General features: G+C 68.5%; 52 protein-coding genes and 2 pseudogenes (1 of these 54 running past the window's edge). 39 read left to right on the forward strand and 15 right to left on the reverse strand.

Going from position 1 to position 57,671, the window contains the following annotated elements; translation table 11 throughout:
• A pseudogene (locus A5681_RS27160) lies at positions 1-164 on the reverse strand (hydroxylase); the annotation flags it as partial.
• Positions 165-331: 167 nt separating this feature from the next.
• Here A5681_RS27160 and A5681_RS15805 point away from each other — a divergent pair.
• From A5681_RS15805 to A5681_RS15815, 3 genes are read left to right on the forward strand one after another with little or no spacing between them, the layout of a single operon-like run.
• A complete protein-coding gene (locus A5681_RS15805; RefSeq protein WP_419866330.1) occupies positions 332-1,948 on the forward strand; it encodes a flavin-containing monooxygenase in 1,617 nt (538 codons plus the stop codon).
• Complete coding sequence (locus A5681_RS15810; RefSeq protein ID WP_067276539.1) at positions 1,945-2,745, forward strand: mycofactocin-coupled SDR family oxidoreductase; 801 nt, start codon at positions 1,945-1,947, stop codon at positions 2,743-2,745. The genes A5681_RS15805 and A5681_RS15810 overlap by 4 nt, the downstream gene beginning before the upstream one ends.
• Complete coding sequence (locus tag A5681_RS15815; protein WP_067276541.1) at positions 2,742-3,323, forward strand: PaaI family thioesterase; 582 nt, start codon at positions 2,742-2,744, stop codon at positions 3,321-3,323. The genes A5681_RS15810 and A5681_RS15815 overlap by 4 nt, the downstream gene beginning before the upstream one ends.
• A gap of 5 nt (positions 3,324-3,328) precedes the next feature.
• On the opposite strand, the gene A5681_RS15820 is transcribed toward A5681_RS15815, so the two are convergent.
• Positions 3,329-7,801: an HAD-IC family P-type ATPase gene (locus A5681_RS15820; protein ID WP_082968386.1), complete on the reverse strand. Its 4,473-nt coding sequence runs from the start codon at positions 7,799-7,801 to the stop codon at positions 3,329-3,331.
• Positions 7,802-8,184: 383 nt separating this feature from the next.
• Here A5681_RS15820 and A5681_RS15825 point away from each other — a divergent pair, with 383 nt between their 5' ends.
• Complete coding sequence (locus tag A5681_RS15825; protein WP_067276547.1) at positions 8,185-8,667, forward strand: nuclear transport factor 2 family protein; 483 nt, start codon at positions 8,185-8,187, stop codon at positions 8,665-8,667.
• 116 nt (positions 8,668-8,783) lie between these two features.
• Here A5681_RS15825 and A5681_RS15830 read toward each other — a convergent pair whose 3' ends face one another.
• From A5681_RS15830 to A5681_RS15845, 4 genes are all read right to left on the reverse strand, one after another.
• Complete coding sequence (locus tag A5681_RS15830; protein ID WP_197498618.1) at positions 8,784-9,656, reverse strand: alpha/beta fold hydrolase; 873 nt, start codon at positions 9,654-9,656, stop codon at positions 8,784-8,786.
• An 18-nt stretch (positions 9,657-9,674) separates the two neighbouring features.
• Positions 9,675-11,069, reverse strand: coding sequence for a WS/DGAT/MGAT family O-acyltransferase (locus tag A5681_RS15835; protein WP_067276550.1), 1,395 nt, complete (start codon positions 11,067-11,069; stop codon positions 9,675-9,677).
• A 198-nt stretch (positions 11,070-11,267) separates the two neighbouring features.
• Positions 11,268-11,711, reverse strand: a complete 444-nt coding sequence (locus A5681_RS15840) for a nuclear transport factor 2 family protein (protein WP_067276552.1) — start codon at positions 11,709-11,711, stop codon at positions 11,268-11,270.
• 44 nt (positions 11,712-11,755) lie between these two features.
• Entirely contained in the window at positions 11,756-11,938 is a 183-nt protein-coding gene (locus A5681_RS15845; RefSeq protein WP_067276554.1) for a hypothetical protein, read from the reverse strand.
• A gap of 225 nt (positions 11,939-12,163) precedes the next feature.
• On the opposite strand from A5681_RS15845, the gene A5681_RS15850 reads away from it, so the two are divergent.
• The 4 genes from A5681_RS15850 (at position 12,164) to A5681_RS15865 (ending at position 16,608) form a co-directional block, all read left to right on the forward strand.
• Complete coding sequence (locus tag A5681_RS15850) at positions 12,164-12,589, forward strand: PPOX class F420-dependent oxidoreductase (protein WP_067276557.1); 426 nt, start codon at positions 12,164-12,166, stop codon at positions 12,587-12,589.
• 51 nt (positions 12,590-12,640) lie between these two features.
• On the forward strand, positions 12,641-14,875 hold the full coding sequence (locus tag A5681_RS15855) for a molybdopterin-dependent oxidoreductase (protein ID WP_067276561.1): 2,235 nt from the start codon (positions 12,641-12,643) through the stop codon (positions 14,873-14,875).
• Positions 14,876-14,992: 117 nt separating this feature from the next.
• On the forward strand, positions 14,993-16,093 hold the full coding sequence (locus A5681_RS15860) for a type III polyketide synthase (RefSeq protein WP_082968379.1): 1,101 nt from the start codon (positions 14,993-14,995) through the stop codon (positions 16,091-16,093).
• 11 nt (positions 16,094-16,104) lie between these two features.
• On the forward strand, positions 16,105-16,608 hold the full coding sequence (locus A5681_RS15865; protein WP_067276852.1) for an isoprenylcysteine carboxyl methyltransferase family protein: 504 nt from the start codon (positions 16,105-16,107) through the stop codon (positions 16,606-16,608).
• Positions 16,609-16,623: 15 nt separating this feature from the next.
• Here the strand turns inward: A5681_RS15865 and A5681_RS15870 are convergent, their stop codons facing one another.
• Positions 16,624-17,469: an SDR family NAD(P)-dependent oxidoreductase gene (locus tag A5681_RS15870; protein WP_067276565.1), complete on the reverse strand. Its 846-nt coding sequence runs from the start codon at positions 17,467-17,469 to the stop codon at positions 16,624-16,626.
• A gap of 183 nt (positions 17,470-17,652) precedes the next feature.
• Here A5681_RS15870 and A5681_RS15875 point away from each other — a divergent pair, with 183 nt between their 5' ends.
• Positions 17,653-18,678 (forward strand): alpha/beta hydrolase, encoded by a 1,026-nt coding sequence (locus A5681_RS15875; protein ID WP_067276569.1) that lies wholly within the window; start codon positions 17,653-17,655, stop codon positions 18,676-18,678.
• Between the two features lie 315 nt (positions 18,679-18,993).
• Positions 18,994-21,678, forward strand: coding sequence for an FHA domain-containing protein (locus tag A5681_RS15880; protein WP_082968387.1), 2,685 nt, complete (start codon positions 18,994-18,996; stop codon positions 21,676-21,678).
• 12 nt (positions 21,679-21,690) lie between these two features.
• Here A5681_RS15880 and A5681_RS27465 read toward each other — a convergent pair whose 3' ends face one another.
• The 3 genes from A5681_RS27465 to A5681_RS15895 form a co-directional block, all read right to left on the reverse strand.
• On the reverse strand, positions 21,691-21,855 hold the full coding sequence (locus A5681_RS27465; protein WP_167374077.1) for a hypothetical protein: 165 nt from the start codon (positions 21,853-21,855) through the stop codon (positions 21,691-21,693).
• A 156-nt stretch (positions 21,856-22,011) separates the two neighbouring features.
• Positions 22,012-23,007, reverse strand: coding sequence for a hypothetical protein (locus A5681_RS15890; RefSeq protein ID WP_231996325.1), 996 nt, complete (start codon positions 23,005-23,007; stop codon positions 22,012-22,014).
• An 8-nt stretch (positions 23,008-23,015) separates the two neighbouring features.
• Positions 23,016-23,576: a carboxymuconolactone decarboxylase family protein gene (locus A5681_RS15895; protein WP_231996326.1), complete on the reverse strand. Its 561-nt coding sequence runs from the start codon at positions 23,574-23,576 to the stop codon at positions 23,016-23,018.
• A 103-nt stretch (positions 23,577-23,679) separates the two neighbouring features.
• Between A5681_RS15895 and A5681_RS28190 the strand changes: the two are divergent.
• The 11 genes and pseudogenes from A5681_RS28190 to fadD1 form a co-directional block, all read left to right on the forward strand.
• A pseudogene (locus A5681_RS28190) lies at positions 23,680-23,811 on the forward strand (helix-turn-helix domain-containing protein); the annotation flags it as partial.
• Between the two features lie 189 nt (positions 23,812-24,000).
• Positions 24,001-24,576, forward strand: a complete 576-nt coding sequence (locus A5681_RS27770; RefSeq protein ID WP_231996328.1) for a LysR family substrate-binding domain-containing protein — start codon at positions 24,001-24,003, stop codon at positions 24,574-24,576.
• A gap of 62 nt (positions 24,577-24,638) precedes the next feature.
• A complete protein-coding gene (locus tag A5681_RS15905; protein ID WP_067276579.1) occupies positions 24,639-25,817 on the forward strand; it encodes an acyl-CoA dehydrogenase family protein in 1,179 nt (392 codons plus the stop codon).
• A gap of 22 nt (positions 25,818-25,839) precedes the next feature.
• Positions 25,840-26,958: an acyl-CoA dehydrogenase family protein gene (locus A5681_RS15910; RefSeq protein ID WP_067276582.1), complete on the forward strand. Its 1,119-nt coding sequence runs from the start codon at positions 25,840-25,842 to the stop codon at positions 26,956-26,958.
• On the forward strand, positions 26,955-27,455 hold the full coding sequence (locus A5681_RS15915; protein WP_067276585.1) for a MaoC family dehydratase: 501 nt from the start codon (positions 26,955-26,957) through the stop codon (positions 27,453-27,455). The genes A5681_RS15910 and A5681_RS15915 overlap by 4 nt, the downstream gene beginning before the upstream one ends.
• Positions 27,456-27,507: 52 nt before the next feature.
• A complete protein-coding gene (locus A5681_RS15920; RefSeq protein ID WP_067276870.1) occupies positions 27,508-27,906 on the forward strand; it encodes an acyl dehydratase in 399 nt (132 codons plus the stop codon).
• Complete coding sequence (locus A5681_RS15925) at positions 27,903-29,105, forward strand: thiolase family protein (RefSeq protein WP_067276591.1); 1,203 nt, start codon at positions 27,903-27,905, stop codon at positions 29,103-29,105. Before A5681_RS15920 ends, A5681_RS15925 begins: the two co-directional genes overlap by 4 nt.
• A 2-nt stretch (positions 29,106-29,107) precedes the next feature.
• A complete protein-coding gene (locus A5681_RS15930; RefSeq protein WP_067276594.1) occupies positions 29,108-29,509 on the forward strand; it encodes a Zn-ribbon domain-containing OB-fold protein in 402 nt (133 codons plus the stop codon).
• A 30-nt stretch (positions 29,510-29,539) separates the two neighbouring features.
• Positions 29,540-30,496 carry an alpha/beta hydrolase gene (locus A5681_RS15935; protein WP_067276597.1) on the forward strand — a complete coding sequence of 319 codons (957 nt, stop codon included), beginning with the start codon at positions 29,540-29,542 and terminating at the stop codon, positions 30,494-30,496.
• Positions 30,493-32,085 carry a flavin-containing monooxygenase gene (locus A5681_RS15940; protein ID WP_067276600.1) on the forward strand — a complete coding sequence of 531 codons (1,593 nt, stop codon included), beginning with the start codon at positions 30,493-30,495 and terminating at the stop codon, positions 32,083-32,085. Before A5681_RS15935 ends, A5681_RS15940 begins: the two co-directional genes overlap by 4 nt.
• Complete coding sequence (fadD1, locus tag A5681_RS15945; RefSeq protein ID WP_067276603.1) at positions 32,082-33,701, forward strand: fatty-acid--CoA ligase FadD1; 1,620 nt, start codon at positions 32,082-32,084, stop codon at positions 33,699-33,701. Before A5681_RS15940 ends, fadD1 begins: the two co-directional genes overlap by 4 nt.
• Before the next feature lie 3 nt (positions 33,702-33,704).
• Here the strand turns inward: fadD1 and A5681_RS15950 are convergent, their stop codons facing one another.
• On the reverse strand, positions 33,705-34,568 hold the full coding sequence (locus A5681_RS15950; RefSeq protein WP_067276606.1) for a DMT family transporter: 864 nt from the start codon (positions 34,566-34,568) through the stop codon (positions 33,705-33,707).
• A 256-nt stretch (positions 34,569-34,824) separates the two neighbouring features.
• On the opposite strand from A5681_RS15950, the gene A5681_RS15955 reads away from it, so the two are divergent.
• The 5 genes from A5681_RS15955 (at position 34,825) to A5681_RS15975 (ending at position 40,089) form a co-directional block, all read left to right on the forward strand.
• Positions 34,825-35,922, forward strand: coding sequence for a ferredoxin reductase (locus A5681_RS15955; protein ID WP_067276609.1), 1,098 nt, complete (start codon positions 34,825-34,827; stop codon positions 35,920-35,922).
• Between the two features lie 16 nt (positions 35,923-35,938).
• Entirely contained in the window at positions 35,939-37,345 is a 1,407-nt protein-coding gene (locus tag A5681_RS15960; RefSeq protein WP_067276612.1) for a fatty acid desaturase family protein, read from the forward strand.
• Between the two features lie 58 nt (positions 37,346-37,403).
• Positions 37,404-38,144: an SDR family oxidoreductase gene (locus A5681_RS15965; protein ID WP_067276616.1), complete on the forward strand. Its 741-nt coding sequence runs from the start codon at positions 37,404-37,406 to the stop codon at positions 38,142-38,144.
• A 63-nt stretch (positions 38,145-38,207) separates the two neighbouring features.
• Positions 38,208-39,572 (forward strand): molybdopterin-dependent oxidoreductase, encoded by a 1,365-nt coding sequence (locus A5681_RS15970; protein ID WP_419866331.1) that lies wholly within the window; start codon positions 38,208-38,210, stop codon positions 39,570-39,572.
• Entirely contained in the window at positions 39,565-40,089 is a 525-nt protein-coding gene (locus A5681_RS15975; protein ID WP_067276619.1) for a hypothetical protein, read from the forward strand. Before A5681_RS15970 ends, A5681_RS15975 begins: the two co-directional genes overlap by 8 nt.
• Here the strand turns inward: A5681_RS15975 and A5681_RS15980 are convergent.
• Complete coding sequence (locus A5681_RS15980; RefSeq protein ID WP_067276622.1) at positions 40,066-40,425, reverse strand: SHOCT domain-containing protein; 360 nt, start codon at positions 40,423-40,425, stop codon at positions 40,066-40,068. The two genes, A5681_RS15975 and A5681_RS15980, sit on opposite strands and share 24 nt — an antisense overlap.
• An 899-nt stretch (positions 40,426-41,324) precedes the next feature.
• On the opposite strand from A5681_RS15980, the gene A5681_RS15990 reads away from it, so the two are divergent.
• The 5 genes from A5681_RS15990 (at position 41,325) to A5681_RS16010 (ending at position 46,410) form a co-directional block, all read left to right on the forward strand.
• Positions 41,325-42,932 carry a class I adenylate-forming enzyme family protein gene (locus A5681_RS15990; protein ID WP_067276629.1) on the forward strand — a complete coding sequence of 536 codons (1,608 nt, stop codon included), beginning with the start codon at positions 41,325-41,327 and terminating at the stop codon, positions 42,930-42,932.
• Positions 42,919-43,692, forward strand: coding sequence for a class II aldolase/adducin family protein (locus A5681_RS15995; RefSeq protein WP_067276631.1), 774 nt, complete (start codon positions 42,919-42,921; stop codon positions 43,690-43,692). Before A5681_RS15990 ends, A5681_RS15995 begins: the two co-directional genes overlap by 14 nt.
• A 79-nt stretch (positions 43,693-43,771) precedes the next feature.
• The gene (locus A5681_RS16000; protein ID WP_067276635.1) at positions 43,772-45,040 is read left to right on the forward strand and encodes an amidohydrolase family protein; all 1,269 of its coding nucleotides are present in this window, start codon (positions 43,772-43,774) and stop codon (positions 45,038-45,040) included.
• Positions 45,041-45,118: 78 nt separating this feature from the next.
• A complete protein-coding gene (locus A5681_RS16005; RefSeq protein ID WP_067276638.1) occupies positions 45,119-45,589 on the forward strand; it encodes a GbsR/MarR family transcriptional regulator in 471 nt (156 codons plus the stop codon).
• Positions 45,586-46,410: a class I SAM-dependent methyltransferase gene (locus A5681_RS16010; protein WP_067276641.1), complete on the forward strand. Its 825-nt coding sequence runs from the start codon at positions 45,586-45,588 to the stop codon at positions 46,408-46,410. Before A5681_RS16005 ends, A5681_RS16010 begins: the two co-directional genes overlap by 4 nt.
• Here A5681_RS16010 and A5681_RS16015 read toward each other — a convergent pair.
• The gene (locus tag A5681_RS16015) at positions 46,405-47,424 is read right to left on the reverse strand and encodes an NAD(P)H-dependent flavin oxidoreductase (RefSeq protein ID WP_067276645.1); all 1,020 of its coding nucleotides are present in this window, start codon (positions 47,422-47,424) and stop codon (positions 46,405-46,407) included. The genes A5681_RS16010 and A5681_RS16015 overlap by 6 nt on opposite strands.
• Positions 47,425-47,540: 116 nt before the next feature.
• Between A5681_RS16015 and A5681_RS16020 the strand changes: the two genes are divergently transcribed.
• The 3 genes from A5681_RS16020 (at position 47,541) to A5681_RS26600 (ending at position 50,767) form a co-directional block, all read left to right on the forward strand.
• Positions 47,541-49,142 (forward strand): arylsulfatase, encoded by a 1,602-nt coding sequence (locus A5681_RS16020; RefSeq protein WP_067276652.1) that lies wholly within the window; start codon positions 47,541-47,543, stop codon positions 49,140-49,142.
• Positions 49,142-50,365 (forward strand): FAD-dependent oxidoreductase, encoded by a 1,224-nt coding sequence (locus tag A5681_RS16025; RefSeq protein WP_082968381.1) that lies wholly within the window; start codon positions 49,142-49,144, stop codon positions 50,363-50,365. The genes A5681_RS16020 and A5681_RS16025 overlap by 1 nt, the downstream gene beginning before the upstream one ends.
• Before the next feature lie 153 nt (positions 50,366-50,518).
• The gene (locus A5681_RS26600) at positions 50,519-50,767 is read left to right on the forward strand and encodes a hypothetical protein (RefSeq protein WP_082968382.1); all 249 of its coding nucleotides are present in this window, start codon (positions 50,519-50,521) and stop codon (positions 50,765-50,767) included.
• 68 nt (positions 50,768-50,835) lie between these two features.
• On the opposite strand, the gene A5681_RS16030 is transcribed toward A5681_RS26600, so the two are convergent.
• Together A5681_RS16030 and A5681_RS16035 are read right to left on the reverse strand one after the other, a co-directional pair.
• The gene (locus A5681_RS16030) at positions 50,836-51,660 is read right to left on the reverse strand and encodes a sugar phosphate isomerase/epimerase family protein (protein ID WP_067276656.1); all 825 of its coding nucleotides are present in this window, start codon (positions 51,658-51,660) and stop codon (positions 50,836-50,838) included.
• 1 nt (position 51,661) lies between these two features.
• A complete protein-coding gene (locus A5681_RS16035; RefSeq protein WP_231996329.1) occupies positions 51,662-52,276 on the reverse strand; it encodes a SecDF P1 head subdomain-containing protein in 615 nt (204 codons plus the stop codon).
• Between the two features lie 94 nt (positions 52,277-52,370).
• Between A5681_RS16035 and A5681_RS16040 the strand changes: the two genes are divergently transcribed.
• From A5681_RS16040 to A5681_RS16060, 5 genes are all read left to right on the forward strand, one after another.
• On the forward strand, positions 52,371-53,057 hold the full coding sequence (locus tag A5681_RS16040; protein WP_067276658.1) for a TetR/AcrR family transcriptional regulator: 687 nt from the start codon (positions 52,371-52,373) through the stop codon (positions 53,055-53,057).
• A 261-nt stretch (positions 53,058-53,318) separates the two neighbouring features.
• Positions 53,319-54,524: a cytochrome P450 gene (locus A5681_RS16045; protein WP_067276662.1), complete on the forward strand. Its 1,206-nt coding sequence runs from the start codon at positions 53,319-53,321 to the stop codon at positions 54,522-54,524.
• Positions 54,521-55,357: a mycofactocin-coupled SDR family oxidoreductase gene (locus tag A5681_RS16050; RefSeq protein ID WP_067276883.1), complete on the forward strand. Its 837-nt coding sequence runs from the start codon at positions 54,521-54,523 to the stop codon at positions 55,355-55,357. The genes A5681_RS16045 and A5681_RS16050 overlap by 4 nt, the downstream gene beginning before the upstream one ends.
• A 30-nt stretch (positions 55,358-55,387) precedes the next feature.
• Positions 55,388-56,356: an enoyl-CoA hydratase/isomerase family protein gene (locus A5681_RS16055; protein ID WP_067276664.1), complete on the forward strand. Its 969-nt coding sequence runs from the start codon at positions 55,388-55,390 to the stop codon at positions 56,354-56,356.
• A 19-nt stretch (positions 56,357-56,375) separates the two neighbouring features.
• On the forward strand, positions 56,376-57,671 hold the 5' portion of the coding sequence (locus tag A5681_RS16060) for a CaiB/BaiF CoA transferase family protein (RefSeq protein WP_067276665.1). It continues 1,086 nt past the right edge of the window; only the first 1,296 of its 2,382 coding nucleotides appear in the window; its start codon is at positions 56,376-56,378; its stop codon lies beyond the right edge, outside the window.

A 57,671-nucleotide genomic window follows, 5' to 3' on the forward strand; every position in this document is an offset into this window, starting at 1 on the left:
TCGAAGCCCTGATATTGCTTGGTTTGCAGCAGCCGGATCAGGCCGGCGCCCTTCATCAGCTTGACCGTGTCATCGGTGAGCCGGCCGATCCGCTCGGCCTCGGGGGCCTGGTCGCGCAACTGATCCGCCATCGCCACGACCCGGTCGAGTACCCGTTCGCTCATGTTGGTGTCCTTACGTCTGGAGGCTTAGTAATGGTCTACCGCAGTTGGTGCCTCAGCCGAAGCCGTTCCCGATGAGCGGAAGCAAAAGCGCTCAGAATTCACCGTCACCGCAGTGTCCGGTGACCGGGAACCCGCCCCGGCGGTGGAGCTGACAGGACATACCGTCGGTGCCCGTGAATAACGCGGAGTTGGTCGACGTCGTCGTGGTCGGCGCCGGGTTCGCCGGACTCTACGCCCTGCACAAGCTCCGCAGTCAGGGGCTGTCCGTGCGGGTCTTGGAGGCGGCACCGGAGCTGGGCGGCACCTGGTACTACAACCGGTACCCGGGGGCGCGCTGTGACGTCGAAAGCGTCGATTACTGCTATTCGTTCTCCGATGAACTGCAGCAAGAGTGGAACTGGACCGAGAAGTACGCCACCCAGGCGGAGATCCTGGCCTACCTGAACTGGGTGGCCGACAAGCTCGACCTGCGCCGCGACATCACATTCGGCGCCCGTGTCGTCTCGGCGGCGCTCGACGAAACCGCGCTGCGCTGGGTGGTCACCACCGAGGGCGATGACGTGCTGTCCGCCCGGTTCTGCCTGATGGCGACGGGTCCGCTGTCAGCCGCTTTGACGCCGCACTTCCGCGGCCTCGAGTCGTTCGCGGGCGAGATTTACCACACCGCCGCGTGGCCGCAGCATCCCGTCGACTTCGCCGGAAAGCGGGTCGCCGTTATCGGCACCGGTTCGTCTGGCATTCAATCGATTCCGATCATCGCCGAACACGCCACACACCTCTTCGTCTTCCAGCGCACGCCCAACTACAGTGTCCCGGCCGGCAACAAGCCGTTGACCGAACGGGAACTCGACGACATCAAGGCGAACTACGCGGAACGGCGGCGGCTCTCGTGGCGCAGCGGTGGCGGGTCACCACATATCACGGCGCCGAAGCCGACGATGGAATTCACGCCGGAGGAGCGTCGGGCCGCGTTCGATAAGCGTTGGCAGCTGGGCGGTGTGCTGTTCTCGAAGACCTTCCCCGACCAGCTGACCGACTTGACCGCCAACGACGAGGCGCGAAAGTTCTACGAGGAGAAGGTGCGCGCGGTGATCGACAACCCTACGCTGGCGGACCTGCTCATCCCGAACGATCACCCGATCGGCACGAAACGGATCTGCACCGACAGCAACTACTTCAGCACCTTCAACCGGCCCAACGTGTCGCTCGTCAGCGTGCGCGACACCCCGATCGAAGCCGTGGACACCACGGGGATCAGAACCGCCGACGCGCACTACGACGTCGACATGATCGTGCTGGCAACGGGTTTCGACGCCCTCACCGGTGCGCTGGCCAAGATCGACATCATCGGACGCGGCGGTCGTCGGCTGCGGGACGACTGGGCACAGGGGCCGCGCACCTATCTGGGTCTGGGCGTCGACGGATTTCCGAACCTGTTCCTGATCTCCGGTCCCGGGGCGCCCGCCGTGCTGGCGAACATGGTGCTGCACGCCGAGGCGCAGGTGAATTGGATCGCCGCAACCATTGCCTACCTCGAGGGCCACGGGTTGGCCGCGATCGAGGCGACCCGCGACGCCGTGGACGGCTGGGGGGCCGAGTGTGCCCGCCTCGCCGACGCCACGCTGTTCACCAAGGCGGAGTCCTGGTACATGGGCGCCAACGTCCCCGGAAAGCCAAGGGGATTCATGTTGTTCGTCGGCGGCTTCGCGGCATACAACGACATCTGTGACGAGGTGGCCAGGGCCGGTTACCCGGGCTTCGATCTGGTTGAGATGCCGCGATGAACAGACTGCTCGGCAAGGTGGTGCTGGTCACCGGCGCGGCGAGGGGCACGGGACGGGTGCATTGTCAGCGCTTCGCCGACGAGGGCGCAGATGTGATCGCGCTCGACGCTTCAGCGGCGAGCGACGAATTGCCCGACACCGCAAGGGATGTCGAAAGCCGCGGTCGACGCTGCGCGACGGGTGTTGCCGACGTGAGTCACTGGGAGGCGGTGACGGGCGCCGTGGCCGACGGCGTCGCGACACTGGGACGCCTCGACATCGTCGTCGCGAATGCCGGAATCCACTTGGCCGGCGGCCGGACGTGGGAACTCGATTCCCAGGACTGGCAGCGCACGCTCGACATCAACCTGACCGGCGTATGGCACACGGTCAAGGCGGCCGTACCGCACATGGGCGAGGGGGGCGCCATCGTGATCATCAGTTCGACCAACGGTCTTCGCGGGACGCCGAATTCCGCGGCGTATACCGCGAGCAAGCACGCGGTGGTGGGGCTGGCGCGCACCCTGGCGAACGAGCTCGGGCCGTCGAGCATCCGGGTCAACACCGTTCATCCCGGGCCGGTCGCGACCCCGATGATCCTCAACGACGGAACGATTCGACGCTTACGCCCGGATCTGGAGAACCCGACCGCCGCGGATGCCGCGGAAGTGCTGCGGGCGCGCAACCTGCTGCCGGTGCCGTGGGTGGAGCCCGTCGACGTCGCCAATGTGGCGGTGTTCCTGGCCTCCGAGGAGGCCCGCTACATCACGGGCACGCAGCTCGTCGTCGACGCCGGGCTGACGCAGAAGGCGACATGAGCGGCGCACCGGCGTATGAAGCGCTCACCCAGTCCGTTCGCCGGCTGATCGACGCGACCATCCGCACCGAGGCCGGCGCCGGTGCCGTTGCGGCGGCGAAGGCGCACATCGATTGCGCGATAGAGCAATTGAGCGAAAGCCTGATGCCGGGTTCGTTCGGTGTTCGCCATTCGTTCGACGGCCAACCCGTGGCTTCCGGCAACGTCATGATCGGCGTACGCAACCCGGTCGCGCCTCCGCTGGTGATTCACCGCGACGCGGGTGGTGCCGTGTGGACCGAGATCACGCTCGGCGCCGCCTACGAAGGGCCTCCGGGACATGTCCATGGCGGAGTGTGCGCGTTGGTGCTCGACCACGTCCTGGGCGCGACGGCGCACGAACCCGGTCGACCGGCCTACACCGGCACGCTCACGCTGCGCTATGTCCGGGGGACCCCGTTAGGTCTGGTGCGGGCCGAAGCGTGGGTCGAGCGCGTCGAGGGCGTGAAGACCTTCGCCAAGGGGCAGATCACCGATAGCCAAGGACTCACGGTCGGTGCGGAAGGCGTGTTCATCAAGCCGCGCGCTGCCCGCGACTGATGGCCTCACGGGTGATCGGTGACGGCCTCCGCAGAAATCCGATGCTGGTGTCGGTCCACCAACTTCAGCGCGCGGGCGGCCTTGGCGGGAGCCGCCAGGACCGCGGTGTGCGGCGCCCGGGATGCGTTGTGCGGCTGGGCTGGTGGGGCGGACTGGGCGGGCTCGTCGAGTTCGGAATCATCGGCGAGTGGTGGCTCCTCGGTCGGGCGGGCCGGCCGCAACCGGTTCGCGGCGGCGACGGCGAGGACGGCGGCGGTGGCGGTGCCCAGCCCCTGCGCCCAGCCCAGGGGTCCGACCGGCGTGCAGCCCAGGAGTTGGCTGATCCCCGGGGTGCTGATCATTGCGGTGAATGCGGCGAAGGACCCGGCGGCGGTGAGCAGCACGAGGGGGGCGTGGGAGTCAACCACGGTCTGGCCCAGCTCGACCGCGACCAACGAGATCAGCGCGACGGTGGAGGCCCGCGCCGGTAGCCCGGTGACCGAGGCCATCGCCCAGGCGGTCGTGGCGGCGGTGGCGGTGAGCGCTCCGCGCGCGGCCACGGCCCGGCGTAGCGCGCGTTCGTCGATGCCGCGCCCGACGCGTTGCACCGGCCCCGCCGGGGCGCTGACGGCGACCGCGGTCGCGGGCAACGCGTCGGTGAGCATGTTGATCAGCAGCAACTGCCGGGTGTTCAGCGGTGAGGTCCCGGTGAGCGCGGTGCCGATGACCGAGAAAATCACCTCGCCGGCGTTGCCGCCGAGCAGGCCCGCGACGGCTCCCTGGACGCCGCGCCACAGTCGGCGGCCCTCGTCGATGGCGGCCACCAGTGTCTCGATGCGTCCGTCGGTCAGGACCAGGTCGGCGGTCGTGTGGGCGGAGTCGCTGCCGCGGGCGACCACACCGACGCCGACGCTTGCCGCCCGTATCGCGGCGGCGTCGTTGGCGCCGTCGCCGACCATGGCGCACACCCGCCCGGCGCGCTCGAGCGTCTGGACGACCTGCACCTTGTTCTCCGGTGACATCCGGGCGAAGATCAACCGCTCGGAGACCGCCCGCTGTTGATCGGCCCGTGACAGCGCGTTCCATTCCGACCCGGTGATGACCTCGTCGGCGCTCACCGACACCCCCAGTTCGCGGGCGATCGCGGTCGCGGTGACGGGGTGGTCGCCGGTGATCAGCCGGATGGCCACGCCCCGCTGGGCGAGGCCCGCCAGCAACTGCGGCGCCTGAGGGCGTGGGGTGTCGGACAGGCCCAGGAATCCGGTGAGCGTGAGTCCCGTCTCGCACAGTCCGGTGATGCTGTCGGGGTCCTTTCGCACCGCTCGTGCCTGTGCCGCGCTCAGGCGGCGCTGGGCCACCGCGATGGTCCGCAGCCCCGCCGTCGTCAGGGCCGCGACGGCGTCGTCCACTTCCGGGCCCGCCTCCCGGCACGCGGCCAGGACCACTTCCGGTGCGCCCTTGACGGACAACTGCGTGCCCGTCACCGAGGCAGAGAACGCCCTGCCGGACCGGAACGGCAGGTGCGCGTCGGGCACGGGTCGTGGGCCGGATCCCGCCACCGCGTCCGCCGCCTTGACGATGGCTTCGTCGGTGGCGTGGACGTGCGGATTGCCGTCGTCGGCCGGCGCGGCCTGGGCGGCGCACCGCAGGACGTCGTCGCGGGAATGCCCCTCCGCCGGGCGCACCTCGGCGACGCGGAGACGGTTCTCGCTCAGCGTTCCGGTCTTGTCGAAGCAGACCACCTCGACGCGGCCCAGCGCCTCCGCCGCGCGCGGCACGCGCACCAGCGCCCCGCATTCGCCCAGCCGCTGGGCCGACGCGGATTGGGCGAGCGTGGCCATCAGGGGCATGCCCTCCGGAATGGCTGCCACGGCGACGGCGATGGCGCTGCCGAGGGCTTGGCGCAGGCCGCCGGCGCGGAGCAGGCCGAGCGCGCCGACCGCGACGCCGCCGCCCGCGCTGAACGGGAACGCGCGGCTCATCAGCTGGCTGAGTTGATGGTGCAGGCCGACGGTCGGCAGCTCGCCGGACGCCAGTTCGGCCGCGCGTCGGCCCTGGGTATCGGCCCCGACGGCGGTGACCAGCGCGACCGCGGTGCCGGCCACCACGGTGGTGCCGGCATAGATCATGCAGCGGCGCTCGGCCAGTTCGGCCCCGGGCGTGGCCTCGACCTGCTTCTGGACCGACAGGGATTCACCGGTCAGCGACGATTCGTCGACCTCGAGGTCGTGTGACTCGATCACCCGAGCGTCGGCGGGCACCACCTCGTCACTGCGTACTTCGATCAGGTCGCCGGGCCGCAGCTGCTCGATGACGACTTCTCGGTAGCCGCGCGCGCCGTCGGGCCCCTCGGTGAGGACGCGGGCCGGCGGGGTCTGCTGAGCGAGCAGGCGGTTCAGCCGATTCTCGGCGCGAAGCTGTTGGGCCGTCGACAGCAGCGCGTTCCCGGTCAGCACGGTGCCGACCAGTACCGCGTCGGTCGGTGACCCCAGCACCGCGGTGGCCGCCGAGCACAACCCGAGGATCGGCGTCAACGGGTCACCGGTCAGCTCGGCGACGGCGGCCCTGGCGAACTCCCACGCCGCGGCGGGGAACCGGGTGGTGTCTTGCTCGGAATCCGTTGCGGCGGAGGGCTCGTCGGGGCCACGCAGCGCGGCCAGCACTTCACCGACCCGCTCTGCCGACATCGCGTGCCACTCGAACGCCGGGGCCGGCCGGGGGACGGGTGTGCGAATCGTGCCCAGCGCCAACAGGTATCCCGACAGCAGCCCCGCGACGGCACCGATGGTCACCGGGCCGGGCCCGCGCAGCCTGCGCACCCCGGGCACCATGAACAACGCGCCCAGCGTCGATGCGCCCACCGAGATGGCGATGCCCTGCTGGCTCGCCCTCCTGGCCGCCGGTAACGCGTGCAGCACGCGCCACGCCCCGCCCAGGTCGTCGAGCATCAGGTCGGCGGTCCAGGGCGGCGGAGCGTCGGCGTCCGGCCTGATGCCCAGCGCCACGTCGGCCCCGGAAAGGGCCTGCGCGCCAAGGGATGAAAGCACCGCGACGGTGTGCCCATCCCGTTGCAGCGTGGACACCGCATCGGCGAGCGCGCCGTCGACGTCGCCGCCACCGACCGGGTGGACGTCGTCGAACGCGGGGCGCAGGTCACCGAGCAGGTCGGTGTCAACGGACACCAGGCGCACGCCCGAGTCGCGCGCGCGGGCGATCAGCGCCGACGCGAGAGGGTGTGGGGCCGGGGCGATGAGCGCCTCGACCGCATCGCCGCCATCAGCGTTCTCCTGGGATGCGGGGGAAATCGAGTGCCAGCCGGGGGGCGGGCTTTCGTCGAGCAGCTCCTGTGCGCGGGCCCAGGCCGCAAGCGCGTCGTCGTCGCGGGCGCCGCGGACGCTGACCACCCGCATCTGAGCGCCACACAGCACGCGCGGATCGATCAGCAGGGCATCGACCTTGTGGAGTCGGCGCAGACTTTCCGGCCGCAGCACCAGCACCGCGTGGCGGTCTGCCAGGCCGCGGCCGAGCGTGGCCGCGAACGCCTCGTGCGTCGTGCGCATCGCCTTCGGCGAGGCCGCCAGCGCCGCGTTCGACGCCATGGTGACGTTGCGGGTGAGCGCCCCGGTCAGGCCGACGCCGATCATCTGCACCCACGCCACGCGGTTCCCATGGCGTTCGATCGGGCCGGCCGGTGGGGGAACCGGGCGCGGGGAACCGTGCGCCTCCGACGAGTCGGCATGCCGGGCCAATTCCGGCTCATATCGGGCCCACGCCCGTGCCGCGGCCCGGGTTTCGGCGGCCTTGAAAGCGTGCATCGCCACATCGACCGAGAGCTTCGCCGGCGACAGCGTGACGACATGCGCGACGGTGCCGAACATCGATAACGCGGTATCCGTTGCGCCGGGGCCCATTCCGCCCTCGAGCAGGCGACGCAGCCACGGTTGATGATTCGCGATCGCGGACGCCGCCTCGACGGCGATCGGGGCCGCCGGCAACCGCAACGCGCGCCCCGCAACCGCGACCGCGAACCCGGCGGCGTTGACGGCCACCATCGCGCCGCGGGTGGCCAACAACAGGCCGTCACCGGGGAGGCTGCCGCCCCGCGTGGAATCGGCTGCGCCGTAAGTCTTTTCAGCCTCGTCGAGCGCGGAGCAGAGGGCATTGAGGGACGCCTCACCGTCGTCGACCTCGACAACTACGCGCGACAGCGGACGGTTCAGGCTGACCTTCGTGACGCCGGGTTGCGCCCGCAGCGCCTCGACGGCGGCGCGGCCGCGTTCCGCCCCGTCCGTGCCGTCGAGGCCGCGCACCTCGATCCACAGGCGGCCGTCGCCGCGCCCGCATCGCCGGGTCAGGGTGGAGCGGGACACCTCACCGGAGAGCACGTGCGCGCCCACCCGGACCGGCAGCGCGACAACGTCGAGACCGGCGGCGGCCAACCGGCCGACGGCGTCGCCGAGTCCCGCGGCGGCGCCGAGCCCCGTAGACATCACCGTCATCACCCGCAGTGCCGAAAGCTGTCGCACGCGCAACCCCTTTCACGCACATGACGAATGGTGGCTTCGCGGTTTTGCCGCGAGGAAGGCCGCCGACCGACGCTGGCCGCGACCGCAAACCTGACCAACCTAACCCGAGGTCAAGGGCCCAGCAACTTGAGAACGGCGCACGTAAAGAACATGTAAAAAGTGATCGCAGCTGTTAGGAGGCCTCGATCAAAATCTTCGGGTCGGCTGATTCATGGATTTAGCAAACCCAAATGGGCCGTTCTGGTTACGGGCCGCCCGGGTCGAACCCGGTCAGCCCTTGAGGCGCAGCCCGGCCGTCCTACCGTGTGGGGATCGATAGTGGTCCGCTGCCGCGATCCCGACGATGAGGAGCAACCATGAGCGACATCGACGAACTGTCCGCGCGGTTGCGCCGACTCGAGGACGAGCGCGACATCACCCGGCTGATTGCCTCGTACGGTCCGGCCGTGGACGCCGGGGATGCCGAGGCCACCGCGGGGCTCTGGGCGAGCGACGGCAGCTACGACGTCGACGGCTGGCGCATGGAGGGCCGGGCCGCCGTGCACGCCATGGTCGAGTCATCGGCCCACCAGAAACTGGTGGCCAAGGGGTGCTGTCACTTCCTGGGGCCGTGCGTGGTCACCGTCGCCGGCGATGCGGCGGTGGCGGTCTGTGAGTCGCTGGTGTTGATCCGCGATGGCGACGGTTATCGCGTATGGCGTTGCACGGCAAACCATTTCGTGCTGCAGCGGGTCGAGGGGCAATGGCGGATCGGTGCGCGCGCGAGCCGGATTCTGGACGGTAATCCCGCCGCACACGCGCTGCTCACCGCGGGCCTGACGGGGCTGGCCGAGCCGTGATCGCCGCTAGATCCATGACGGCGACCCGCATCGCCCGGCTCCGCCGCGCTCGCGATCGCCGCTAGATCCATGACGGCGACCCGCAGCGCCCGGCTCCGCCGCGCTCGCGATCGCCGCTAGCCGCGGGACAGAAACGCCAGCACCGTGCTCTCGAACGCCTCCTTGGCCTCGATCATCGCCCAGTGCCCCGAGTTGGGGAAGATGTGCAGCTCCGCATTGGGGATGGTGCGCATCGGGATGAGCGCCATGTCCGGCGGGCTCACCCGGTCGTCGCGTCCCCAGGTCAGCAGGGTGGGTGCGGCCAGCTTGTGCATGACGGCCCACGGCATCGGCCGGTCGGAGGCGGCCATCGCGGCGTTCATCGCGCCGAAGGCCGCTTTCCCGTACATGCGGCGCGCGGCGGCCAGCGTATCGGGGTCGGTGGCCAGCTCCCAGCGCTCCTCGACCAGCTCCTCGGTGATCAGCGCCTGGTCGTAGACCATCGACTTCAGCCAGTCGACCAGCCGCTGCCGGGTGGGATCCTCAACGAACTCCTGCAGCAGCCGAATGCCCTCGCTGGGGCTCGGGCTGAAGATGTTGGTTCCGATGCCGCCGATGGTGACCAACCGGTCGACGCGGTCGGGGTTGTGGGTGGCGAAGTTGATGCCGACGCCGCCGCCCATCGAGTTCCCGACGATGTGCACCCGCTGCACGCCCAGCGCGTCCAGGAAGGGCGGCACGGTGCCGAACGCGGTCACCATCGGGTGACCGCCGAAATCGTCGCTGACGCCGAACCCGGGGAACTCCAGGATCAGGCAGCGGAACCGCCCGGTGAACGTGGGCAGTATGCCGCGGAAGTTGCGCCAGCCGGTGACACCCGGTCCGGAGCCGTGCAGGAACAGCAACACCGGAGCGGATTCCGGGCCGCAGTCGTAGTAGCGCAAAGCGCCCTTCGGAGTGCTGATTTCGCGCAGCTCGGGCTGCGCAACGGTGTCTGCCACGGGTGTCACCTTGCCACGCCGCGGCGGTCAGCTCTGCTGGTGGCTCGATTCGCTGCAATTCAGCAGCTCTTTGAGCGCCGCGGGGAAGGTGTCGGCGAGGTCCCAGAGGTCGGCAACCAGGTCGGGGCAGGAGATGAGGCCGATGCCCAGGCGGCCGTTGAGCGACATGACCGTGATGTTGAGCGCGGCGCCGGCGATGATCGGGCCGAGCGGATACATGGCGTCGACCCGGCAGCCCATGAAGTAGAGCTGTTCCTGCGGTCCGGGCACGTTGGACAGCACCAGGTTGTGCGGCGGTTTATCGGGCAGCGGTATCCGGGGCAGCAGCTTCATCGCCGTGCCGAACATGGTCTGCCCGGCCACTTGTGTCCAGTCCTGCAGCAGGCTGGACCCCATCGCGGCGGCGTGGTCCTTGGCCGCGGCGTTGCCCTGCGCGATGCGACTCAGCCGTTCGGCCGGATCCTCGATGTGGGTCTCCAGCCGGCACAGCATCCACGTGGTTTGGTTGCGGCCCGGCCGGTCGGATTTGCCCCGCACCGAGACCGGCACGCTGGCCACCAACGGGCTGTCCGACAGTTCGCCGCGGTCCACCAGGAACTGCCGCAACGCGCCCGCGCACAGAGCGGTCACCACGTCGTTGACGGTGACGCCGAACCTGTTCTTGACCGTCTTGACGTCGTCGAGATCAAGGGTGGCCAAGGCGACGTTGCGGCGCCGCGTGAAGGGGCCGTTGAACGACGTCGGCGGCGCCGCGAACGGGGCGGCCATGGTCTGCCCGCCGCCGCGGGCCCGCAGCAGCGTTTGCGCCAGCGTCAGCGCGGTTGCCGGCACCACCTTGGCCAGGCGCCACGGCCGCAGCCCGGCGCCGATGAGTCCGGACGCGGCGATCTGAAGGGGATTCGCCCCGCCGGAACGGGCCGCGGGCTTCGGGGCTGGGGCGTCCGGCGCGGTGCTGCACAACTGGGCCAGCAGATTGGCCCCGCCGATCCCGTCGACCACCGCGTGGTGGGCCTTGAGGACGACGGCGAGCCCATCGCCGCCGTGCAGCCCCTCGATGACCCACATCTCCCACAGCGGGCGATCGCGGTCCAGCGCCAGCCCGGCGACGTGCCCGCAGATCTCCGCTAACTCCCTCGACCCTCCCGGCGCCGGGAGGGCGACCCGGTGCAGGTGGCGTGCGAGGTCGAAACGATCGTCGTCGACCCAGACCGGATGATCGAAGTTCAGCTGGTTGTCCGCCAGCTTGAGACGGAATTCGGGCACCGCGTCCACCCGCGCCGCCAGCGCCTCCCGAAACTGTCCGAACGTGTAGCCGCCCGGCACGTGAGCCGGGTCCAGCTCCAGGATGCAGCAAACATTCAGCGGCTGCGTCGGTGATTCGAGGTAGAGGAAGAACGCGTCTAACCCACTGAGTCGTTGCATATCCGCTCGTCCCGTTTGTGTGCTCTGACCGCTGGTCACATGACCTCTGGTCAGCGCCGGGCCCCACCGGCGAACGCAATAAGGGTCGACCGCAATCTCTAGGTGTGATTTCTATCTGTAGCCGTTTCGCCGTCTCAGGCAAACATGTGAGCGAGACATTTAACGAAATCGCCACCGGTGTTCATCGGCGCGCAGGACTCAGCCCCGCGCCGGCCGCCTCGCCATGGCGGAGTCGGAGGCGGCCCAGTCGGTGGACACCTTGCGATGGCTGATCAGCCAGGTGTCACCGTCGGGCACCAACGTGTCCCGGTACCGGCCGAAATGGTCGAGTCCGGCGTGGGTGAGGACGGTGAAGTACGACGACACGTGCGCCGACTCGCGCGTCAGCCCGGTGAACAACACGTTGGTGAGGTTGTGTCGCACGATCGGTTTGACGTCGGCGGCGCGGTCGACGTTGACGCCGGCGAGGAACGACGCGATCGTCGATCGCCCGCGCAGCGGCTCGAGGCCGCGAATCTCCAGGACGCCGTCGGCGCAGAACGTCCCGGCCAGGCCGTCCAGGTCGCCGGCGTCGCCCGCCCAGTTGTATCGCGCCAGAGTGTCGCGGATGCGCTCACGCGCAACCAGTTCCCAGATCTCCACCGTCGTGACTCCTCGGGCGCAGCCTAATACCCGACGCGCCGGCGCTACTTCACGATGTGGGGCCGGAACCCGTGGCGGTTGGCCGGCGTCACCCCGTTCAGGTCGAAGATCGCGATCAGGGCGCGCAGCAGCGCGGGGGACCAGTCCTCGAACGGTTGCGCGTCCAGCCGGTCGAGGACTTCGCCACGGAGATACTCGATGCCCGAAGGATGTCGAGGGTCACTCATCGCACATCCCTACGGCGCACGGGACCCGGTTCGGTGCTCAACGAGCCAGCTCCCTTCACGACGAGTTGCTGGCGTCGACGCTAGGACCGCCGCCTCGCGGTTGTACAGCCAACTGGCCAAACTCAAATGTGTCTGAAAGATCGGTCGCCCAGCGCAACGCCGCCGCCGGCGCCCCCTATTCCGCATGCGGGGAATGAATCCCGCCGCGGGGCCGTAGAACAACGCATGGAACTCAATGACGCGGCCCGCGAACTGATCGGCAAGGGCGCCGACGCCACGCTGGTGACCCTGAACCCCGACGGCAGCCCGCAAGTCAGCCTGGTGTGGGTCGCTTTGGAGTCGACGCCCGACGGAGACGAACTCGTCAGTGCGCATCTCGCCGAGCACAAGAAGGTTCGCAACGTGCGCAACGACCCTCGGGTCGCCGTCACGATCGCGTCGCCCGGCGGGGCGCACACCGGGATGCGGCCCTACCTCTGGATCACCGGGACGGCGCGGGTCGTCGAAGGCGGGGCGCCCGAGCTTCTCGCCCAACTCAACCCCGTTCTGGGCGACCCGAACACGAAGTTCCCGCCGGACGGCGCACCGCCGGGGTTCCTGACCCGCATTCGCATCGACAAGATCGGCGGCATCGGCCCCTGGGCGTCCTGACGCCCGAATTTGGCACTTCCGCGACGGTCGGTAGCGGAATACAGTGGGTGGGTGAAGACCGGCGAAGACGGCAGGCATCTGCGCACCTGCCCCCTGTGTGAAGCCATGTGCGGCTTGGAGATTCACGTCGACGGCGGCAGGGTCACCAGCATCCGGGGGAACCGCGACGACGTGTGGAGCCGCGGGCACATCTGCCCGAAGGGCGTCTCACTCGCGGCGCTGCACGACGACCCGGATCGCATCCGCCAACCGATGATCAAGGTCGACGGGGAATGGCGCGAGGTCACCTGGGACGCGGCGTTCCGCCGCTGCACCGAGCTGCTGACGCCGGTGATCGAGAAGTACGGGATCGGCGCGGTCACCGCCTACACCGGCAACCCGCTGGCGCACTCGTTCTCCCTGGCCCGCTACGCCGGCGTGCTGATGGGCATGTCGGGGATGCCGGTCACCTATTCGCCGGGCACTGTCGACCAGTGGCCGAAGAACCTGTCGTCGCATTTGATGTACGGCCTCTGGTGGAACTTCCCCGTGCCCGACATCGAACGCACCGACCTGATGGTCATCATGGGCGCCAACCCCGCCGCGTCACAGGGCTCGCTGCTGGCCGCTCCCGACGTGATGGGGCTGATCGAGGCGATCCGCAAACGGGGCAAGGTCATCGTGATCGACCCGGTGCGCACGCAGACCGCGGCCCGCGCCGATGAATGGCTGCCCATCGTGCCCGGAACCGACGCGGCGCTGCTGCTGGCCGTGGCGCACACGCTGTTTGAGGAAGACCTGATCCACCTTGGACCGCACGTCGACGGGGTCGACACGATGCGCCGGGTCGCCGCGGATTGGCCGCCGGAGCGCGTCAGCGCCGTCACCGGCATCGCCGAGGACCGCATCCGGCGGTTGGCGCGTGAGCTCGCCGGCACCGAGAGGTCGGTGGTGTATGGCCGAATTGGGTTGTGCAACCAGGAATTCGGCAGCCTGGCCAGCTGGCTGGTCGACGTCATCAACATTCTGACCGGACATTTCGACGTGCCCGGGGGAGCGATGTTCCCCAAGCCGGCGGCCTGGTCCATCACCACGCAGCCGCTGCCCGGCCTGGAGGGTGGCCTTCCGGAGTTCGGCCGCTGGCATACCCGCGTGCGCGGGGCGAAGGAGGTGCTCGGCCAGGCCCCGGTGTCCTGCATGGCCGAGGAGATCGCCACTCCCGGCGACGGACAACTCAAGGCGCTGATCACGGTCGCGGGCAACCCGGTGTTGTCCACGCCCGGCGGCGACAAGCTCGACGAAGTGCTGCCGATGCTGGAAGCGATGATCTCCGTTGATCTTTGGCTCAACGAGACGACACGGCACGCCGACGTGATCCTGCCCGGTCTGTCCCCGCTCGAGCAGCCGCACCACGACGATCTCATCCTGCTGTTCGCGATCCACAGCATCGCGAATTATTCGCCGCCGGTGTTCGATCCGGGAGACCGCCCGCACGAATGGGAGATCCTGATCAGGCTGACCGGCCTGTGCACCGGCACGCCGGCCGAAGATGTCGACGTCGCCGCGATCGACGATGGGTTCTTCGATTACCTGGCCTTCACGCGGGGCCTCGACGGGGCGGAGATCCGCAAGCTGTACGACCACGGCGGCCCCGAGCGGATGCTGGACCTCACACTGCGAACCGGGCCGTTCGGGGACCAGTACGGCAAGAATCCCGGCGGGCTGACGCTGGATCTGCTCAAGGCCAACCCTAACGGCATCGACTTCGGACCGATGGTGCCGCAACTGCCGGACATCCTGGGCACGCCCGACAAGAAGATCCGGCTGGCGCCGCAATACCTCCTCGATGACCTGCCGCGGCTGGCCGCCAGGATGGAACGACCGGCAGAACCGCTGGTTCTGGTGAGCCGCCGACACCTTCGCTCGAACAACACCTGGCTGCACAACGTGCCCGCGCTGATGAAGGGAAAGGACCGGTGCACGTTGCTGATTCACCCCGACGACGCGGCCAGGTGCGGCGTCGCGGACGATGACGTGGTCACCGTCAAATCGGCGGCCGGCGAAATCAAAGTGCCCGTCGAGGTCACCGAGGCGATCAAACCGGGCGTGGTGTCGATGCCCCACGGCTGGGGACACGGCAAGCCGGGCACCCGCATGGCGGTGGCCAACGGTTCGCCGGGCGCCAACACGAATGTGCTTTCCCCACCGACGTTTATCGACGAGCCGTCCGGCAACGGCGCACTCAATGGCATACCGGTGACGATCATCGACGATCAGGCCCGCTTCCGGCCCGCACAGACACACTGAATCGCGTACGCTTTCAACCCCCTGTCGCTTGGTTAACGGCAAGCGCCGGTCTGTGGTTCATCTCACCCCGGGTGCCTTGCACTGAACCGTCCGGCGGAGCGGTCCGTCGGGATAGGCATGACTGCAACAACGCAACTCACATCCCCCAGCGGGGCCGCTCAGCGTGGACGCGGCGCACCGCACATCGCGGGGGCCGCGGTGGCCTTCACCTCGCACCGCTACAACCAGGACGAAGTCGCCCGGGAGTTAACCGAATTCACCGACCCGCGGTTCCTGCGCTTCGCGCAGACAACGGGCGTCGACCAGCGCAGCCTCGCGCTGCCGCTCTCGCGGTACCCGCAGCTGAGCGGCTTCACCGAAGCCAACGACGCCTACCTCGAAGTCGCCGTCGACCTCGGCGAACGCGCGATAGGTTCGGCATTGGAAGACGCCGGCCTCGAACCGCACGAGGTGGACACCATTGTGGTGGTCTCCAGCACCGGCATCGCGGTGCCCACCATCGATGCCCGGCTGATGACCCGAATCGGCTTGCGGCCCAACGTCAAACGCGTCCCGTTGTTCGGCCTCGGCTGCGTCGCCGGGGCCGCCGGAATGGCGCGCGTGCACGATTACCTGCATGGCTACCCCGGGGACGTGGCGGTCCTCCTGTCGGTCGAGCTGTGTTCCCTCACGCTGCAGCGTGACGACACGTCGATCCCCGCCCTGATCGGGGTGTCGCTGTTCGGCGACGGCGCCGCCGCCGTCGTCGCTGCGGGTGCCGACCGAAACCCGTTGAACGGCAATGCCGGCCCGCGGATTCTCGCCACCCGCAGCCGCGTGGTTCCGGAGACGGTCGACGTCATGGGGTGGAACGTGGGCTCCAGCGGCTTCCAGCTGGTGATGTCGCGCGACGTCCCGAAAATGGCGGAAACCTACCTTCGGGACGAGGTCGACGGCTTCCTCGCCGATCAGGGGTTGTCTCTCGCGGACATCGCGACCTGGATATGTCATCCCGGCGGTCCCAAAGTGCTCGACTCGATCGAGGAAGCGCTGGAGCTCCCGCCGGAGGCCACGGCGCACAGCCGAAAGTCGATGCGGGACAACGGCAACGTCTCCTCGGTGTCGGTGCTCGACGTCTTGCGCCGCACGCTGGCGGAGCCGCAGGCCGCGGGGTCGTTCGGCGTCATGCTGGCGATGGGGCCGGGCTTCAGCTTCGAGCTGCTCCTGCTGCAGTGGTGAAGGCCGACGCCATGTACTACTACCTGTTCATCCTGGCCATCGGCGCCGAACGCCTGGTCGAGCTGGCCGTCTCGCGGCGAAACACCGAATGGTCACTCGCCCACGGGGGCAAGGAGTTCGGCCGCGACCACTACCCGGCGATGGTCAGCATGCACGCCCTGTTGCTGGTCTCGTGCGTCGTGGAGACCTGGACCTTCGCCCGGCCGTTCATCCCCTGGCTCGGGTGGCCGATGCTCGCCGTCGTGGCGCTCAGCACGGTGGTGCGCTGGCGCTGCGTGGCCGTGCTCGGCAAGCATTGGAACCCCAGGCTGATCGTGATACCGGGCGCACCATTGGTCCGCGGCGGGCTGTATCGCTGGGTGCGCCACCCGAATTACACGGCGGTCGCGGCGGAGGTGGCGGCGCTGCCGCTCGTTCACACGGCATGGCTGACGGCGATCGCGTTCAGCATCGCGAACGCGATCGTGCTCAGGGTGCGGATCCGCGCCGAAAACGCCGCACTGGGCTTGGTGTGAGGGCAGATTCGCCGATCAGGGCGCGATGGGCCGATTCGTCCACTCGCGGTCGGGCCGGCGCGACGAGCGGAACCAGCCGCCCGCCGCGCCGGTACCGCCGTCGGTCGGGATGGTGTGGCCGGTGACGAAGCCGGACAGGTCCGAGGCCAAGAACAAGATGACGCGCGCCTGGTCCTCGGGTACACCCATCCGGCCGACCGGAACCCATTGCGGCCATTGGGCCTGCTCGTCGGGAGACAGCCACCGCGAGTAGGGCACCTGAAGCGATTCGGTGACGTCGGGCGCGATCGCGTTGACCCGCACCCCATGCCCGCCCACCTGGACCGCGAGGCTGCGGGTGAATTGAATGACCGCCGCCTTGAACGCGGCATAGACCGGATCTTCGGGGTAACCGCGCAGCCCCTCGATGGACGACACGTTGACGATCGCGCCGGTCCGCCGGGCGACCATCGCGGGCAGGAACGCGTGGGTGACCAGGAAGACATGGTGCAGGTTGACCCGGTACAGCTCGTCCCAGAGTTGGGGATCGGTGTCGGCGAAGTTTCCCGGATGCCGCAGCCAGTGGCCCACGTTGTTGATAAGCGCATCCACCCGGCCGTAGCGCTCCAACACCGATCGCGCCATGTCGTCGACCGCCCCCGCGTCGCGGACGTCGGTGACCACCGCCACCGCCGATCCGCCCGAGGCCGCGATGTCGTCGACCGTCCGTGCGGCCAGCCCGCCGTCGATGTCGACGATCACCACGTGTGCGCCCTGGTGGGCGAACAGCCGCGCGGTGGCCGCGCCGATGCCGCCACCACCGCCGGTCACCACGGCCACCCGGTCGCCCAGCAGCGCGGCAGCAGGCGTTTCGTCGTTCATCGCTCATATCTTGGGCCACCGGGGGAAACCGCCGATGCCCGGGCCGACGAAACCGCGGAATGCTCCCTTATACCCACCGCGTGCCAGCGGTAAACCGTGACGTACCCAACATTCGCGCGGTCTTCACGGGAAGTTATTCGTGCCCACGGACGGGTATTCGGTCCGCACTTAGGAGGTAGCGCAATGGTGAGCACCCATCCGCATCTGTTGCCAAGTGGCGCAATGAAGCGGCGAGTCCACCATCGCCATAGCCCTCAATCGTTCGCAGTCTCGTTGGCCAGCAGGCTGATCGTGAAGAACACCGTGCGAGCGTGGGCTTTCACCCCGAACCTGCACTGGCCGTTCGAATCCGTCGACGGCTTGGCGGGATTGCTGCCGCGGTTCGGCATCTCGGCAAAGATCCAACCGGTGCAACTGGAAAACTGTGCCGCCGAATGGGTTTGCGCGCCGGGCGCATCGACGGATCGCGCCATCCTGTATCTGCATGGCGGCGCCTTCCTCACCTGCGGCCTCAACACGCACCGCTCGGTCGTCACGCGCCTGTCGAAAGCAGCGGACGCCGCGGTTCTCACGGTTGGGTACCGGAAGCTGCCCACCCATCAGATCACCGATGCGATCGAGGACGGCATGAACGGCCTTCGCTGGCTGCAGGATCGCGGCTTCGACGGCGACCGGGTGGTGGTGGCCGGCGACTCCGCCGGGGGATACCTGGCGTTCATGACCACGCTGCTGGCCATCAGTAGCGACCTGATGCGGCCCGCCGGCATCGCCACGATCTCACCGTTCACCGATGCCGACCCCGCCCGAAAGCTGAGGCACCGCAACGCGCGCCGGTGCTCGATGTTCACCCGCGGCGCGCTGTCGATGTTCGCCCAATACCTCAACCAGGCACAGCTGTTGGAGGGCCGGGGGGAGTCCACCGTCGCCTCACCGGTGGATGCCGACCTGTCCGACCTACCGCCGGTCACCATCCATGCGAGCTCCGACGAGTTGTTGCTGCCCGATGCCGAACTCATGGCAAAGCGCTTGGAGGCCAGCGGCGTTCCGTGCGACCTGCACCTCTGGGACGGGCAGATTCACGACTTCCCGTTGGCGGCTGACATCCTGCCCGAGGGCAGGCGCGCCATTCGCCACATCGGCGATTTCGTCAAGGAAGTCACCGCGGCTCCCCAGTCGTGGCGTCGTAAGCTGCACGCCGCCGCCGGCTGACCAAACACCTGAAAAAGTTTGTGCCGCAATCGAAATGATGTGCCGTAGCGATCGGGGCGCGCGGTCGGTGGGTTCACGTCGTCCTTGCCTGTGCGGAGGCACCCCGAACGGTGGGCCGCCCTGCGCCTCGTCGCCCGGGGGGACATCTTCGGTGCCACGCTCCCACGTGACCGCATCGACGGCGGGGACGCCGCCGGGAAGACCATCGCCTGTCCCCGGCGTGTCACCCGCCGTCCGCCTGTCGGAAACCGGCGGCGGCGATCCGGTAGAGATTCGGCGTCCTGATCCGCGCGGCTGCCGATACAGTTGGTCGTGATGAGCCGACCAGTCCCACCCGTGTTGACGGTGCGGTACGAGGGTGCCGAACGCACGTTCGCCCCGGGCAACGACGTCGTGATCGGGCGTGACCTTCGCGCTGATGTCCGCGTCGCGCATCCGTTGATCTCCCGCACCCACCTGATCGTCCGGTTCGACCAGGGCCGATGGGTTGCCATCGACAACGGCAGCCTCAACGGGTTGTTCGTCAACCATCATCGGGTGCCCATGGTCGACATCCAGGATGGCCTGCGCGTCAACATCGGCAACCCGGACGGTCCGGCGCTGACCTTCGAGGTGGGCCGCCACCAGGGCACGGCCGGGCGCCCCCCGCTCACGACCTCGATACCGATCGTCAACCCGGTCACCGCGGCGAGCCCACGGGCCCCGCAGGGCCAGTCCGCGGGCGCGTCATGGCCCGGCCAGCCGCAGCAGTCGTCGTCGGCCGCATTCCGCCAGCCGACGCACCTGCCCAGCGGAGCCCAGCCCGTGCACCCGCCCAGCGGCCCCACGCCGGTCCCCCCGCCAAGCGGGTCGATGCCGAGCTACCCGTCGGGACCGCAGCCGCGGCACCCGACCGGCGGGCAACCGGCGGCGCCGCCCAGCGGCCCGCAGCACGCCCCGCAGATCTACCGCACGCCGCCGAACATGCCACCGGCGCAGCCTGCGGGCCCGGAGACGAGCCGGGTCGCCGGCGACGCCTCGAACCTGGCCACCTCGATGATGAAGATCCTGCGGCCGGGCAAGGCCGCGCTGGAGTCGGCGCCGGGCGCGATCAAGATCGGCCGGGCCAACGACAACGACATCGTCATTCCCGAGGTGCTGGCGTCGCGCCACCACGCCACGCTGATTCCGACGCCGCACGGCACCGAGATCCACGACAACCGCAGCATCAACGGCACGTTCGTCAACGGGGCGCGCGTCGACTCGGCGGTGCTGCACGACGGTGACGTGGTCACCATCGGCAACATCGACCTCGTCTTCGCCGGTGGCACGCTGGCCCGCCGCGACGAGAGCGCGACCGCAACGCCCACCGGCGGCCTGGACGTGCGCGGCGTGACGTGGACGATCGAGAACAACAAGACGCTGCTGGACGACATCTCGCTGGGCGCACAACCCGGGACGCTGACGGCGGTCATCGGACCGTCGGGAGCCGGCAAGTCGACATTCGCCAGGCTGGTCGCGGGTTACACGCACCCGACCAGGGGCACCGTCGCGTTCGAAGGACACAACGTCCACGCCGAGTACGCCTCGCTGCGCAGCAGGATCGGCATGGTGCCCCAGGACGACGTGGTGCACGGGCAGCTGACCGTGCAGCAGGCGCTGATGTACGCCGCCGAGCTGCGGCTGCCCCCGGACACCACCAAGGACGACCGGGCCCAGGTGGTGGCCCGGGTGCTCGAGGAACTCGAGATGACGCAGCACCTGCACACCCGGGTGGACAAGCTCTCGGGCGGCCAGCGCAAGCGCGCATCGGTCGCCCTGGAGCTGCTGACCGGGCCGTCGCTGCTGATCCTGGACGAGCCGACGTCCGGCCTGGACCCGGCGCTGGACCGCCAGGTGATGACCATGCTGCGCCAGCTCGCCGACGCGGGCCGCGTGGTGCTGGTGGTCACCCACTCGCTGACCTACCTGGACGTGTGCGACCAGGTCCTGCTGCTGGCCCCCGGCGGCAAGACGGCCTTCTGCGGGCCGCCCAGCCAGATCGGTCCCGCCATGGGCACGACCAACTGGGCCGACATCTTCAGCTCGGTCGCGGGCGACCCCGACGGCGCCAAGGCGCGCTACCTGGCGCGCACCGGCCCACCGCCGCCACCGCCGCCCGCGCAGCAGCCCGCCGACCTGGGCGACCCGTCGCACACCAGCCTGTTCCGGCAGTTCTCCACGATCGCGAGGCGGCAGGTCCGGCTGATCTTCTCCGACCGCGGCTACTTCGTCTTCCTGGCGGTGCTGCCGTTCATCATGGGATCGCTGTCCATGTCGGTGCCCGGCAACGTGGGCTTCGGCATCCCCAACCCGTACGGCGCCGCGCCCAACGAGCCCGGGCAGATCCTGGTGCTGCTCAACGTCGGCGCCGTGTTCATGGGCACCGCGCTCACCATCCGCGACCTCATCGGGGAACGCCCGATCTTCCTGCGTGAACAGGCGGTCGGGTTGTCCACCAGCGCCTACCTGCTGGCCAAGGTCTGCGTGTACACGGTTTTCGCGGTCATCCAGTCGGCGATCGTGACGATCATCGTGCTGCTCGGCAAGGGCGGCCCGACCCAGGGCGCGGTGGCCCTGGGGCGGCCGGGCCTCGAACTGTTCGTCGACGTGGCGTTGACGTGCGTGGCCTCGGCGATGCTCGGGCTGGCGCTGTCGGCCATCGCCAGGTCGAACGAACAGATCATGCCGCTGCTGGTCGTCGCGGTCATGTCGCAGCTGGTGTTCTCCGGGGGCATGATCCCCGTGACCGGTCGGCTCGGGCTGGACCAGATGTCCTGGGCCACCCCGGCGCGCTGGGGATTCGCGGCGTCAGCCTCGACCGCGGATTTGGGCAAACTGGTGCCCGGTCCGCTCAGCCCCAAGGACTCGCACTGGCATCACACGCCGGCCGCGTGGTGGTTCGACATCGCCATGCTGGTGGTCATCAGCGTCTTCTACCTGAGCTTCGTCCGCTGGAAGATCCGGCTCAGGGGCGGCTGAGGCCGCCGCGGGTCAGGCGCCCTTGCGGATCACCTGGTCGGCCGCGGCGCGCATGCGATCCGACAACTGAAGCAGGCTGTGCTCGCCCACGCCGAGGGGCAGCGTGTAAGCCAGTTGCCGGAGTTCGACCGCATAGTTGCGTAAGTCTTCACGAAGGCGCGTCTCAACAGTGGGCATGACATCTCCCTCAGGCGGGGGCTGGGCAGAGTGCCTGGTCCGCATCGACCAGCCGATGTAGATAGGGTCCCAGCCCCGCCGCATAACAGCGAGAGCGCCGATGCGAATTAACGGGAGTTTGACAGCGTATTTACAGGCGGCGCGGCGCAGACGGTCTCACTCGCCCGGTTCAGGACTCGTGCTCCGGTAATCCAGCTCGACGCGCAGGAGCGCGGCCTGTCGGACGACGCCGTCCGGGGAAGCGGTGGTGCCGCCGTCGGTGGTCACGTAGGCGACGCGGCCGTATTCGCCGGGCCCGCGGCCCCATGCGGCGCTGGACGGACCGACCAGGGCGTCGTCGAACGGGTCGCCGGCGAGGTGGCGCACTTCGCTGCCATGCCGGGTTGCCAGCGGTACCCGGTCGAGCGTGTTGGCCCGATGCCTCGTGACGTAGGCGAACCCGGCGTCCTCGTCGATGCAGAAGTCGTCCGCGTTGTCGATGGCGGCGACAAACTGCGCCGGCCCCGCCGGATCAAGGGTGGCTGGATCGACGGCGACCCGCATGAACACCTTCTGCGCGGTCGAGGTGTAGTACAGGTAACCGGTCTTAGCCCCGTAGCGGACGCCGTTCACACCCGGCTGAGGCGGGGGAGGTACACCGCTGTCGGGGTCGTCGAACATCGTGTCGTCCGTCAGCCAGACCCGGCCCACGGCGCTTCGCGCATCATCCGCAAGGTCAACCCGCCAAATCAGCCCGGCGAAGCAATCGGCGATCGCCAACACCCCCGGGCCCAGGACGCAGCTGCCGTTGAGGGCCCGGACACGGTCGTCGAAGGTGTAGATCAGCTCGGGCGAAAGCGGCGTCCCCGGCTCCCAGGATGTGAAATCGACTCGCAGTAAATGTGATTCGTGGGTGGTGTAACCCTCGGTGAGGTTGACGATGAAGACGTCGGGCGCAACCTCGGCGATGCCGGTGACCGGGTGGTCGAAGGTGTGCACGAGCGCGGGTTCGACGACCGTGGCGTCGGCCGCGGGTTCCACCCACCAGAGTTGCTTGTGCAACACGTCGGTGATGAGGACCGACCCGTCGGAGCGGACGGCAAGATTTTCGGGGAATTGCCACTGCGGAAACCAGGCGACGGGAGCCAGCGTGACGGCGGGCAACGAGGGCATGGCCATGTCTACTGGTCCAGTCCCACCGCGTTGGCCGGCACGTCGAAGGCCGCAAGGGTCAGACACACCATCGTGAACCAGCCCAACAGCACCGCGACATCCACGATCCCCTCGTCACCGAGCAACTCTTTGGCCCGCCGGTAGAGGCCCATCGGCACGACCCGCGGAGCGACCAGTGCGGACGCGAGCTCATAGACCGCCTGTTGGCGGGGGTCGTCGAACGAGGTTGGCAGGCCGGCGATCAACGCTTGCACACGGCGGGGGTCGAGCTGTCCCGCGTGCTCGCCGATGATCTCGTGTTCGTAGTTGGCGTAGGGGCTGCACCACCGCCCGTTGACCACGTTGGTCGCGATCTCGATTTCGGTCTTGGTCAATGTGGAGTCGCGTTGAAAATACGCGCCCGTCGGCACGATCGTCTTCGCCAGCGCGGGGTTGGCGAGCCAAATCTTGTGCGGACCCGGGACCAGGCCTCGCAGCTCGCGGGTGAATTCGTATGCGCCGCGCACCTCCGGCGGCATCGCCGCGACCGGTGTTTCGACGAACCGGCCAAAGGTGCCGAAGTCGGACACCGGGGCCCCCTCTCCTGCGATCGGGTACTGCGATCACCAGTCAACGTCCGCCACGCCATATCGTCCAATACTTTTTGGCACCAGCCTTCATATGATGTCGGATATGGAATTGACTCAGCGATTGCTCGAGCAGTTTCTTGCGGTGGCCGAAGAAGGCCACATTGGCCGGGCCGCCCAACGGCTTTCCATGACCCAGCCCCCCTTGACCCAAGCGATGCAACGCCTCGAACGGATCCTGGGTGTCAGCTTGTTCGATCGGACTGCGCGCGGGATCGAGTTGACCGTCGCCGGGCGGTCGTTCCGTGCGGACGCGGAAAATTTGAGCGCCGCACATCGCGCCGCCATTCGGCGGACCCGGCGCGTCGCAGGGGGTCTTCATGGTGTTGTCCATGTCGGCTTCATCGTCAGCCTGGCGTATCGATTCGTGCCCGATATCCTGCGTGCCAGCGCCGCCGCGCTACCCGACCTGACACTGCACCTGGTCCAAGCGCGCACCGCGCCCATCCTCGATTCCATCCGGTCGGGTGAGCTCGACGTGGCGTTCGCCCGTGGGCCGATCCACGACGCGCACGAACTGGTCACCAGGGAAGTGGACCGTGAGAACGCCGTCGTGGCTCTGCCCCGGCGACATCGACTGGCCGAGCAACGGTCGCTGCGGCTGGCCGACTTGCGGGAAGAACCGGTTGTTCTACCGTCACCAAGCTCGCTGCCCGGCGTGTCCGCCCACGTCCACGCCGCGCTTCGTGACGCCGGCATAGTTCCACGCGTGGTGGCCGAAACCGACGAGCTGTCGGCGATGATGAGCTATCCCATCGCCGGTCTCGCCGCCGCGGTCGTTCCAGAACAAGTCGCGGCCATGTGCCACCCCGGCGTCGTTTTCGTGCCGTTTTCCGACCACCTTCCCAACCTCGTCACCAGCATCGTCGCCGTGCACCGCCCGCACCCGGACCCCGCCGTCATACGGCTGCTCGACCTCGCAGCGAATCTCGCGTCGGCGTAACGCGGCCCGGCGCCGATCCCGCTTATAGACTCCGACTGCACATCTGCGGCAAAGGGGCCGGAATGGATTTCGAACTCGACGCCGGGCAGCGCGCGTGGCTGGCCGAGGTCCGCGAGTTCCTCCGCGACAACGTCACCGCCGAGCTGCGCGCCGAACTCGCCGAGCACGACCTGGAGTTCCCCGACGGCGAGGTGGCCCGGTTCCGCCGCAAGATCGGCGAGAGGGGCTGGTTCGGGCTCAACTGGCCGCGCGAATACGGTGGACTGGGCCTCGGCGCCGTCCACTTGCACCTGCTGATGAGCGAATTCGAGTACTGGGGCGTGCCGGGACCGGACCTGACGGTCACGTCCGTGGCGCCGATGATCATGCGGCACGGCACCGAACGCAACAAGTCCGACTGGCTACCGCTGATCGCCAGGGGCGAAATGATCTGCGCCGTAGGGTATTCCGAGCCCGAGGCCGGCACCGACCTGGCCAGCCTGCGCACCAGTGCGGTGCGCGACGGCGACGACTGGGTGATCAACGGCACCAAGATCTGGAACAGCGGAGCACAGCGCGCCACCCACGAGTGGCTCTGCGTGCGCACCGATCCCCAAGCGGTTCGCCATCGGGGCATTTCGGTCATCATCGTGCCGATCGACAGTCCCGGCGTGGCGATCCGCCCGCTGTACGCATGGTCGGGTTATCGCACCAACGAGGTCCATTTCCGCGACGTGCGGGTGCCGGTCACGAACCTGGTGGGCGAGGTCAACCGCGGCTGGACCTACATCACGGGGGCGCTCGACCTCGAGCGCGGCGCGCTGACCAACGCGGGCGATCTGCGTCGCGCCGTTGACGAGCTGCGTGAACTCGCACGGGTGCCGCGCCGAGACGGCACGGTGCCCTCCGCCAGCCCGTCGCTGCGCCGCCGGCTCGCCCAAGCCGACGCCGACGTCGCGGTGGCCACCCTGATGGGTTACGAGGCCGCGTCGATCCTCGACAGCGGCGTGATCCCAACGGTGGAGGTCAGCGTCGAGAAAGTCTTCACCAGCGAACTGCGCCAGCGCATCGCCCTGCTCGCGCTCGACGTGCTCGGCCCCGACGGTCTCCTCGCGCACCGCGGCGAGCAGGCGCCGCTGGCCGGCACGTTCGAGCGCCTCTACCGGGCCGCGCCGCTGATGCGTTTCGGCGGCGGCACCAACGAGGTGCTCCGCGACATCATCGCCCAGCGCGGGCACAAGATGCCCAGCTACGGGCGCTGAGCAGGGACCGCGCCGCACGCCGATGAAAGCGATACCCACCGTTGAACAACGCGAGTTCGGCGCGTCGTTGCGCGCCCTGTTGGCCGCCGAGAGCCCCGTACCGTTGGTGCGGGGGCTGGCCGATCCGGACGCGGACCGCCGCACCCCGGCGCTGTGGCAGGCGTTGACGGACGCCGGTGTTCTCGGGTTGGCCATCGCCGAGGAATACGGCGGCTCCGGCGGCTCGGTGGACGATCTCGCCGTCTTCTACGTCGAAGCCGGTCGCGCGCTCTGCCCGACGACGGTCCACAGCAGCATCCAATCCGCGCTCGCCGTCGACCAACTCGGCTCCCCGGACGCCAAGGCCACCTGGCTGCCTGGCCTGGCGGGCGGCACCACCCGCGGCACGACGGCCCTGTGGAGCGCCCGCGACGCCGCCGTGGTGACGGCCGCCCTCCGCGCCGACCCCGCGTCGGGACGATGGCGGCTCAACGGCACCGCGGACTACGTCTCCGACGCCGACGTCGCAGACGTCGTCGTGACTTCGGCTGCGGCGCAAGACCGCACGCTGGCGTTCGTCGTCAGCACCGCGGCCCCCGGCGTGATTAGGGAACCGCTCGCGATGGCGGGCGGGCATCGGGCGTTCACCATGCGCTTCGACGACGTCGCGCTCACCGCCGACGCGCTGCTCGGTGACGTCACCGAGTCCGCGCTGCGCCGGGTGGCCAACCTGGCGGTGGCGTTGGGATCGCTCGACTTGGTGGGAGTCGGGCAGGCGGTCATCGACCGCACCGTCGAGTACACCACGCTGCGCCACCAATTCGGCCGGCCCATCGCGTCTTTCCAGGCCGCCCAGCATCTGGTCGCCGACATGCACATCGCGCTGGCGGCCGCGCGGTTGGCCGCGCATGCGGCGGTCTTCTGGATCGGCCGCAGCCGCACGGCGACCCGCGAGACCGCGATCGCGCGCATGCACGCCGCCACCGCGGCGCGGCTGATCACGTTGGACGCCCACCAATTACACGGCGGCATGGGCTATGTCACCGAAACCGATCTGCATCTGTGGAGCGAGCGGGCCCGGCTGGGATCGACGTGGGGCGGCGGGGCGGACGTCGCCGCATCATGGCTGGAGGAGACCCTGGAACCAGAGGAGAGCAGGTGAGTGAGGACAGCTTGATCGACGCCGAATCGGCGGCGCGCGTGGGCACCGTCGCCGCGTCGGCCACCGGCGAGGTGAACCGGCGTGACTGGCAACGCTGGGCGGCGGCGGTCGGTGATCACAATCCGCTGTGGTTCGACCCGGATTACGCCAAGGCCAACGGCTTTCGCGACATCATCTGCCCACCGCTGTTCCTGCAATATGCCGTGCTGGGTGTCACGCACCTCGAGGCCCTGCGGCCCGACGGTTCCTCCGGCGCCGTCTCCGGCGGCCTCGCCTTTCCCCGTGCCCCCAAGCGGATGGCCGGCGGGGAAAGCTTCACGTTCCACTTGCCGGCCTATCACCGCGACGACGTCGAAATGGTCCGCACCATCTCCTCCATCGTCGAAAAGCAGGGCCGTTCCGGCAGATTCGTTCTGGTCACCTGGAAAACGGTGTACCGCAACCAACATCAGGACCTACTCGCCGAGGCGTCCACGTCGATGATCGCCCGTCCCTAGGAGTGTCGTGACCGATCAAGTGTTTTACGACGACGTCGAAGTGGGCCACCGGATGCCCGACCTCACGGTGATCGTCGACGAAACGCAGCTGTTCTTCTTCAGTGCCGCCACGTACAACGGCCACCGCATCCACTACGACAAGGACTGGGCGCGCACCGTCGAAGGCTACGACGACGTGCTGGTCCACGGCCCGCTGCAGGCGGCCCTGCTCGGCCGCGCCATCGGGGACTGGATCGGCGGGCGCGGCCGCCTGCTGTCTTTCTCCGTCCAGAACCGCGCGGTCGCCCATCCCGGCCAGCCCCTGAGCTTCGGCGGCACGGTCACCGGCAAACGCCTCGCCGGCGAGGGCGCCGGGCTGGTGGACCTCGACATCGCCGGCCGCCGCGGCGAGACGGTACTGATGCCCGGGACGGCGACGGTCGAGCTGCCCCGACGCGGAACCCCGGCGTGACCGGCCTGCGCGGCGAGGCGGCGATCGTCGGCATCGCCGAGCTGCCGGCGCAGCGGCGGCCCACCCACTCGCCGATGTTCACCCTCGACCAGTACGCGCTGCTGGCCAAGATGGTCATCGAGGACGCGGGCATCGACGCCGCGGGCGTCAACGGTCTGCTGACCCACGGCATCGCCGAGTCGGCGATGTTCGCGCCCGCCACACTGTGCGAATACCTCGGCCTCGCACTGGATTTCGGTGAACGGGTAGACCTGGGCGGGGCCACCGCCGCGGGCATGATCTGGCGGGCCGCGGCCTCCGTCGAGCTCGGCATCTGCGACGCGGTGCTGGCCGTGGTTCCCGGCTCGGCGTCGCAACCGCAGTCCGAGAAGCGCCCACCGCCCCCACCGAACTGGTATGGCGCGTCGTCGAACAACTACGGATCGCCGCAGGCGGAATTCGAGATCCCGTACGGCAACGTCGGTCAGAACGCGCCGTACGCGCAGATCGCCCAGCGCTACGCGGCCGAGTTCGGCTACGACCCCATGGCGGTGGCGAAAATCGCCGTGGACCAACGCACCAATGCGTGCGCCCACCCCGGCGCCGTCTTCCACGGCACCCCGATCACGGCGGAGGACGTCCTCGCCAGCCCGATGATCGCCGACCCCATCCACATGCTGGAGACCGTGATGCGGGTGCACGGGGGAGCGGGTGTGCTGATCGCCAACGCCGACATCGCCCGGCGCGGGCGCCACCGCCCGGTGTGGATCAGGGGGTTCGGCGAACACATTGCGTTCAAGACGCCCACCTACGCCGACGACCTGCTGCGCACGCCGATCGCCCGAGCCGCCGACCGGGCGTTCGAAATGGCCGGCCTGACCCGCTCCGAGGTGGACATGGCGTCGATCTACGACTGCTACACCATCACCGTGCTGATGAGCCTCGAGGATGCCGGCTTCTGCGAGAAAGGCCGGGGAATGTCATGGATCACCGGCCACGACCTGACCCACCGCGGTGACTTCCCGCTCAACACCGCGGGCGGCCAACTGTCCTTCGGACAGGCCGGCATGGCCGGCGGGATGCACCACGTCGTCGACGGCGCGCGGCAGGTCATGGGGCGGGCCGGCGACGCGCAGGTGCCCGACTGCCACACCGCGTTCGTCACCGGCAACGGCGGCATCATGAGCGAGCAGGTCGCCCTGCTGATGCGGGGGGACTAGCCGTGGACATCCCCGTACCCGAGCCGACACCGGTGTCCCGGCCGTTCTGGGACGCCCTGGCCCGGCACCGCATCCTGGTGCAGTACTCGCCCTCGCTCGGGCGCTACGTGTTCTATCCGCGCACCCTCGCCCCCGGGACACTGGCCGACGATCTGGAATGGCGCGAAATCGACGGCGCCGGAACGCTGTACACATTCACGATCGCCCGGCGGCCAACCGGACCGCCCTGGGCGGACGCGCTGCCGCAGCTGCTCGCGGTCGTGCAGTGGGACACCGGAGGAAAATTCAGCACCGAACTGGTCGACGTCGACCCCGCCGACGTCAGAATCGGCATGCGGGTCGAGCCGGTGTTCTACGATCTGCCCGAAGACGGAATCACCCTGTTGAAGTACCGGCCCGCATGAGCGGCCCCCCGATGCGCGCGGAGGCGTCACATGGATGACCCCTTTGACGGCGTCCCGGCGATGCTGCGCGAGTTGAACGCCGGATTCCCGCCCGTTGAGACCATGACCGCCGAGCAGGCCCGCGCCGCCGTCGCCCAGCGACGCCAGCCCGTCAACAACATTGACGACGTCCGCCGCACCGAGGACCGGTCGATCCCGGGGCCCGCCGGTGACATCCCCGCGCGGATCTATTACCCGCACGGCGACGCCGAGGACGATCAGCCCGCGATCGTCTTCTGCCATGGCGGCGGATTTGTCCTCTGCGACATCGAATCCCACGATGGCTTCTGCCGCGCCCTGGCCCGCGGCACCCAGGCCGTCGTCGTCTCGGTGGACTACCGCCTCGCGCCCGAACACCCGGCCCCGGCGGCCGCGCTGGACGCCTTCGCCGCGTTCTGCTGGGTGGTCGGGCACGCGCTCGAGCTCGGCATCGACCCGGCGCGCACCGCCGTCGCCGGTGACAGCGCCGGCGGCAACCTCGCCGCGGTCACCGCCGTCCTGTGCCGGGACAGGGCGGTCACCCGCCCGGCGGCGCAACTCCTGCTGTATCCGGTCATCGACCCCTCTTTCGACACCGAGAGCTACCTGCGCTGCGCCACCGGCTACTTCCTGACCGGTGCGGCCATGCGCTGGTATTGGCGCCAATACCTGGGCGACGCAACGCTTTCGGACCCGCCCCACCTGGTGGCGCCGGCGCGGGCGGATTCCCACGCCGGCCTGCCGCCCGCGGTGATCGTCACCGCCGGGCTCGATCCCCTGCACAGCGAGGGCTGTGACTACGCGCACCGGTTGCGCGGCGCGGGGGTACGTGTGGTGCATCGCGACTTCCCGGACCTGTTTCACGGCTTCCTGACCATCCCGTCCTTCCCGCCCGCGGTCTCGGCCCGCGACCTGGTCTGCGCCGACCTGCGGGCCCTTCTGCAGCCCACGCTCTGCGGGTCGGCATGACCGAAGCCGACGTGATCGTGATCGGCGCCGGCTTCGCCGGGCTTTACGCCGTGCATCGGGCCGCGTCGGCGGGTCTCTCGGTGCTCGGGCTGGAGGCGGCACCGGACGTCGGCGGCACCTGGTACTGGAACCGGTATCCCGGGGCCCGCTGCGACGTCGAAAGCGTGGATTACTCTTACTCTTTCGACGAAGAACTGCAGCGCAGCTGGACGTGGAGCGAACGCTTCGCCGCGCAACCGGAGATCCTCGACTACCTGCGCCACGTCGCGGACCGGTTCGATCTGCGCCGCCACTACCGATTCGGCGTCGACGTGGTCGGCGCGGCGTTCGAGCGGGGCCGATGGCGGGTCCACACCCGGGACGGCCAGGCGCACGCCGCGCAGTTTCTCATCTGCGCGACGGGTTGCCTGTCGGCGGTCAATCGACCCGACATCCCCGGCGTCGACGATTTCACGGGCGAGGTGTACTTCACCGCCGCGTGGCCGCGCGAGGACCCCGACCTGAGCGGCAAGCGGGTTGGGCTGATCGGTACGGGATCCTCAGGCATTCAAGCGGTTCCGATCGTCGCGGCGCAGGCCGACCACCTGGTGGTGTTCCAGCGGTCGGCGAACTACAGCATCCCGATGCCCAACCGCCCGTGGACCCCCGAGGAGCAACAAAGGATCCGCGAGGAGTATCCCGAGCGGCGCCGCATCTCCGCCTATGCGGCCGCGGGCACCCCGCACGGCACGTACCACAAGAAGGCGGTGGACACCGAACCGCAGGAACGCGCCGAGGCCCTGTGGCGGCGCTGGCGTGAGGGCGGCGTGCTGTTCGCCAAGACCTTTCCCGACCAGAACTCCGACCTCGCGGCCAACGACATCGCCCGCGAATTCGCCGAGCAGCGCATCCGGGAGATCGTCACCGACCCGGCCGTGGCGGCCGACCTCATCCCCGTCGATCACCCGATCGGGACGAAGCGCATCTGCACCGACGGTGGCTATTACGAGACGTTCAACCGCGACAACGTCCGGCTGGTGAACCTGCGCCGCGAGCCCGTCGAGGCGATCACCGCCGGCGGTGTCCGCACCAGCGCGGCGACCTATCCGTGCGACGTGCTGATCTTCGCCACCGGCTTCGACGCGCTCACCGGCGCGCTGACCCGCATCGACCCCGAGGGCCCCGGGGGAGTGCGGCTGAGCGACGTCTGGGCCGACGGCCCGTTGACGTTCCTGGGCCTGATGGTGCCCGGACTGCCGAACCTGTTCACCATCAGCGGGCCGGGAAGCCCGTCGGTGCTGGCCAATATGGTCCTGCACGCCGAGGTGCAGGTCGACTGGGTGATCGAACTCGTGTTGGCCGCCCGGCGCCGCGGGGTGACGGAAGTGGAGCCGCGACGGGACGCCGCGGAGGCCTGGACGGACCATGTCGCCAAAGCGGCCGAGCGGACGCTCTTTCCGAAGGCGGCCTCGTCGTGGTACCTGGGCGCCAATATCGAAGGCAAGAAACGGGTTTTCATGCCCTACGCCGGCGGGTTCGGCGCGTACCGGCGCCACTGCGACGCGGTGGCGCGTCAGGGCTACGCGGGGCTGGTGCTGACGACCCGATGATCGAGACGGTTCAGCAGCTGCTGCGGCAGCGCCGCAACGACGAGGGGCCGGCCGTTGCCTGCGGGGAGCGGGTCTGGACTTGGCGAGAACACCTCGCGGAGGCCGAGGCCGAGGCCGCCGCGGTGATCGCCCTGGCCGACCCGGGCCGCCCACTTCACGTCGGGGCGCTGCTGCCCAACTCCCCGGCGATGCTGCGCGCCATGGCCGCGGCCGCGCTGGGCGGCTACGTTCTCTGCGGAATCAACACGACGCGGCGCGGGGCCGGGCTGCTGGCCGACATCCGGCGCTCGGACTGCCAGCTGCTGCTCGTCGATCCGGAACATCGTGCGCTGCTGGACGGCTTGGACCTCAATGGGATTCAGGTGCTCGACGTGACTGGCGGGCGCTACGCCGAACTGGTGGCCGCCGCGCCGCCCCTGGTTCCGCATCGCGAGGTCGCCGGCGGCGACAGCTTCATGATGATCTTCACCTCGGGAACCAGCGGCGACCCGAAGGTCGTGCGGCTCGCCCACGCGATGACGATCATGTGCGGCGCCAGCCTGATATTTCAGTACGACGTCACGGCCGCCGACGTGTGCTACCTGTCGATGCCGCTCTTTCACTCCAACGGTGTCGCGGCCGGATGGGCGGTCGCCGTCGGCGCCGGCGCCACGATGGTCCCGGTGCGGTTCTCGCCGTCACGTTTCCTGGACGACGTGCGCCGCTATGGCGTCACGTACCTCAACTATGTGGGCAAGCCCCTCGCGTTGATCCTGTCCACCCCCGAGCGTCCCGACGACGCCGACAACACCCTGCGGGTGGCGTTCGGCAACGAGGCCACCGACCGCGACATCGCCGAATTCGCAAGGCGTTTCGGTTGCCGCGTGGTGGACAGCTTCGGCTCGAGCGAATTCGCGGTGATCGTCGTCCGCGAGGACGGAACTCCGCCGGGATCGATCGGCAGGCCGTATCCGGGAGTCAGCGTCTACAACTCGGCGACGCTGCAGGAGTGCGCCGTCGCGGAATTCGACGAACACGGGGCGCTGACGAACTTCGACGCCGCGGTGGGCGAACTCGTCAACACCACCGGCGCGGGCCCGTTCGTCGGCTACTACAACGACCCGGCCGCGACGGCCCAGCGCATGCGGCACGGCATGTACTGGTCCGGGGACCTGGCCTACCGGGATGCCGACGGCTGGATATACCTGGCCGGCCGGACCGCCGACTGGATGCGGGTCGACGGCGAGAACCTGGCGGCCGGCCCGATCGAGCGGATCCTGGAGCGGCTGCCCGGGGTCAGCCAGGTCGCGGTGTACGCGGTGCCCGACGACCGGGTCGGCGACCAGGTGATGGCCGCCCTGGTCTTGCGCGACGGGACGCGGCTGGAACCCGACGAGTTAGCGACTTTCCTTGCCGCACAACCGGACCTGTCACCCAAGGCCTGGCCGCGCCACGTGCGTATCAACGCCGATCTGCCGACGACCGCGACCAACAAGATCCTCAAGCGCGCGTTGATGGCCGCTGGCGTCAGCGCCGAGGGCGGCGTGCTGTGGACGCGCCCGGCGCGCGGCACGACCTACCGTTCCGCGGTAGAGAACCCCGCCGGCCGCGCGGCGCCCACCGCGGCCGCCCCCTGAGCCCTAGGTGATGTTTTCGGCCGGCTCCTGCGGTTGCGGCGCTTCCCCGAACCGCGCGAGCACGAGTGTGGCGGAGATGGCCACCACGAAGCCCGCGATGACCAGCCAGCCCAGGCCGTCGCGGGCGCTGTCGCCCAGCCATACCACGCCGACGAACGCGGGTGCGATGGTCTCACCGACGACCATCCCGGCGACCGCCGTCGTCACCGAGCCGCGGTGCAGGGCGGAGGTCAGCAGCAGGAAACCGGCGGCCCCGCCCGCGGCCGCCGCGTACAGCGCCGGGTTGGTGTAGAAGGCGCGGTGGGTCGGATTGATCACCTCGATCAGCCGCACGCCCACCTCGATGACCCCGAACCCGGTGCCGGCCGCCAGGCCCAGCGCGAGCGCGCGCGGCCGGTCCGGTAGCCGGCCCGCGACCGCGCCCGCGAGGAAGATCGCGGCCACCACGCCCAGCAGTGCCCAGCCGAGCCCCGCCGGGGCGTGCCGGAAGTGCCCCGGTCCGGCCGCGAGGGCGAGCACGATGAGGCTCGCGCACACGACGCCCACCGCCGTCCACTCGGCCCGTGACAGCCGCGCCGACAGCAGCCACGCGGAGGCGATGCCGGTGACTGCGATCGAGGCGGCCAGCGCCGCGGCGACCACGTAGATGGGCACCAGGCGCAACGCCGTCACTTGGAGGAGGAAGCCGACCCCGTCGAGGCCGACGCCGACGATGTACCGCCATTGCCGGGCGGCACGCATCAGCAGGACGGTGTCCACGCCCGAGCCGCTGCCTGCTTCCACCGACCGCGTCGCCGCGGCCTGCAACACCGATGCCGTGCCGTAACAGACCGAGCAGCCCAGCGCGAGGAGGAACCCGATCAGCACACCACGAACAATAGGCGGCGGCGACGAAAGGCGCGCCGAACCGATCAGCTGAGAACCTTGAAGAACAAATGTTTGGGCGTGGCGCAGGCGGGGCAAGTACCAGGTACGCATCGCATCAGCCTGGCCGTCTTCCCTTCACGACTAGTGAACACGCATGCGTACTTGGTACGGTCATTGAGTGACTGTCAAACAATGCACCACAAGCTAATTCAAAGCGTACGTTTAAATTCGGTGTACACCTGTGTACTCTAGCGACATGGCGGAACGCGGCGCAGAACCCCAGGTCCCACGCGGGCGCCGACTCTTCCTGCGCGCGGTGCGCCGGTTGTTCAGCCCGCTGCAGCCGGACGACTACCTCGAGATGATCAACCCGCTGTGGACCACCAAGGAGCTGCGCGGGAAGGTCGAGGCCATCGAGCAGCAGGGCTCCGAGGCCGCCAGCGTCCTGATCCGACCGGGATACGAATGGCCGGGGCACAAGCCCGGTCAGTACGTGCGCCTCGGGGTGGTCATCGACGGCGTCTACCACTGGCGGGCGTATTCGCTGACATCGGATCCCACGCCCGAGGATGGGCTGATCAGCGTCACCCCGAAGCGGGTCGATGGCGGGGCGGTGTCGCCGTATCTCGTGCACAAGATTCAGCCGGGGGACCTGGTACGGCTCGGCGAGATCGAAGGCGTGTTCACCCTGCCGGAGCCCCTGCCGGACAAGATGCTGTTCATCAGCGCCGGCAGCGGCATCACCCCGATCATCAGCATGCTGCGCGACCTCGACCACCGCGACGAGATGCGCGACGCGGTGGTCATCCATTCCGCGCGCACCCGCGAGCAGGCCATGTTCCTGCCCGCCCTGGAAGAGCTGGAGAAACGTCACCAGGGAATGCGGCTGGATCTGCGCTTCACCTCCGAACAGGGGCGGCTCACCCCCGGCGACCTGGACGACGTGTGCCCCGACTGGCGCGAGCGCGAGGCGTTCTGCTCGGGGCCCGGCGAGATGCTCGACGCGCTGATCGAGCACTGGGAGAACAACGGCGATCGAGACCGCCTGCATTTCGAACGGTTCCAACCCAAGATCGGCGGCGACGCCAACGCCGGCGAGGGCGGCACGGTGTGCTTCCTCGACAGCGACAAGGAAGTCGAATGTGACGGCGGCACATCGATTCTCGAGGCCGGCGAGAAGGCCGGCCTCAACCTCGCCTATGGCTGTCGCATCGGAATCTGCCATACCTGCGTCGGGACGCTGAAGTCGGGCAAACTGCGCGACCTGCGCTCGGGCGACGTGATCGAACCGACCGAACAGGACGTCCGGATCTGCATCAACACCGCCGAGGGCGACGTCGAACTGGAACTTTGATCGAAAGGAGCGGCTCGTGACAACTGCCGTGAAGAAGGCCGGGGAGTCACCGCTTTCCCGCCTTGGGGAACAAGAACTGGAAAAGCTCGCGAAGGAATTCGACGCGATCCACGACGAGGTGTTCGCCGACCTGGGCGACCGCGACCGCCGCTACATCAAGAACGTGATCTCGGCGCAACGGCAGATCGTGGTGGCGGGCCGGGTCCTGCTGCTGGCGTCACGCTCGAAAACCGCTTGGCTGCTGGGCACCGCGTGCCTCTCCATGGCGAAGATCTTGGAGAACATGGAGATCGGCCACAACGTGATGCACGGGCAATGGGATTGGATGAACGATCCCGACATCCACTCCTCGGTCTGGGACTGGGACACCGCGTCGACCGCGGAATCGTGGAAGCACTCCCACAACTACATCCACCACACGTTCACCAACATCCTGGGCAAGGACAAAGATCTCGGCTACGAGATCATGCGGATCGACCCCAACCAGAAGTGGGCGCCGCGGTATCTGGGCCAGCCCATCTACAACCTGCTGCTCACGTTGCTCTTCGAGTGGGGCGTGGCCGTCCACGACATGGACATCGACGCCATCCGCAAACGCGAGAAGCCGTGGTCGGAGGTGCGCAAGGACCTCAAGGGCATCGGCGTCAAAGCCCGCGCCCAGATCATCAAGGACTACCTGGGCTGGCCGGCGATCAGCGCCGGCGCGTTCGGGCTCGTCCAGCTGGCCTCGCGTGGCCGGCTCGAACAACCGGCGCAGAGCCGGGTCGCCAGAAGGCTCCGCAGGGTGTCGAACGGCGGACGCGTCGGCGCCGCGGCGAACTTCCTCGACAAGGTCGCGCCGGGCGTGGAAAGCACCTACCTGCGCACGCTGGCCGCCGACGCGCTGGCGAACGTGATCCGCAACGTGTGGGCGCACGCGATCATCTTCTGCGGGCACTTTCCGGACCAGACCTACACGTTCACCCAGGACGAAGTCGAGAACGAGACGCGCGGCGGCTGGTACGTACGCCAACTGCTCGGCGCAGCGAACATCGACGGCAGCCCCCTGTTCCACATCATCAGCGGCAATCTCGGCTATCAGGTCGAACACCACCTCTACCCGGACATGCCCAGCAGCCGGTACTCGGAGATCGCTCCGCAAGTCAAAGAAATCTGCGAGCGCTACGAGCTGCCTTACAACTCCGGCCCGTTCGGCAAGCAGTGGGCAATGGTGCACCGGAGCATCTTCCGGCTGGCTTTCCCGGGCGGGAAGCCGCGGCCGAAGCCCGGCCCCTATCACGGCAACGTCCATCGGCCGGACCCGGAGCGGCCCAGCGAGGGCAACCGATCCCGCGACCGTGTTCCGGCCGAACATCCGGCCGCGGGCCCCGAACACGACTCGAGCGGCGTCGAGGTGCAGCCGCCACCCCGCGGCAAGGACTGACGCTCGACGCCGGGCTCATCGGGTTGCCGTCGCCGGGACGCTGAGTAGCCTTTGCGCGATGACGGGGATCGACGGGCAGGTCGTGGCCATCACCGGGGCAAGCAGTGGGATCGGTGGGGCGACCGCGTTGCTGCTGGCCGAGCGCGGTGCCCGGGTGGTCATCGGCGCGCGCCGCGTCGAGCGGCTTGATGAGATCGCACGGGAAATACGCGACCGGGGCGGATCCGCCGTCACCTGCCAAGCCGACGTCTCGCGACGCGAAGACTTGGAGCTGCTCGTCGCGACGGCCACCGACGAATTCGGCCGCCTCGATGTCCTGGTGAGCAATGCCGGCATCAGCAAGATCGGGCCGATGTCCGACCTCGACGTCGACGGGTGGTCGGCGATGATCGACGTCAACCTGCGGGGGGTACTGCACGGGGTCGCCGCGGCCCTGCCGGTGTTTCGAAATCAGGGCCGCGGACATTTCGTGACGACGGTGTCGACCGCGGGGCTCAAGATCGTCCCCACTATGGCGGTGTATGCCGCCACGAAGAACGCCGTTCGCACTCTGATGGAGGGCTTACGCCAGGAATCGACCGATGGCGTCGTCCGGACCACATCCATCTCGCCGGGATTCGTCGACACCCAATTGGACGGCTCCATCGACGACGCGGCGGTGCGCGCACAGATCCGCCGCAACATGGCCGAGTTCGGATTGCCGCCGGCGGCGGTGGCGCGGGCGATCGCGTTCGCCATCGAGCAACCGCCCGACGTCGAGATCGGCGACATCACCATCCGGCCAACGGTGCAGGGCTAGCACCGGGGTGGTCAGGCGCCCGAATCTGAACCTTTTTCGGCGCGCGTTCGTGGATGATCATCGATGATGCGCCGCACCCACAGTTCCGGCACCGCAGACACCGAGCCGACCGACTCCGGCGGCTACGGGTTTCCCGCGTGGCTGTGGCGCGTGCTGGACGACCACCCGCCGCCGGGCGTCCGGCGGGCGCAGCGTTGGCGCAGCCCGCTGCGGGGACCATGGCTGACGTCGGTGTTCGGCTCGGTGCTGCTGATCACGCTGCCGATCGTCATCCTCACCGGGTTGCTGTCCTACATCGCCTACGGGCCGCGGTTCGGCCAAGCGATCCCCGGCGACGTCGGATGGCTGAAGCTGCCGACGTTCGACTGGCCCACCAGCCCGGCGTGGTTGTACCGGCTGACCCAGGGGTTGCACGTCGGGCTCGGGCTGATCCTGATCCCGGTGGTGCTGGCCAAACTGTGGTCGGTGATCCCGCGACTGTTCGCGTGGCCGCCCGCCCGGTCCACAGCCCAACTGCTGGAACGGGTTTCGTTGCTGATGCTGGTCGGTGGCGTCCTGTTCGAGATCGTCACGGGCGTGCTGAACATCCAGTACGACTACATCTTCGGATTCAGCTTCTACACCGCGCATTACTTCGGCGCCTGGGTGTTCATCGCCGGATTCGTCGTGCATATCGCGATCAAGATCCCGACGATGTGGTCCGGCCTGCGCTCGATCTCGGCGCGTGACGTGCTGCGCACCGGGCGCGCCCAGACCCGCGCGCAACCTTGGGAGCCGGACGGGCTGGTCGCCTCGGACCCCGAGCCCGCGACGATGAGCCGCCGCGGCGCCCTCGCGCTGGTGGGCGGCGGCGCGGTGTTCATGGCGGTCATCACCGCGGGGCAGACGCTCGGTGGCCACGCGCGGCCCGCGGCCCTGCTGCTTCCGCGCGGGCGCACCCGCGGGGACGGGCCTGGCGACTTCGAGGTCAACCGGACCGCGGTGGTGGCCGGCATTTCCTCGGAAAACACCGGTGAGCGCTGGCGGCTCACGCTGAGCGGAGGATCGCACGCCGTCGTCCTGGATCGCCCCGCCCTGCTGGCCATGCCGCAGCACACCGCCACGCTGCCGATCGCCTGCGTGGAAGGCTGGTCCACCACCCAGACCTGGACCGGGGTGCGGCTGGCGGACCTGGCCAGGCTCGCCGGCGTTCCCGCACCCGAGTCGGCCTACGTGTCGTCGTTGGAGCGCGGGGGCGCGTTCGGCCGCGCGACGCTGCAGGGGAGCCAGGTGCTGCACCCCGATGCCCTGCTGGCCCTGCGCGTGAACGGGGCCGACCTGTCCCCGGATCATGGCTACCCGGCGCGCATCATCGTGCCGGCGTTGCCAGGGGTGCACAACACCAAATGGGTGGAGTCCATCGCCTTCAGGGCCACCCCAAATGCTTAGCGCGCGAGCGGCTTTCGTGCGGATCTATGGCTCTGGCCCCTGGCATCTGCTGACGTTGATCGCCGGGTTCGCGCTCTTGGCCTATGTCGTGGTCACCATCAAACCGGTCACGCTGTGGAACCCCCAGGTGTGGTGGCAGTCGATCATCGTGTGGTTCGCGGCGGCCATCGTCGCCCACGACCTGGTGTTGTTTCCGGTCTACGCATTGCTGGACCGGCTGCTCTCGCGGTCCGTCGTCCGGCCCGCACCGCGGGGTGTGCCCGTCATCAATCACATCCGGGTGCCCGCGCTGGGCGCCGGCCTGACGCTGCTGGTCTTCCTGCCCGGCATCATCAAGCAGGGCGCCGCCACGTATTCGGCCGCGACCGGGCAGACGCAGGATCCCTTTCTCGGCCGCTGGCTCCTGCTGACCGCCGCGATGTTCGCGGCCAGTGCCGCGATCTACGCGATCCGCGTGGTGACCGCGCCCAGGCGGACCGGGGCGGCACCCGGCCTACATGTTGGCGATGATCTGTAGGCGCTGGGCCCTGTATTCGGTGTCGGTGATGGCGCCCCTGGCATGCAGGTCCTCGAGTTGTCTGAGGCGGTCGTACAGCGGCGGTTCGGGCCGCGTGAGCGGGACCGGGTGAGCGTGGATGCCGCCGGTGTGCGGCATCGAGCCGCCCTTGGCGGTCCACCCCGAACCGAGGTCGATCAGCCGCAGCGCGAACAACACGCCGGCGCCGGTGATCGGCAGGCCGAGGTAGAGCATCCACCCCAACGGCACGCCGGCCCGGCTCAGCGCGAAATAACGCGTCAGCAGGACCAGCGCGAGCAACCCGCCGGCCAGCAGCACCACGGCCTTGCTTTTCATCCGCCATGAACCTCCGTGTCGGTCGCTGCGGGGCGCAGCGGTGGTGTGGCAAGTGCAACCCGATCGGGTCGCTACCGATCCCAAGGGCGCTCAGCGCGTTCACCGTCCACGGCCGCGCTTGAAGGATTCTTGGTGACTTCTTGGAGTGTTCTTTGAAACCCGCGCGTGTTCTGCGCGTTGCGCGGCGACTAACTACTCTGGTGAGCATGAAAAACACGCGGGCTTCGACGGCGACGGCGTTGTGCGCCTGCCTGGCCGCGCTTGTCTTCACGCCACTCGGCCTCGCCCCGACGACGGCGGCAAGAACCGTTGTGTCGTCCCCGTCCTCATCGATCGACGACCGCGCGCTCGGGTTGCCCAGCTCGCCCTGCTTCATCGGCCTCAACTGCGGATGTGTCCAACACTGCCAATCGCCCCCGCGCCCGCGTCCGCCGGCCGTAGCGGGCGATCCACAGCACGCTCCGCCCGCGTCCACGCCGCCAAATCCCTAGTCCGACCGGACAATCGCCTGCTCCGCGGAGAAAGCACACTGGAGAGATTGTGAAGATTCGACCAGCCCGACCTGTGGCCGCGGTTTGCGGCGTCTTCGCAGCAGTCGTTTTGGTGTTCGGCTGGTCGGACGCCGGCATGGTCACCCGGGCGGCAAACCCCACGCCTTCGTCCAACGTGGCGCCGGCCCCCCCGCCCGGCCCGGGCGGCGCGCTGCCGGTGCAACCCGCCGGCGGGGGAGGCTGCATCATCGGCCTCAACTGCGGTTGCACGCGCAACTGCCATAAGCCGCGGCCCCATCCCCCGGGTCCCGTCAGCGATCCGCAACACGACGCGCCCGCACCGGCCCCGGAGAACCCCTAGCGGGGCATAGCCGACGAGGCCGCCGGCCGCTTTCCTATCATCGGCTGATGGAGATCGAGTCCTCGCCGGCGTTCGGTGCCGAGGACTCGGCCCGGTTTCGTGCCTCGGGGTTCTGGTCGGACACGACGTTGTCGGACGCGGTGCGGCGCAATGCAGAACGGTCGCCGGATCGGCTTGCCTATGTCGACCATCCCGGGACGGCCTTGAGTTGGCGCCAATTCGACGATGCCGCAAGCGCGCTGGCCGGGGCGCTGGCCGGCGCGGGGGTCGAGCCCGGTGACCGGGTGGCGGTGTGGCACGGCGATTCCGCCGCCCTGCACGTGCTGTTCGTCGCGATCGAGCGCTGCGGGGCGGTCGTCGTCGGGGTGGGCGCGCGCGCCGGAGCCCGGGAGGCCGCGGCGATACTGCGCAGCGCCCGGCCGAAAATGCTGATCAGCGACCATCAGCATGCTGGGACCGCGGCGTCGGTCGCCGAGGAGCTGTCACTGCCCACCCTGACGCTGGGCACGGACGCCGGCGCCCCTCGGCTGAACATCGGGGCGGCGCCCAAGCCGCTTGCCCCCGGCGCCCGGCTCGGGCCCGACGATGTGTTCCTGATCAACTCGACATCCGGGACCACCGGCCTGCCCAAGTGCGTCGTGCACACCCAGAATCGCTGGTACTACTTCCACCAGAAGGCCGTCGCCAACGGGCTGCTGACGGCGGAAGACGTTTTCCTGCCGGTCATCCCGACGCCGTTCGGATTCGGGCTATGGACCAGCCACACCACGCCGATCTACCTCGGCGCCACCGCGATCATCTTGGGCCGGTTCAGCACCGGGGCGACCTGCGAGGCGATATCGCTGCACCGGGCCACCGTATTGTGCTGTGTCAGTACGCAATTGACGATGTTGATGGCGGATCCCGCGACCCGCGACCATGACCTGAGTTCGCTGCGCGTCGTGTTCACCGGCGGTGAGGCGCTGCCGTACCGGCCGGCGGCAGAGTTCGAGGAACTCACCGGCGCCAAGATCCTGCAGTTCTACGGCTCCAACGAAACCGGGATGCTGAGCGCCACCACCGTCGACGACACGCGGGAACGCCGACTGCGCACCGGCGGCCGGATCGTGCCCGAAATGGCGGTCCGGCTCTTCGACGGGGACCGGGACGTGACCGTGACGGGCAAGGGCCAGCCGGCCTGTCGCGGCCCGGCGACCAGCCTCGGCTACCTGGGCGGAACCGATCACGACAAGTTGTTCACCCCAGACGGGTGGATGCGGATGGGTGACATCTGCGAAATCGACGCGGACGGCTACCTGACCGTCACCGGGCGAACGTCCGACTTCATCCTGCGCGGCGGGAAGAACATCAGCGCCACGCAGGTCGAGGACGCCGTCACCACCCACCCCGCGATCGCCGTGGCGGCGGCGGTCGCGATGCCCGATCCGGTGTTCGGCGAAAAGGTGTGCCTCTACGCCGAACTCGTCGACTCGACCACGGTCGAGCTGCCCGAGCTGGTCGAACACCTTCTCGCGCTGGGCGTATCCAAGGAGCTGTTGCCCGAGCGGCTCATCGTGGTCGACGAACTCCCGCGCTCGTCGGGAGGGAAGGTTGCCAAAGGTCGGCTCCGCGAGGATATTCGAGCCAGAACGGAGGCCGAAGATGAATGCTCCTAACGCGCGCCGGGGCGGACTGGAGGTCTGGGCGCCGTCGGTGGTCCCCCCGATCGGGGTCGACCTGTCCGACGAGCAGGCGCTCGCGGTGGCCTTCCGCCACCTGGCCGGGATCGGGTTCGCCGAGAACATGGCCGGGCATATCACCTGGCAACGCGACGGCCAGACGGAGATGTTGGTCAATCCGTGGGGGCTGTGGTGGCAGGAGATGACGGCGTCCGACATCTGCGTGGTCGACGCCGACGCCCGGGTGCTGCGGGGCCGGTGGGACGTCACGCCGGCGATCCACATCCACACCGAGCTGCACCGTGTCCGCGACGACGCCCGGGTGGTCATCCACAACCACCCGTACTACGTCTGTGTGCTCGCCGCGCTGGGCCGGCTGCCCGAATTGGTGCACCAGACCGGTTCGCTCTTCCTCGACGACCTGTGCCTGGTGGACGCCTACGACGGCGAGATCGACAGCCCCGCTCGCGCGGCCGAGCTCGCGACCCGCATCGGGGGCGCGAACCTGACCATCCTGGCCAACCACGGCGTCATCGCGACCGGCCGCAATCTGCCCGAAGCCGTCTACCGCGCGGCGTCCATCGAACGGGTATGCAAGCTGGCCTACGACGTGCTGCTGACCGGCAAGGAGCCGGTCGCCATGAAGTGGTCCGACATGGCGGGCATGCAGCGGTCGCTCGTCGAGCGCGCAGCCGACGTGTACTGGGCGGGCGCGGCGCGGATGACCATCAAGGCCGACCCCGACGTGCTCACGTGAACCGCGTCGTCGCGTGTGCGTCCGCGCCGGAAGCCGTCACCGGACATTCAACGACACCGCCGCGCAAGGAGATTGACGAGTGAAATCGATCGACGAGCTGGCCGGCGACCTGAACTTCACCACCGCGAAGACCGGCGAGCACCGCTCGGTCACGTTCTTGCCCGACCCGCCCCGCGCGCCGCGGCGCTACACCGTGATCTCCGTCGACGATCACATCGTCGAGCCGCCGGATACCTTCGCCGGGCGGTTGCCGCGCAAGTTCGCCGACCGGGCGCCCAAAGTCGTCGAGACCGACAGCGGGGGACAGACCTGGGTCTACGACGGTCGGGAGCTGCCCAACGTCGGATTCAACGCCGTCGTGGGCCGGCCGGTGGCCGAGTATGGCTTCGAACCGGTCCGGTTCGACGAAATGCGAAGGGGCGCTTGGGACATCCATGAGCGTGTCAAGGACATGGACCTCAATGGCATCTACGCGTCGCTCAATTTCCCGTCCTTCCTCCCCGGCTTCGCCGGCCAGCGGCTGCAGCAGGTGACCGACGATCGCGACCTGGCGCTGGCCTCGGTGCGCGCCTGGAACGATTGGCACCTCGAGGTGTGGGCGGGCTCGTATCCCGAACGGATCATTCCGTGCCAATTGCCGTGGCTACTGGACCCCGAACTCGGCGCGAAGATGATCTACGAGAACGCCGAGCGTGGATTCCATGCCATCACGTTCAGCGAGAACCCGGCAATGCTGGGGCTGCCGAGCATTCATTCCAAACACTGGGACCCGATGATGGCGGCCTGCGCCGAGACGGACACCGTCGTCAACCTGCACATCGGCTCGTCGGGGTCCTCGCCGTCCACCACCGACGACGCGCCTCCGGACGTGCAGGGCGTGCTGTTCTTCGCCTACGCCATCTCCGCGGCGGTCGACTGGCTGTATTCGGGGCTGCCCAGCAGGTTTCCCGACCTGAAGATCTGCTTGTCCGAAGGCGGAATCGGGTGGGTGGCCGGACTGCTGGATCGCCTCGACCACATGCTCAGCTACCACGCGATGTACGGCACCTGGGCGGCGCTGGGCGAAAGCCTCACGCCCGCAGAGGTTTTCACCCGCAACTTCTGGTTCTGCGCGGTGGAGGACAAGTCGTCGTTCGTGCAGCGCGACCGGATCGGCGTGGACAACATCATGTTGGAGGCCGACTACCCGCATTGCGACTCCACCTGGCCCCACACCCAGCGGACGATCCACGAGCAAATCGGCGACCTGCCCGCGGACGTCATCCGTAAGTTCAGCTGGGAGAACGCGTCACGCCTCTACCGCCACCCGGTGCCGGAAGAAGTGCAGCGGAATCCGGACGCGTTCTGAGCTCGGTGCGGCGGCCTTCACGCGCCGGAATCGACCGCGTACACTACGTTCAGTATGTACTAAACGTAGTGGAGGGTCATGTCGCCGGAAGAGGCCGAGTTCGTCGACCGCCTCGGGCTGTTCTTCGAACTGCTCGGCGCCACCCGGACCATGGGCCGGCTGTACGGATGGCTGCTGATCTGTCACCCGCCTGAGCAGTCGTTGACCCAGCTGGCGGAGGCGTTATCGGTCAGCAAGGCCTCCATCAGTACCGTCGCACGGCAGCTGCTGGAGGGCGGCATGGTGGAGCGGTTGCCCAGTCCGGACCGCCAACACCTCTACCGGGTAACCCCGGGCGGGTTCACCAGCGTTCTGGAAACCCAGCTCTCGCTCATGCGGCTGGGCATCGAACCCGCCGAGTTCGCCCTTTCGGTGCTGGCGGAGGACCGCGCCGAACAGCGGCAGCGCGTCGAGGACTTCCGCGATTTCTGCGAGTTCTGCACCAATGCCTATCGCGACCAGCTCATGCAGATGTGGACCGAATATCGAGCGGCAAGGAGAAAACCATGACCGCGACGGACAAGGTCGACTTCACCGCGGTGCCGTGGGGGTCGGTGGAATGGACGAACCTTGTCACGCTCTATCTCCGTGCTCACGAAAGCCGTTCGAGAAGGCCCATTTTGGGAGACAAGACGGCGGCGGAAGCGGTGGAGCGGATCGACTACGACTTCAAACGGATTCATCGGAGCTCGTTGCCGGCGTCGAACCAGTATTTGGTCGCCCTGCGCGCCAAGCGGCTCGACGACTGGTGCGCGCAATTCCTTCGGCGCCATCCCGACGCCGTGGTGCTGCATCTGGGTTGTGGCCTCGACGGCCGCGCCTTCCGGCTTCCCGTACCGCCGTCCGTCTTGTGGTTCGACGTCGACCAACCCGCCGTCATCCAGTTGCGGCGGCGGCTCTACGAGGACACCGAGCGGTACCGGATGATCGGCTCGTCGGTGACCGATCCGGAGTGGCTGGACCAGGTGCCGACCGGTCGCCCGACGCTGGTCATCGCCGAAGGCCTGCTCATGTATCTGACCGAACACCAGGTCCGCGAGCTGTTGCGGCGTCTGACGGACCGATTCCACAGCGGCGAAATGCATTTCGACACGCTCTCGGCGCTGGCGCCGTTGCTGTCCAAGCTGTTCACCCGGGGGATCATCAAGTGGGGTACCCGCGATGCGCGGGAGCTCGAGTCGTGGAACCCGAGGCTGCGGTTACTCGAGCGGACGTCTACGCTGGCCGGCTACCGGCAGATCGACTCGACGGTGGTGCGGCTGATCTATCAGGTCATGTGGGTGGCGGGCGCCCGCAACTACGACGTGCTGAACCGCTTCGAATACTCATAAATCGGAAGCCAGCCGCCGCAGAATCTCGGAGGTGGGTTCGGCGGTCGCATTCCGGTAGCCGGTGCCGGCCCACAGGTGCACGTAGTCGGGCTTGCCCGCCGCGGCCGCGGCCTTGCGCAGCGGGCTGGTCAGGTAGTGGATGGCCGGATAGCCCAGCGGCGCCTGAGCCTCGTGGGCGTCGATGAAGGCATTGCGCAGCCCGCGCGCCGGACGGCCGGTGAAGGCGTGCGTGAGCACCGTCTCGGTGTACGCCGGGTCGGTCAGGGCCGCCCGGTGCGTGGCCGAGGCGCCGCTTTCGTCCGCGCGCAGCAGAACGGTGCCCACGGCGGCAGCGGCGGCGCCCGCGCGGATCACCTCGGCGACCGCGGCGGGGGTGGCCAGCCCGCCGGCGGCGATGACCGGCAGCGGAACGGCTGCGACGATCTGTGCGACCAGCTCGGCGATCGGCACGGGCGTCAGTGGCTTCCGCGGCGAGAGTGTGCCCGAGTGACCGCCGGCGGCGGCCGCCTGCACGGCGAGCATGTCGACCCCGGCGTCGCGTGCCTGCACCGCCTCGTCGGGCGTGGTCACCGTCTGCACCACGACACTGCCCGCCTTGCGCAGCGCCGCGATCACCGCGCGCGGCGGGATGCCGAAGGTGAACGACACCATGGGAGCCGGGTCGTCGAGCAGCAGCGCGACCTTCTCGTTGAACCTGTCGGTGTCCTCGATCGGCTCCGGGGGCAACGTCAGCCCGAACTGCTCGGCATCGCGCTGGACGATCGCGGCGTAGGCGCGGTAGCTCCCCGGATCAACCGGTAGCGGGTTGGGCGCAAACAGGTTGATGCCGAACGGGATTCCCTCGGCCCGAACCTGTTTGACCTCGGCTTCCACCGCCTCCACGGTCTTGTACCCCGCGGCGAGCATGCCGAGGCCGCCCGCGCGGGTCGCGGCCGACACCATCGCGGGGGTGGTAGGCCCGCCCGCCATCGGGGCGGCGACCAGCGGAATGGACATTTCGAACTGTGTCAGCATGTCTGAGCCCTCCCGTGAGGCGGTACGCCGAACGCGGACACCACCGCCCTGACAATAACGACGTCCCGTAGCGGCGGCATTCCGCCCGGCCGCCGGACCTGGCAGGATGCTTCAGCGTGAAGAGGCCCAACTTCCTCGTGATCGTGGCGGACGACCTCGGGTTTTCCGATATCGGCGCGTTTGGCGGCGAAATCGAGACGCCCAACCTCGATCGGTTGGCCCACGCGGGGATCCGGCTCACCGACTTCCACTCCGCGCCGGCGTGCTCACCGACCCGGGCGATGCTGCTGACGGGGACGGACCACCACATCGCCGGCATCGGCACCATGCTCGAGGTCGCCGGCCCCGGGTTCCGCGGCGCCCCCGGTTACGAGGGCTACCTAAACGACCGGGTGGTGGCCTTGCCCGAACTGCTGCGCGACGCGGGCTACCTGACGCTGATGTCGGGCAAGTGGCACCTGGGCGCCACGATCGACAGGTCGCCATGGGCGCGCGGTTTCGAGCGTTCGTTCGCGCTGCTGCCGGCCGGGGCCAGCCATTTCGGGGGCGGCGGCGCGCGCAGTTTCTCGCCCGTTCCAACGCTTTACACCGAGGACGACCAGTTCGTCACCGTGGGAGACGACTTCTATTCGTCGGACTCCTACACCGACAAGCTGCTGCAGTATTTCACCGAACGCGCTCCCGATGACGACCGGCCGTTCTTCGCGTATCTGCCCTTCCAGGCGCCGCATTGGCCGCTGCAGGCCCCGGACGAATCCATCGCGAAATACCGGGGCCGCTATGACGCCGGGCCCGACGCGCTGCGCGAGGAGCGGTTGGCGGCGCTCCAGCGATTGGGCCTGTGCCCGCCGGACGTCGAGGCGCACCCGGTCGTCGCCGACGGGGTCCCCGAGTGGGCCGACATGACCGACGAACAGCGCGCGGTGTCGGCTCGCAGCATGGAGGTGTATGCCGCGATGGTCGACCGGATGGACTGGAATGTCGGTCGGGTCCTCGACTACCTTTCGGAGAGCGGCGAACTGGATAACACCGTCGTTATCTTCCTGTCCGACAACGGCGCCGAGGGGGCAATCGTCGAGGCGATGCCACTGGTCGGGCCCCGGATCGTCGCGCAAATCGAAAAGCATTGCGACAACAGCCTGGACAACCTGGGCCGGCCCTCGTCGTTCATCTGGTACGGACCACGGTGGGCGCAAGCGGCCACCGCGCCGTCGCGGTTGCACAAGGCGTTCACCACCGAAGGTGGGATCCGCGTGGTCGGCTTCGTGACCTGGCCGGGTTTTGCGCGGCAGCGGGAGATCGGCACCGCATTCAGCACCGTGATGGACATCGCCCCGACCGTGCTCGAACTGGCGGGTGCGGCGCACCCCGGCACGTCTTACCGCGGCCGCGAGGTAGCGCCGATGCGCGGCCGCTCCCTGGTCGGCTACCTGTCGGGGAATGCGGAGGCCGTTCATGATGCCGAGACCGGCACGGGCTGGGAACTGTTCGGCCGCAGGGCGATTCGGCGGGGCGATTGGAAGGCGTTGCATCTGCCGGCGCCGTACGGCCCGGGCAGTTGGCAGCTCTATGACCTCGCGGCGGACCCGGGCGAAATTCACGACCTGGCCGACACGCACCCCGACAAGCTGACCGAACTGCTGACGCTGTGGGATCGCTACGTCGAGGAAACCGGGGTAATCCTCGATCCCGTTTCGGTGTTCGACGTCGAGTTCTGATGGCCGAAACGACGACCTGCGCAATCATCGGTGGCGGTCCGGCCGGCATGGTCCTGGGGCTGCTACTGGCCCGGGCGGGTGTGCAGGTCACCCTGATGGAGAAGCACGGCGACTTCCTGCGCGACTTCCGCGGCGATACGGTCCACCCGACCACCATGCGCCTGCTCGACGAGCTGGGCTTGTGGGAACCCTTCGCGGCCTTGCCTTTCACCGAAGTTCGCACCGCGAAGCTCGAATCCAATGGGCGGTCGGTGACCTACGTCGACTTCGAGCGGTTACGCCAGCCCCATCCCTTTGTCGCTATGGTGCCGCAGTGGGACCTGCTCAACCTGCTGGCCGATGCGGCCCAGGCGGAGCCCAGCTTCTCGCTGCGAATGAACACCGAAGTCACCGGCCTGGTATGGGAGGCCGACCGGGTCGTCGGAGTGCGCTACCGCGGGCCCGAGGGCCCGGGCGAACTGCGGGCGGAGCTGACGGTCGCATGCGACGGCCGATGGTCGATCGCGCGTCGGGAGGCCGGACTGACGGCGCGTGAGTTTCCGGTGAAATTCGACGTGTGGTGGTTTCGGTTGCCGCACAAGGAAGACGTCGAATACTCGTTCCTCCCGCGCCTCGGTCCGGGCAAGGGTCTTGCCGTGATCCCGCGGGAGCGCTACTTCCAGATCGCTTACCTCGGACCCAAGGGCACGGACGCCCAATTGCGGGCGCGCGGCATCGAGGCGTTCCGCCACGACGTCGAAGAGCTGCTGCCCGACATGCCCGAGTCGGTCGCGGCGCTGCAATCGATGGATGACGTCAAACATCTTGACGTGCACGTGAATCGGCTGCGCCGTTGGCACACCAAGGGGCTGCTGTGCATCGGCGACGCGGCGCACGCGATGTCGCCGCTGGGTGGCGTCGGCATCAACCTGGCGATCCAGGATGCCGTCGCGGCCGCGACGGTCCTGGCCGAACCGCTTCGGCGACACCGGGTCGGCGACCGCGAACTCGCCGCGGTGCACCGGCGGCGCGTCTTCCCGACGGTGGTGACGCAACTGGTGCAGCAGGTGCTGCATCGGATCTTGCTCGGGCCGTTGCTGCGTGGCGCGGATCCCACGCCGCCGGCGGCGTTACTCGGCCTGATGCAACGGCTGCCGTGGCTGTCGATCGTGCCGGCCTACTTCGTCGGGGTCGGGGTCCTGCCCGAGCACGCGCCGGCGTTCGCCCGTCGCGGGAACGGCTAGGCCAACGCAGGTCCGGACCCCGCGCGTGCAGGCGTTTGACGGATGGCGAGCGAGGGTATGCGTATTGGGACAGTTTGAGGTCAGATCGGTCCGTCCCCGCATACCGCGGACGTTCCCTCCGGGAAGCCACGGGACCGAGAGGAGGCCAGCACAGTGAACATCAAAAAAATCGCAGGTAATACCGCCGTTGTCGGCGCGTTGAGCGTTGCGGCGCTGGGTCTCGGCACCGGTATGGCCCAGGCACATCCGGGCCCGTGGCCACCGCCGGTCCCGCCGGGTCCGCACGTCGTGGACAACGGACATTGGAACCCGTTGCCGCCGGGGCAGGTCAAGCAGATCTGCCCGTGGCAGTCGCCGCCGGGCCAGTGGATCGGCGGCCCGCACGGGGTTCCGTGCACCTGATCGCCCCGAAATTCGAACGGGCCTGACATCCTTCTCGCCCTGCGCGGGGCGAACGGCCAGTGTCCTGGTCACGCGGTCTCGGCCAACAACCGCCGCGCCGCCTCGACGCACGGTCGGAGCCGGTCGATCGGCGTGACCCCGTCCAACGCCAACGACCTTCTTGGTACCTCGAGTTCGATCACGATGTCGGACGGGAGCGCGGACAGGATGTCCCGCAGCGGCAGCTCGCCCTCGCCGGGAACCATCCGCTCATACATGGCTTCTTCCATGTAGTTTCCGCCGCGCGGCCGCAGAGTGGTGTCGTTGAGTTGGGCATAACCGATGCGGGCGGGGTCGGTCGCCGCGAGATCGGCGGCGCCCGAGCCAGAGCGGACCAGGTGCATGGTGTCGATCAGCAGGCGAAAGTCGTTACGTCCTACGTGTTCGACCGCCGCGAGCGCCGTCGGCAGGTCGCCGACCGTCAGCCCGGGCACGGGTTCGAGCAGTGTCTGGATGCCCCGGTCGGCGGCGTGCTCCGTCAGCGCCGCGAACTGGTCGAAGCTGCGGGGGAGGTCGGGGTCGAGGCTGACCACATTGATCCGAGGAACGCTCAGCTCGGCCAGCACGTCGAGATCCGCACGGAACGCGCTCATGTCGGCGTCCGGCAGCACGAGAAAGCCGTCCCCGAGCGAGATCGTCACGCCCCGGTCCTCCATCGCGGCGACCACCTGATGTCGCAGGCCGGCGTCGGCCAGGGAGAAGCGGGGATAACCGAGGGGCACCAGCGGCATGCCCTGCAGCGCGGCGGAAACGAAACGGCAGCCGAGATCGGCCGCCAGATTCACCAATTCGACTGGGGGAAGGCCGAACACGCTCAGCATGCCGATGCCGAGCCGATCCATGCTCGTTGTCATGTCACGAAGGACGACCGGCGAGTTGGGCCAATTGCGCGGCTCCCTCGGCGGTTTGGGTGGTCAGTGCGATGCGCCCCGAAGTGACGGGGTCTTCGATGATCGGCGCCTCCAGCACGAGATTGTCGCGGACGAAGGCCACATGGTCTTGGAGATGCGCGGCGGTGTACGACGCCCACGCGGACGCCGACGGCGGGTCGAGGGTGAGGGTCACGTCGTAGTAACCCGCCGCCAGCGACTTCGGTGGTTCCACGTGTATCAGCCCGAGCTGCATCGTCTCGGGGCCCAGTGCGTACAACGTGGTTCGGCCGATGTCGCACGTGGTGAACGCCTCAGTCGGCGCCACCGGATGATTCGGGTCGGTCGCCGGGCACTTCTGCGGGCTGGTCGGCTGCGACTTGTTGACCGGGCGGACGGGCAAGGGGGCGATATTCAGGATCGGTGCGGCCGACGCGCTTGTGGTGGGCGTCGCGGTGGTCGCCGCGCGGGTGGTCGACGTGGTGGGCGCGGCCGCGTGCCGCGTCGAGTGGCAGGCGCATATCAGCGCAACGGGCAGCAGGGCGCACACCAACCAAGCGGCCGGCACGCCCACCGTCCCGTCACCTCGCCGTTGAGTCATTCGACCCATTGTTGCAGTCGAGACAACGGCCGGGCCGGTGCTGCGGCACCCTTTACGGACACTACGAATATAGAGTAGCGTGTCCCTCCAAACGATGGACAAACGCCGGAAGCCCAATCCAGGGGAGCGCCGCCGCGATCTGTGCGATGCGGCCATCCAGTTGTTGGCCGAAGACGGGGCCAAGGGACTGAGCCATCTCAAGGTCGACCGCAAGGCCGGCGTCCCTGACGGCACCACGTCGTTCTACTTCCGCACCCGCTCGGCGCTGCTGCGCGCGGTGGCCGAGCGGCTGGCCGAGCTGGACCTCGCCGACCTGCAGTCCGTCGCCGATGACTCCGACGGCCGGGGGGAGAACCCCTCGCCCTCGCGACTGTCACAGGTGGTCATTCGATCGGGCAACGGTCCGCAGCTGTCCCGAACCAAGGCGCGTTACGAGCTGACGATGCAGGCCGCGCGCGATCCGGCACTGGCCGCGATTCTGCAACGGGCCACGGACGAATTCACCAAGCTGCACCGCGAAATCCTGGTGCAGCTCATGCCGCACGGCGCGGACCTGGAGCCCGCCGTGGTCGAAGACCTGAGCAATGTGACGCTGACGTTCATCAACGGCCTGCTGGTGCGGTTCGCCCACGGCGACCGGATCGTCGACACGGCCGAGCAGTTGGACGGCATCTTGTCGGCCATTGCGGCGGGCATCCTGCACAGCTCGCACCGGGGCCGGCTGACCGACGCAGCCGGCCAGTCCGCGGCGGTCCAGCGCCGCGCGACGGCGTCGGGCTGAGCGGGCCGGACATGCGCGAATCGGTGACGGGTGACGCGGCATGGGGTCTTGCCAGACCATTCGCCATATGGTTCTCTACGAGAATAGAGTTAGGCCACGCTGACGGGCCGATTTCAGCCCAGCCCGTGCGCATGTCAAAGCCACGCATTTAAGCGGAGTGTACAAATTGCCCGAACCGGATTCAGTGCTGGAACGCTGGCAGCGCGAGCGCTGCGCAGGCGGCCCGGACGGCCGGGAAGGGGCAGCGGTAGGAGGGATTTCGTGACGACGAGCACCGAGAGCCATGTGCGATTCGATCCGTACGATGTCGAGTTGATCGCCGACCCGTACCCCATGTTCGCGCGTCTGCGTGAAGAGGCGCCGCTTTACTACAACGCCGAATACGACTTCTTCGCGGTGAGCCGCTATGCCGACGTGAACAAGGCGCTCGTCGACCACGTCACTTTCAGCTCCGCACGGGGCGCAATTCTGGAATTGATCAAGGCTAACCTCGAGATCCCGTCGGGGATGCTGATCTTCGAGGACCCGCCGATCCACGACGTCCACCGCAAGCTGCTGTCGCGCATGTTCACGCCGCGCAGGATCGCGGCGCTCGAACCGATGATCCGTGACTACTGCGCTCAACTCCTGGACCCGCTGGTCGGCTCGGGCCACTTCGACTTCGTGGCCGACCTCGGTGCCCAGATGCCGATGAAGGTCATCAGCTCGCTACTCGGGATACCGGAAGACGATCAGGTGTACATCCGCGACCGGGGCAACGCCCAGCTGCGCACCGAGGCGGGCAAGCCGATGGCCGCCGCCGAGCACGGGTTGTCGGTGGGGGAGCAGTTCGAGGCCTACATCGACTGGCGTGCCGAACATCCGTCCGATGACATCATGACCGAGCTGCTGAACGTCGAATTCGTCGACGAATCCGGCACCACGCGGCGGCTCACCCGTGACGAGATCCTGGTGTACCTCAACGTCGTCGCCGGAGCGGGGAATGAAACCACGACCCGGCTGATCGGTTGGGCCGGCAAAGTTCTGGCCGAACATCCCGATCAACGCCGCGACCTGGTCGAGCATCCCGAGCTCATCCCGCAGGCGATCGAGGAGTTGCTGCGCTACGAGCCGCCCGCGCCGCACGTGTCGCGCTATGTGACCCGCGACGTCAGCCTGCACGACCAGACGGTCCCCGAGGGCAGCGTGTTGATGATGCTCATCGGCGCGGCGTGCCGCGACGAACGCCAATTCGGGCCGGATGCGGGCGAATTCAATATCCATCGGAGGGTCCGTCCCCACCTCACCTTCAGCGTGGGCACCCACTTCTGCCTGGGCTCGGCCCTGGCTCGCCTGGAGGGCCGCGTCGCGCTGGAGGAGATCTTGAGACGTTTCCCCGAGTGGGAGGTCGACCTGGCCAATGCCACGCTGAGCCCGACGTCGACGGTCCGCGGCTGGGAATGCATGCCGGCTTTGGTGCCGAGATGACCGGCCGCGTCGAGGGCAAGGTCGCGTTTGTCAGCGGCGCCGCCCGCGGTCAGGGCCGCAGCCACGCGGTGCGCTTGGCGCAGGAGGGCGCCGACATCATCGCGATCGACGTCTGCGGGCCGATCGAGAACCTGGCCTATCCGCACTCGACGCCGGAAGACCTGGCCGAGACGGCCGACCTGGTGAAGGCCCACGATCGTCGCATCGTCACCGCGCAGGTGGACGTCCGCGACTATGAGGGGCTGAAGTCCGCGGTGGACGGCGGTGTGGAACAGCTCGGGCGGCTCGACATCATCGTCGCGAACGCGGGCGTGGGCACCGATGGCAGGAAGCTGCACAAGATTCGGGAGAACGTCTGGCAGGACATGATCGACATCAACCTGACCGGCGTTTGGCACACGGTCAAAGCCGGTGTCCCGCACATGCTTTCGGGTGGACGCGGCGGATCCATCGTGCTGACCAGCTCGGTCGGCGGGCGCAAGGCGTACCCGAACACCGGCCACTACATCGCGGCCAAACACGGCGTCATCGGCCTGATGCGCGCCTTCGCCGTCGAGCTCGGTCCGCATATGGTCCGCGTGAACTCGGTGCTACCCACCCAGGTCAGCACCACGATGGTGATGAACGACAACACGTTCCGGCTTTTCCGCCCCGACCTGGAGAATCCGGGGCCGGACGACTTCGCCCCGATCTCCCAGATGATGCACACGCTGCCGGTGCCGTGGGTGGAAGCCGCGGACATCAGCAACGCGGTCCTGTTCCTCGCCTCTGACGAATCGCGTTATGTCACTGGCGTTTCGCTTCCCGTCGACGCGGGCAGCTTGCTCAAATAAGCGCCAATACAAGAGAAGTTGGAGAAGCCGATGCCCGAATACGACTACGAGAAGTTGAAGAAGGAAGCCGAGCAGTACATCAAGTTCGAGAAGGACAAGAAGAACCGGATCGCCTACATCACCTTCAACCGCCCCGAGGAGCTCAACTCCACCACCTTGGGAATGCGGCAGAACTACGCCGACCTGATCCACAAGTGCAACGTCGATGACGACGTCAAGGTCGTCGTGATCCGTGGCGAGGGCCAGGATTTCGGCAGCGGAGGCGACCTGCCCGAACAGCGGCCGATGCTGGAGAATCCGGGCCTGCCCCTGCACCACGAGCTCGCGATCAACGACGACGACGTCAAATACCCGCCGGGCGGGTCGTATCGCTACCTGTCCACCGTCACCGACTTCTACGCCAAGGCCCGGGCGGGCAACCGGCCGCTGCAGGAACTGCGCAAGATCAGCATCATCGAGGCCAAGGGCTACTGCTACGGCTGGCACTTCTACCAGGCGGGCGACGCCGACCTGGTGATCTCCTCGGACGATGCCCTCTTCGGCCATCCCGCGTTCCGCTACGTGGGTTGGGGACCACGCCTGTGGTGGTGGGCCGAGACGATGGGCCTGCGCAAGTTCTCCGAAATGCTGTTCACGGGGCGGCCTTTCACCGCCAAGGAGATGTACGAGTGCGGCTTCGTCAACAGCGTGGTACCCCGGGAGAAGCTGGAAGACGAAACTCTGAAGTACGCGATGGCATGCTCGCGCTCCCGCCCGACCGACACCGTCGCGGTGCAGAAGACCTTCCTGGAGCTCTACAAGCAGCACAAGGGTGAATACTTCGGCAGCCTGCTCACGGGCATGGTCGAGGGCATGCTTCCGATGATCAAGAACGATGCGGAAGAAGTCGACCTCACCGAGGGCACCTTCGAGAAGGGCCTCAACAACGTCGTCAAGGACAACGACCTGAACTTCCCGCCGGAGTGGCGCCTGAGCCGCTCTGGACGGGCGAAGCCCTGACCGTTTCTGGAGGGCTCCCATGTCGGCGCTGACGGGGTTCCGGGTCGTTGAGCTGGCCGGCTCGGTCGCGGGCGAATACTGCGGAAAGCTGTTGGCCGACTTCGGTGCCGAGATCATCAAGGTCGAGGCGCCGGAGCGCGGCAGCCCCACGCGGGCGATGGCTCCCGTCCTGGCCGACGGGAGCGATGGCAGCGGGCTGTTCGCGTACCTCAACACCAACAAGCGGTCCGTCGTGCTGGATCGGGGTACCGCCGACGGCGTTGCCGCCCTGCGCAAGCTCGTCGACACCGCGGACGCGGTCATCGACGACCGAGCCCGGGATGGGGAGGGCGACTGGTCCCGGCGGCACCCGGATGTGGTGTTCTGCGCGATCACGCCGTTCGGGCAGGGCGCACCACCCGAATTCGACGATGCCGCAAGCATCAACGTGTTCCACGCCAGCGGCTGGGGATACCACACGCCCAGCCACCCCGACCCCACCAAGCCGCCGCTGCAGGGGCCCGGCCGGTTCCTGGCCGACTACGAAGCCGGACTCGATGCCGCGCTCTGCGTGACCGCATCCCTGTTCGGGCGGCTGCACAGCGGCCGCGGCGAGTCCATCGACATCTCCGGGCAGGCGGTCCTGGCTTCGCGCGCCGATTGCATCCTCGGTCGATTCATCACCGGCGAGGTGATCGCCGAGGGTCACCGCGGCGACTTCGACCAGGCCGGTCCCGCAGCGTTTTTCGCGTGCGCCGACGGATTCGTCTACCTGTACATGACCAGCCGGGCCCACTGGCGGGGCCTGAAAGAACTCATGGGTCATCCGGACTGGCTGGGCGCGTTCGAGGACGACTGGCTGGAGTTCTCCGTGACCGCGGAAAAGGTCGCGGCATTTCACCGTGGCTTCGCGGCGTGGATTCGGGACCTGGCCAAGGACGACGCGTCCGACCGCGCCCAGCGCCTGGGTGTGCCGCTGGTGCCGGTGAACGGCGCCGCGGACCTGCACGACTCGCCGCAATACCGCCATCGGGAATTCTTCCAGCGGGTGCACCACCCCGTCCTTGGCGACGCGGCCTACCCGACGGTGCCGTACGCGTTCAGCGCGTCACCGGCGCGCATCACCCATGCCGCACCGCGTCTCGGTCAGCACACCCGCCAGGTTCTGGACGGCATCGATGCCGATCGCCCGCGGCCGCGGGTCACCTCGCCGCGGCTCACGCCCCCGATGTCGCCGCGCGGCGGACCGCTCGAAGGTGTGCGGGTCGTCGAGCTCACCAAGGTGTGGGCCGGCCCGTATGCGGGCAAGCTGCTGGCGATGCTGGGCGCCGAGGTC

This window comes from Mycobacterium scrofulaceum (assembly GCF_001667885.1).
Lineage (GTDB): Bacteria > Actinomycetota > Actinomycetes > Mycobacteriales > Mycobacteriaceae > Mycobacterium > Mycobacterium scrofulaceum_C.

Coding starts and splice junctions, on each gene's coding strand:
- A5681_RS15810 (WP_067276539.1), top strand. CDS start 1,945: ATGAACAGACTGCTCGGCAAGGTGGTGCTGGTCACCGGCGCGGCGAGG.
- A5681_RS15815 (WP_067276541.1), top strand. CDS start 2,742: ATGAGCGGCGCACCGGCGTATGAAGCGCTCACCCAGTCCGTTCGCCGG.
- A5681_RS15820 (WP_082968386.1), bottom strand. CDS start 7,801: ATGACGGTGATGTCTACGGGGCTCGGCGCCGCCGCGGGACTCGGCGAC.
- A5681_RS15825 (WP_067276547.1), top strand. CDS start 8,185: ATGAGCGACATCGACGAACTGTCCGCGCGGTTGCGCCGACTCGAGGAC.
- A5681_RS15835 (WP_067276550.1), bottom strand. CDS start 11,069: ATGCAACGACTCAGTGGGTTAGACGCGTTCTTCCTCTACCTCGAATCA.
- A5681_RS15845 (WP_067276554.1), bottom strand. CDS start 11,938: ATGAGTGACCCTCGACATCCTTCGGGCATCGAGTATCTCCGTGGCGAA.
- A5681_RS15850 (WP_067276557.1), top strand. CDS start 12,164: ATGGAACTCAATGACGCGGCCCGCGAACTGATCGGCAAGGGCGCCGAC.
- A5681_RS15860 (WP_082968379.1), top strand. CDS start 14,993: ATGACTGCAACAACGCAACTCACATCCCCCAGCGGGGCCGCTCAGCGT.
- A5681_RS15865 (WP_067276852.1), top strand. CDS start 16,105: ATGTACTACTACCTGTTCATCCTGGCCATCGGCGCCGAACGCCTGGTC.
- A5681_RS15870 (WP_067276565.1), bottom strand. CDS start 17,469: ATGAACGACGAAACGCCTGCTGCCGCGCTGCTGGGCGACCGGGTGGCC.
- A5681_RS15875 (WP_067276569.1), top strand. CDS start 17,653: ATGGTGAGCACCCATCCGCATCTGTTGCCAAGTGGCGCAATGAAGCGG.
- A5681_RS15880 (WP_082968387.1), top strand. CDS start 18,994: ATGAGCCGACCAGTCCCACCCGTGTTGACGGTGCGGTACGAGGGTGCC.
- A5681_RS27465 (WP_167374077.1), bottom strand. CDS start 21,855: ATGCCCACTGTTGAGACGCGCCTTCGTGAAGACTTACGCAACTATGCG.
- A5681_RS15890 (WP_231996325.1), bottom strand. CDS start 23,007: ATGCCCTCGTTGCCCGCCGTCACGCTGGCTCCCGTCGCCTGGTTTCCG.
- A5681_RS15905 (WP_067276579.1), top strand. CDS start 24,639: ATGGATTTCGAACTCGACGCCGGGCAGCGCGCGTGGCTGGCCGAGGTC.
- A5681_RS15910 (WP_067276582.1), top strand. CDS start 25,840: ATGAAAGCGATACCCACCGTTGAACAACGCGAGTTCGGCGCGTCGTTG.
- A5681_RS15920 (WP_067276870.1), top strand. CDS start 27,508: ATGCCCGACCTCACGGTGATCGTCGACGAAACGCAGCTGTTCTTCTTC.
- A5681_RS15935 (WP_067276597.1), top strand. CDS start 29,540: ATGGATGACCCCTTTGACGGCGTCCCGGCGATGCTGCGCGAGTTGAAC.
- A5681_RS15940 (WP_067276600.1), top strand. CDS start 30,493: ATGACCGAAGCCGACGTGATCGTGATCGGCGCCGGCTTCGCCGGGCTT.
- fadD1 (WP_067276603.1), top strand. CDS start 32,082: ATGATCGAGACGGTTCAGCAGCTGCTGCGGCAGCGCCGCAACGACGAG.
- A5681_RS15955 (WP_067276609.1), top strand. CDS start 34,825: ATGGCGGAACGCGGCGCAGAACCCCAGGTCCCACGCGGGCGCCGACTC.
- A5681_RS15965 (WP_067276616.1), top strand. CDS start 37,404: ATGACGGGGATCGACGGGCAGGTCGTGGCCATCACCGGGGCAAGCAGT.
- A5681_RS15970 (WP_419866331.1), top strand. CDS start 38,208: ATGATGCGCCGCACCCACAGTTCCGGCACCGCAGACACCGAGCCGACC.
- A5681_RS15975 (WP_067276619.1), top strand. CDS start 39,565: ATGCTTAGCGCGCGAGCGGCTTTCGTGCGGATCTATGGCTCTGGCCCC.
- A5681_RS15980 (WP_067276622.1), bottom strand. CDS start 40,425: ATGAAAAGCAAGGCCGTGGTGCTGCTGGCCGGCGGGTTGCTCGCGCTG.
- A5681_RS15990 (WP_067276629.1), top strand. CDS start 41,325: ATGGAGATCGAGTCCTCGCCGGCGTTCGGTGCCGAGGACTCGGCCCGG.
- A5681_RS15995 (WP_067276631.1), top strand. CDS start 42,919: ATGAATGCTCCTAACGCGCGCCGGGGCGGACTGGAGGTCTGGGCGCCG.
- A5681_RS16005 (WP_067276638.1), top strand. CDS start 45,119: ATGTCGCCGGAAGAGGCCGAGTTCGTCGACCGCCTCGGGCTGTTCTTC.
- A5681_RS16010 (WP_067276641.1), top strand. CDS start 45,586: ATGACCGCGACGGACAAGGTCGACTTCACCGCGGTGCCGTGGGGGTCG.
- A5681_RS16015 (WP_067276645.1), bottom strand. CDS start 47,424: ATGCTGACACAGTTCGAAATGTCCATTCCGCTGGTCGCCGCCCCGATG.
- A5681_RS16025 (WP_082968381.1), top strand. CDS start 49,142: ATGGCCGAAACGACGACCTGCGCAATCATCGGTGGCGGTCCGGCCGGC.
- A5681_RS16030 (WP_067276656.1), bottom strand. CDS start 51,660: ATGACAACGAGCATGGATCGGCTCGGCATCGGCATGCTGAGCGTGTTC.
- A5681_RS16035 (WP_231996329.1), bottom strand. CDS start 52,276: ATGACTCAACGGCGAGGTGACGGGACGGTGGGCGTGCCGGCCGCTTGG.
- A5681_RS16040 (WP_067276658.1), top strand. CDS start 52,371: ATGGACAAACGCCGGAAGCCCAATCCAGGGGAGCGCCGCCGCGATCTG.
- A5681_RS16050 (WP_067276883.1), top strand. CDS start 54,521: ATGACCGGCCGCGTCGAGGGCAAGGTCGCGTTTGTCAGCGGCGCCGCC.
- A5681_RS16055 (WP_067276664.1), top strand. CDS start 55,388: ATGCCCGAATACGACTACGAGAAGTTGAAGAAGGAAGCCGAGCAGTAC.